Source organism: Dictyobacter vulcani, from assembly GCF_008974265.1.
Classification (GTDB): domain Bacteria; phylum Chloroflexota; class Ktedonobacteria; order Ktedonobacterales; family Ktedonobacteraceae; genus Dictyobacter; species Dictyobacter vulcani.
Map to the genome: position 1 here is coordinate 692,060 of NZ_BKZW01000001.1, position 57,671 is coordinate 749,730.

General features: G+C 47.4%; 51 protein-coding genes, 3 pseudogenes and 1 riboswitch (2 of these 55 running past the window's edge). Of the genes and pseudogenes, 25 read left to right on the plus strand and 29 right to left on the minus strand.

Annotation, left to right across the window (positions count from 1 at the left end; all coding sequences use genetic code 11):
* Positions 1 to 144 carry the 3' portion of a sugar phosphate isomerase/epimerase family protein gene (locus KDW_RS02865; protein WP_151754565.1) on the plus strand. It extends 714 nt beyond the left edge of the window, so only the last 144 of its 858 coding nucleotides appear in the window; its start codon lies off the left edge, out of view; it ends in the stop codon at positions 142 to 144.
* Between the two features lie 112 nt (positions 145 to 256).
* Here the strand turns inward: KDW_RS02865 and KDW_RS02870 are convergent, their stop codons facing one another.
* The 7 genes from KDW_RS02870 to KDW_RS02900 all read right to left on the minus strand — a co-directional run bounded on the left by KDW_RS02870 (position 257) and on the right by KDW_RS02900 (position 6,627).
* Positions 257 to 1,066 carry a uroporphyrinogen-III synthase gene (locus KDW_RS02870; protein WP_151754566.1) on the minus strand — a complete coding sequence of 270 codons (810 nt, stop codon included), beginning with the start codon at positions 1,064 to 1,066 and terminating at the stop codon, positions 257 to 259.
* 151 nt (positions 1,067 to 1,217) lie between these two features.
* Positions 1,218 to 2,270: a nicotinate-nucleotide--dimethylbenzimidazole phosphoribosyltransferase gene (cobT, locus tag KDW_RS02875; RefSeq protein ID WP_151754567.1), complete on the minus strand. Its 1,053-nt coding sequence runs from the start codon at positions 2,268 to 2,270 to the stop codon at positions 1,218 to 1,220.
* 58 nt (positions 2,271 to 2,328) lie between these two features.
* Positions 2,329 to 2,964 (minus strand): cob(I)yrinic acid a,c-diamide adenosyltransferase, encoded by a 636-nt coding sequence (gene cobO, locus KDW_RS02880; protein ID WP_151754568.1) that lies wholly within the window; start codon positions 2,962 to 2,964, stop codon positions 2,329 to 2,331.
* 29 nt (positions 2,965 to 2,993) lie between these two features.
* On the minus strand, positions 2,994 to 3,995 hold the full coding sequence (locus tag KDW_RS02885) for an ABC transporter substrate-binding protein (protein WP_162004899.1): 1,002 nt from the start codon (positions 3,993 to 3,995) through the stop codon (positions 2,994 to 2,996).
* A gap of 121 nt (positions 3,996 to 4,116) precedes the next feature.
* Positions 4,117 to 4,314: riboswitch (cobalamin riboswitch) on the minus strand.
* A gap of 107 nt (positions 4,315 to 4,421) precedes the next feature.
* Positions 4,422 to 5,033: a bifunctional adenosylcobinamide kinase/adenosylcobinamide-phosphate guanylyltransferase gene (gene cobU, locus KDW_RS02890; RefSeq protein WP_151754570.1), complete on the minus strand. Its 612-nt coding sequence runs from the start codon at positions 5,031 to 5,033 to the stop codon at positions 4,422 to 4,424.
* A 21-nt stretch (positions 5,034 to 5,054) separates the two neighbouring features.
* A complete protein-coding gene (gene cobS / locus KDW_RS02895; RefSeq protein ID WP_162004900.1) occupies positions 5,055 to 5,888 on the minus strand; it encodes an adenosylcobinamide-GDP ribazoletransferase in 834 nt (277 codons plus the stop codon).
* On the minus strand, positions 5,881 to 6,627 hold the full coding sequence (locus tag KDW_RS02900; RefSeq protein ID WP_151754572.1) for a histidine phosphatase family protein: 747 nt from the start codon (positions 6,625 to 6,627) through the stop codon (positions 5,881 to 5,883). The genes cobS and KDW_RS02900 overlap by 8 nt, the downstream gene beginning before the upstream one ends.
* A gap of 283 nt (positions 6,628 to 6,910) precedes the next feature.
* Here KDW_RS02900 and KDW_RS02905 point away from each other — a divergent pair, with 283 nt between their 5' ends.
* Positions 6,911 to 8,395, plus strand: a complete 1,485-nt coding sequence (locus KDW_RS02905; RefSeq protein WP_162004901.1) for a serine/threonine protein kinase — start codon at positions 6,911 to 6,913, stop codon at positions 8,393 to 8,395.
* On the opposite strand, the gene KDW_RS02910 is transcribed toward KDW_RS02905, so the two are convergent.
* The 3 genes from KDW_RS02910 to tnpA form a co-directional block, all read right to left on the minus strand.
* Positions 8,392 to 8,964 (minus strand): hypothetical protein, encoded by a 573-nt coding sequence (locus KDW_RS02910; RefSeq protein ID WP_151754574.1) that lies wholly within the window; start codon positions 8,962 to 8,964, stop codon positions 8,392 to 8,394. The genes KDW_RS02905 and KDW_RS02910 overlap by 4 nt on opposite strands.
* Positions 8,965 to 9,420: 456 nt before the next feature.
* Positions 9,421 to 10,695: an MFS transporter gene (locus KDW_RS02915; protein WP_151754575.1), complete on the minus strand. Its 1,275-nt coding sequence runs from the start codon at positions 10,693 to 10,695 to the stop codon at positions 9,421 to 9,423.
* Positions 10,696 to 11,347: 652 nt separating this feature from the next.
* Positions 11,348 to 11,758 (minus strand): IS200/IS605 family transposase, encoded by a 411-nt coding sequence (gene tnpA, locus KDW_RS02920; RefSeq protein WP_151754576.1) that lies wholly within the window; start codon positions 11,756 to 11,758, stop codon positions 11,348 to 11,350.
* Between the two features lie 19 nt (positions 11,759 to 11,777).
* On the opposite strand from tnpA, the gene KDW_RS02925 reads away from it, so the two are divergent.
* From KDW_RS02925 to KDW_RS02935, 3 genes are all read left to right on the plus strand, one after another.
* On the plus strand, positions 11,778 to 12,962 hold the full coding sequence (locus KDW_RS02925) for an RNA-guided endonuclease InsQ/TnpB family protein (protein WP_151754577.1): 1,185 nt from the start codon (positions 11,778 to 11,780) through the stop codon (positions 12,960 to 12,962).
* Positions 12,963 to 13,279: 317 nt separating this feature from the next.
* On the plus strand, positions 13,280 to 14,308 hold the full coding sequence (locus KDW_RS02930) for a D-2-hydroxyacid dehydrogenase (protein ID WP_151754578.1): 1,029 nt from the start codon (positions 13,280 to 13,282) through the stop codon (positions 14,306 to 14,308).
* Between the two features lie 148 nt (positions 14,309 to 14,456).
* Positions 14,457 to 14,846: a response regulator gene (locus KDW_RS02935; RefSeq protein ID WP_151754579.1), complete on the plus strand. Its 390-nt coding sequence runs from the start codon at positions 14,457 to 14,459 to the stop codon at positions 14,844 to 14,846.
* Positions 14,847 to 15,010: 164 nt separating this feature from the next.
* Here the strand turns inward: KDW_RS02935 and KDW_RS02940 are convergent, their stop codons facing one another.
* The 3 genes from KDW_RS02940 to KDW_RS02950 form a co-directional block, all read right to left on the minus strand.
* Entirely contained in the window at positions 15,011 to 17,251 is a 2,241-nt protein-coding gene (locus KDW_RS02940) for a transglycosylase domain-containing protein (protein WP_162004902.1), read from the minus strand.
* Positions 17,252 to 17,507: 256 nt separating this feature from the next.
* Positions 17,508 to 18,752, minus strand: coding sequence for a cytochrome P450 family protein (locus tag KDW_RS02945; protein ID WP_151754581.1), 1,245 nt, complete (start codon positions 18,750 to 18,752; stop codon positions 17,508 to 17,510).
* Positions 18,753 to 18,840: 88 nt separating this feature from the next.
* Positions 18,841 to 19,599 (minus strand): DUF72 domain-containing protein, encoded by a 759-nt coding sequence (locus tag KDW_RS02950; RefSeq protein ID WP_198925180.1) that lies wholly within the window; start codon positions 19,597 to 19,599, stop codon positions 18,841 to 18,843.
* A 1,094-nt stretch (positions 19,600 to 20,693) separates the two neighbouring features.
* Here KDW_RS02950 and KDW_RS02960 point away from each other — a divergent pair.
* Positions 20,694 to 21,026 (plus strand): hypothetical protein, encoded by a 333-nt coding sequence (locus KDW_RS02960; RefSeq protein ID WP_151754584.1) that lies wholly within the window; start codon positions 20,694 to 20,696, stop codon positions 21,024 to 21,026.
* A gap of 546 nt (positions 21,027 to 21,572) precedes the next feature.
* Here KDW_RS02960 and KDW_RS02970 read toward each other — a convergent pair.
* From KDW_RS02970 to KDW_RS02980, 3 genes are all read right to left on the minus strand, one after another.
* Positions 21,573 to 21,803 (minus strand): gas vesicle protein, encoded by a 231-nt coding sequence (locus tag KDW_RS02970; protein ID WP_151754585.1) that lies wholly within the window; start codon positions 21,801 to 21,803, stop codon positions 21,573 to 21,575.
* Positions 21,804 to 21,962: 159 nt separating this feature from the next.
* The gene (gene gvpJ / locus KDW_RS32610) at positions 21,963 to 22,640 is read right to left on the minus strand and encodes a gas vesicle protein GvpJ (protein ID WP_151754586.1); all 678 of its coding nucleotides are present in this window, start codon (positions 22,638 to 22,640) and stop codon (positions 21,963 to 21,965) included.
* A gap of 38 nt (positions 22,641 to 22,678) precedes the next feature.
* Positions 22,679 to 23,680, minus strand: a complete 1,002-nt coding sequence (locus KDW_RS02980) for a GvpL/GvpF family gas vesicle protein (RefSeq protein ID WP_162004903.1) — start codon at positions 23,678 to 23,680, stop codon at positions 22,679 to 22,681.
* 1,052 nt (positions 23,681 to 24,732) lie between these two features.
* On the opposite strand from KDW_RS02980, the gene KDW_RS02985 reads away from it, so the two are divergent.
* From KDW_RS02985 to KDW_RS03025, 9 genes are all read left to right on the plus strand, one after another.
* Entirely contained in the window at positions 24,733 to 25,494 is a 762-nt protein-coding gene (locus tag KDW_RS02985) for a GvpL/GvpF family gas vesicle protein (RefSeq protein ID WP_151754588.1), read from the plus strand.
* 9 nt (positions 25,495 to 25,503) lie between these two features.
* Positions 25,504 to 26,460 (plus strand): ArsA family ATPase, encoded by a 957-nt coding sequence (locus KDW_RS02990; protein WP_151754589.1) that lies wholly within the window; start codon positions 25,504 to 25,506, stop codon positions 26,458 to 26,460.
* Between the two features lie 3 nt (positions 26,461 to 26,463).
* Complete coding sequence (locus KDW_RS02995; RefSeq protein WP_151754590.1) at positions 26,464 to 26,703, plus strand: gas vesicle protein GvpG; 240 nt, start codon at positions 26,464 to 26,466, stop codon at positions 26,701 to 26,703.
* Positions 26,700 to 26,993: a hypothetical protein gene (locus tag KDW_RS03000; protein WP_151754591.1), complete on the plus strand. Its 294-nt coding sequence runs from the start codon at positions 26,700 to 26,702 to the stop codon at positions 26,991 to 26,993. The genes KDW_RS02995 and KDW_RS03000 overlap by 4 nt, the downstream gene beginning before the upstream one ends.
* Entirely contained in the window at positions 26,945 to 27,652 is a 708-nt protein-coding gene (locus KDW_RS03005) for a hypothetical protein (RefSeq protein WP_151754592.1), read from the plus strand. Before KDW_RS03000 ends, KDW_RS03005 begins: the two co-directional genes overlap by 49 nt.
* Positions 27,607 to 28,389 (plus strand): hypothetical protein, encoded by a 783-nt coding sequence (locus tag KDW_RS03010; RefSeq protein ID WP_151754593.1) that lies wholly within the window; start codon positions 27,607 to 27,609, stop codon positions 28,387 to 28,389. Before KDW_RS03005 ends, KDW_RS03010 begins: the two co-directional genes overlap by 46 nt.
* A 283-nt stretch (positions 28,390 to 28,672) precedes the next feature.
* Positions 28,673 to 29,065: a hypothetical protein gene (locus tag KDW_RS03015; protein WP_151754594.1), complete on the plus strand. Its 393-nt coding sequence runs from the start codon at positions 28,673 to 28,675 to the stop codon at positions 29,063 to 29,065.
* A 79-nt stretch (positions 29,066 to 29,144) separates the two neighbouring features.
* The gene (locus KDW_RS03020) at positions 29,145 to 30,101 is read left to right on the plus strand and encodes a DUF6895 family protein (RefSeq protein ID WP_151754595.1); all 957 of its coding nucleotides are present in this window, start codon (positions 29,145 to 29,147) and stop codon (positions 30,099 to 30,101) included.
* 3 nt (positions 30,102 to 30,104) lie between these two features.
* A complete protein-coding gene (locus KDW_RS03025) occupies positions 30,105 to 31,016 on the plus strand; it encodes a hypothetical protein (protein ID WP_151754596.1) in 912 nt (303 codons plus the stop codon).
* A 25-nt stretch (positions 31,017 to 31,041) separates the two neighbouring features.
* On the opposite strand, the gene KDW_RS03030 is transcribed toward KDW_RS03025, so the two are convergent.
* From KDW_RS03030 to gvpJ (KDW_RS03050), 5 genes are all read right to left on the minus strand, one after another.
* Positions 31,042 to 32,145 (minus strand): GvpL/GvpF family gas vesicle protein, encoded by a 1,104-nt coding sequence (locus tag KDW_RS03030; RefSeq protein WP_151754597.1) that lies wholly within the window; start codon positions 32,143 to 32,145, stop codon positions 31,042 to 31,044.
* Positions 32,146 to 32,259: 114 nt separating this feature from the next.
* Positions 32,260 to 32,529, minus strand: a complete 270-nt coding sequence (locus KDW_RS03035; protein ID WP_151754598.1) for a hypothetical protein — start codon at positions 32,527 to 32,529, stop codon at positions 32,260 to 32,262.
* A gap of 161 nt (positions 32,530 to 32,690) precedes the next feature.
* Positions 32,691 to 34,808: a CDC48 family AAA ATPase gene (locus tag KDW_RS03040; RefSeq protein WP_151754599.1), complete on the minus strand. Its 2,118-nt coding sequence runs from the start codon at positions 34,806 to 34,808 to the stop codon at positions 32,691 to 32,693.
* A gap of 1 nt (position 34,809) precedes the next feature.
* Positions 34,810 to 35,340, minus strand: coding sequence for an Hsp20/alpha crystallin family protein (locus KDW_RS03045; RefSeq protein ID WP_151754600.1), 531 nt, complete (start codon positions 35,338 to 35,340; stop codon positions 34,810 to 34,812).
* 272 nt (positions 35,341 to 35,612) lie between these two features.
* Positions 35,613 to 35,843 carry a gas vesicle protein GvpJ gene (gene gvpJ, locus KDW_RS03050; RefSeq protein ID WP_151754601.1) on the minus strand — a complete coding sequence of 77 codons (231 nt, stop codon included), beginning with the start codon at positions 35,841 to 35,843 and terminating at the stop codon, positions 35,613 to 35,615.
* A 667-nt stretch (positions 35,844 to 36,510) separates the two neighbouring features.
* Here gvpJ (KDW_RS03050) and KDW_RS03055 point away from each other — a divergent pair.
* From KDW_RS03055 to KDW_RS35740, 5 genes and pseudogenes are all read left to right on the plus strand, one after another.
* Positions 36,511 to 37,365: a hypothetical protein gene (locus KDW_RS03055; RefSeq protein WP_151754602.1), complete on the plus strand. Its 855-nt coding sequence runs from the start codon at positions 36,511 to 36,513 to the stop codon at positions 37,363 to 37,365.
* A gap of 1,125 nt (positions 37,366 to 38,490) precedes the next feature.
* A pseudogene (locus tag KDW_RS35735) lies at positions 38,491 to 38,982 on the plus strand (collagen-like domain-containing protein); the annotation flags it as partial.
* A 389-nt stretch (positions 38,983 to 39,371) separates the two neighbouring features.
* Positions 39,372 to 39,629, plus strand: a complete 258-nt coding sequence (locus tag KDW_RS34775) for a hypothetical protein (protein ID WP_269822420.1) — start codon at positions 39,372 to 39,374, stop codon at positions 39,627 to 39,629.
* Between the two features lie 76 nt (positions 39,630 to 39,705).
* Positions 39,706 to 41,761 (plus strand): annotated as a pseudogene (locus tag KDW_RS36410) (collagen-like domain-containing protein); the annotation flags it as partial.
* 66 nt (positions 41,762 to 41,827) lie between these two features.
* Positions 41,828 to 42,055, plus strand: a pseudogene (locus KDW_RS35740) (hypothetical protein); the annotation flags it as partial.
* A gap of 311 nt (positions 42,056 to 42,366) precedes the next feature.
* On the opposite strand, the gene KDW_RS03085 reads toward KDW_RS35740, so the two are convergent.
* Both KDW_RS03085 and KDW_RS03090 read right to left on the minus strand, forming a co-directional pair.
* The gene (locus tag KDW_RS03085; RefSeq protein WP_162004904.1) at positions 42,367 to 42,564 is read right to left on the minus strand and encodes a hypothetical protein; all 198 of its coding nucleotides are present in this window, start codon (positions 42,562 to 42,564) and stop codon (positions 42,367 to 42,369) included.
* A 2-nt stretch (positions 42,565 to 42,566) separates the two neighbouring features.
* Complete coding sequence (locus KDW_RS03090) at positions 42,567 to 44,330, minus strand: hypothetical protein (RefSeq protein ID WP_151754604.1); 1,764 nt, start codon at positions 44,328 to 44,330, stop codon at positions 42,567 to 42,569.
* 711 nt (positions 44,331 to 45,041) lie between these two features.
* Between KDW_RS03090 and KDW_RS03095 the strand changes: the two genes are divergently transcribed.
* Positions 45,042 to 46,283 carry a cytochrome P450 gene (locus KDW_RS03095; RefSeq protein WP_151754605.1) on the plus strand — a complete coding sequence of 414 codons (1,242 nt, stop codon included), beginning with the start codon at positions 45,042 to 45,044 and terminating at the stop codon, positions 46,281 to 46,283.
* Positions 46,284 to 46,850: 567 nt separating this feature from the next.
* Here the strand turns inward: KDW_RS03095 and KDW_RS03100 are convergent.
* From KDW_RS03100 to KDW_RS03110, 3 genes are all read right to left on the minus strand, one after another.
* Positions 46,851 to 47,906 (minus strand): phospholipase D-like domain-containing protein, encoded by a 1,056-nt coding sequence (locus KDW_RS03100; protein ID WP_151754606.1) that lies wholly within the window; start codon positions 47,904 to 47,906, stop codon positions 46,851 to 46,853.
* A 254-nt stretch (positions 47,907 to 48,160) separates the two neighbouring features.
* Complete coding sequence (locus KDW_RS03105) at positions 48,161 to 48,619, minus strand: zinc ribbon domain-containing protein (RefSeq protein ID WP_151754607.1); 459 nt, start codon at positions 48,617 to 48,619, stop codon at positions 48,161 to 48,163.
* Positions 48,620 to 48,766: 147 nt separating this feature from the next.
* Positions 48,767 to 49,519: an MBL fold metallo-hydrolase gene (locus KDW_RS03110; RefSeq protein ID WP_151754608.1), complete on the minus strand. Its 753-nt coding sequence runs from the start codon at positions 49,517 to 49,519 to the stop codon at positions 48,767 to 48,769.
* A gap of 429 nt (positions 49,520 to 49,948) precedes the next feature.
* On the opposite strand from KDW_RS03110, the gene KDW_RS32210 reads away from it, so the two are divergent.
* The 4 genes from KDW_RS32210 (at position 49,949) to KDW_RS03130 (ending at position 54,101) form a co-directional block, all read left to right on the plus strand.
* The gene (locus KDW_RS32210) at positions 49,949 to 50,848 is read left to right on the plus strand and encodes a hypothetical protein (protein WP_151754609.1); all 900 of its coding nucleotides are present in this window, start codon (positions 49,949 to 49,951) and stop codon (positions 50,846 to 50,848) included.
* Positions 50,803 to 50,994: a hypothetical protein gene (locus KDW_RS32215; protein ID WP_151754610.1), complete on the plus strand. Its 192-nt coding sequence runs from the start codon at positions 50,803 to 50,805 to the stop codon at positions 50,992 to 50,994. Before KDW_RS32210 ends, KDW_RS32215 begins: the two co-directional genes overlap by 46 nt.
* Before the next feature lie 489 nt (positions 50,995 to 51,483).
* Positions 51,484 to 52,464, plus strand: a complete 981-nt coding sequence (locus KDW_RS03125) for a D-alanyl-D-alanine carboxypeptidase family protein (RefSeq protein ID WP_151754611.1) — start codon at positions 51,484 to 51,486, stop codon at positions 52,462 to 52,464.
* A 290-nt stretch (positions 52,465 to 52,754) separates the two neighbouring features.
* Entirely contained in the window at positions 52,755 to 54,101 is a 1,347-nt protein-coding gene (locus tag KDW_RS03130; RefSeq protein ID WP_151754612.1) for an erythromycin esterase family protein, read from the plus strand.
* 137 nt (positions 54,102 to 54,238) lie between these two features.
* On the opposite strand, the gene KDW_RS03135 is transcribed toward KDW_RS03130, so the two are convergent.
* From KDW_RS03135 to KDW_RS03145, 3 genes are all read right to left on the minus strand, one after another.
* Entirely contained in the window at positions 54,239 to 55,120 is an 882-nt protein-coding gene (locus tag KDW_RS03135) for a ZIP family metal transporter (protein ID WP_151754613.1), read from the minus strand.
* Between the two features lie 487 nt (positions 55,121 to 55,607).
* The gene (locus tag KDW_RS03140) at positions 55,608 to 56,990 is read right to left on the minus strand and encodes a TIGR02679 family protein (protein ID WP_151754614.1); all 1,383 of its coding nucleotides are present in this window, start codon (positions 56,988 to 56,990) and stop codon (positions 55,608 to 55,610) included.
* Positions 56,991 to 57,671, minus strand: the 3' portion of a protein-coding gene (locus KDW_RS03145; RefSeq protein ID WP_151754615.1) for an SbcC/MukB-like Walker B domain-containing protein. It continues 3,726 nt past the right edge of the window; the window shows 681 of its 4,407 coding nt (coding positions 3,727-4,407); its start codon lies off the right edge, out of view — the gene reads right to left on this strand; it ends in the stop codon at positions 56,991 to 56,993.

The window sequence follows — 57,671 nt, forward strand, 5'->3', positions numbered from 1 at the left end:
CAAGCCTTAGAGCGCATCGGCTATGATGGTCCGGTTGTAGTTGAACCATTCAACGCCAAGCACCGCGCCCTTCCCCCTGCCGAGCGTGTCCGTGCCACTCATGATAGTCTGACAAAAATCTGGCAACTGGCTGGCCTGCACTAGCAATGAATATAGCCCACTCCAGGAACACTTACTGACTTCGCGTGTTCCTGGAGTGGGCTACATGCCTGCTTAATAACAATCCTATCTTCAAACGAGAACAGACTTGCAGGCATCATCCATTCATATGCTCTGCCAGAGCTTTGATTAAATATCCCATTTTCGGATGGTCAGCAATGACATGAGGGGTAACACCATACGCATTGAGGACACCGGTACACGTGGGACCGATTGAGGCAACAATAGTTTTTGTATTTAAAGCCCCTGTTATTTCCTGGCTCTGTCCTGTTTCAGCGGCAATAACAAAAAGATGCCGGACCTGGATCTGACTGGTAAAAACTATCGCATCGACACGGCCTGCGATCAACTCCTGTACCAGAGTGCGTAACGCGTCGGTATCATCTGGTAACTGCCACTCATATAAACAAAGCTCTTCTAAGCGAGCCCCACGCTCATGCAATGCTTGCGCAACCAGTGCATTGCGCTCACCATAGTGCACTACTCCTACAAGTTGCTCGGTTACATTCATAGGAACCAGACATGCTAACAGCTCAGTACTCGTATAAGGTTCCTGGGCACTGGCAGCAATAGGTATGCCTTCTTTTCTTAGGACAGCAGAGGGTTTGGGGCCACGACAAATAACTGTTACTTTTCGTAGCATCTCAACAAGCTCATCTCGTCGTCCGAGTTGATCAGCCTCCTGCAGTAAAGCCTTCACGCCAACTCCAGTAAAAAATATCAGGGTAGAAATATTGCCAGCCACTAAATGATCAATAAAATTCGCAACCAGACCAGATGAGTTCAATACAGCTTCGCGTACAGCAGGTACGCTCCAGGCTTGTCCCCCATTGCGGCGAATAAGATCCGCCATCTCACTACTCATCCGGGCTTCCAATACAGCAATACGAGCCTTTGAAAAATTCACGTTATTGCTCCTTTTTAGTTCCACTTGACAGGTAACAATCAAAGAATGCTTAGCAGGTGGATACTTGTACGCTCAAAATCTCAAAAGAGGGGTAAGGATGGTTAACAACCCTACCCCTCTTTGATTTAGATTACGTATTTAGTAGAAAACATTATGCTTTGTCACTGACGCCAGCTTCAGCAAAAGTGGACATTTCGCGGTGAGTACGTAACGCTCCTTCGATGATGTGCATCGCCAGGACAGCACCGGTTCCTTCACCCAGACGTAGATGCAGGTTAAGCAGCGGCTCCAGGCCCAACTTTTCAAGGATTAAGCGATGACCCAGTTCCACTGAGAGATGGCCAGCCAGAAGATAATCTTTGACGGTTGGACAGAGTGCATAGGCAACCAGCCCGGCAGCGCTCGAAATAAAGCCGTCCAGGACCACTGGTATGCGTCTGGCGGCGGCAGCCAGGATCACGCCCACCAGTCCAGCAATCTCCAGTCCACCGACTTTTGCCAGTACATCCAGAGGCTGGTCGATATCTGGATTATTCTGGGCAATGGCTCGTTCGATAATCCGTACTTTATTAGCCAGTTGCTGGTCATCAATACCTGTTCCACGACCAGTAACATCCTTTGCAGGTACATTCAATAAACAGGCAGTAATAGCACTGGCAGCAGTAGTATTGCCGATCCCCATTTCACCAGTTGCCACCAGATCCAGTCCTTCAGAAGCCAGACGTTCCAGTACTTCAACGCCAATCCCAATAGCCTGCAACGCCTCTTGCCGACTCATGGCAGCTTCTTGCGCCATATTTGCCGTTCCAGAGCGCACCTTGCGGGAAAGCAGTTGTGGATGCTGCAGATCGGCATCCACACCAATATCCACCACCGTCACGGCCGCATCAGCCTGACGAGCAAGGACATTGATAGCCGCACCACCAGTCAGAAAATTCAGCACCATCTGAGGTGTGACATCTTTTGGAAAAGCACTTACACCTTCAGCCGTCACCCCATGGTCGGCCGCCATCACCACAACCGCCCGCCTTTGGATCTCAGGCATGGCATTGCGTGTCACACCTGCAAGCTGTACAGCAATATCCTCCAGGCGTCCCAGGCTTCCAGCCGGCTTGGTCAGTTGAAGCTGACGAGCACGAGCCAGTTCTATACTGGCCACATCAAGTGGTGTAATCCGAGCAATAAGATCTTGTAGCTCAAACATATAGACTCTACCTTTTCAATTTCACTACCACTATAAGAAAAATGTATGCACAAGCGATTTAAAAATCTACACCCTTTTGAGCCAGAATACCCTCATGATAAGGATGTTTGATTTCATTCATCTCTGTGACCAGATCGGCATAATCCACCAATGCCTGGGGAGCATCACGGCCGGTGATAATTACGTGCATTTTAGGATTGCGCGCCTGTAAGGTTGCTAGCACCTCATTGACATCCAGCCAGCCATAGTTAATGGCATATGTCATCTCATCCATAATGACAATATCGTACTGGTTGCTCTCAATTTTCTCGCGGCAAAGTTGCCAGCATTGACGTGCTAACGCCTTGTCATGCTCAAGGTTTTCACTATTCCAGGTAAAGCCGTCTCCCAGCGGGATAATCTCTATCCCTAGTTTCTGGGCGGCCCGAATCTCGCCCCATTTGCCTGTCTGCGATTTCAGGAATTGTAACATTACTACCCGTTGATTATGTCCCCAGGCACGGAACAGGACCCCCAGGGCAGCGGTAGTTTTGCCTTTGCCATTACCTGTATTGATAATGACCAGGCCTTTAGCAGGTTTGCGCTGTGCACGCATCTCGGCTTGCTCTTTACGCAGACGAGCACGCCCTTCTTCGGTCAGTTCTTCGACTTCAGTTGACTCACTGTGATCCTCTTGCGAAATTTGCTCTTCCATAATTTTACTCCATCACAAACTATAAAAAACTACGCGCTAGCCGCACAATAGTCCGGCAGCTTCTCAGAAAATTTATCGGGATGGACAATCTGGGCCAGACAACGCAATCCCTGTACAATGCGTGGGCCCGGTCGCTGCATGATATCAGAATTGATATGGTAGACATGGTGAGATTTTATCGCAGCAATATTTCCCCAGTTTGCCCGCTTATACGCCGCCAATGGCTGTCCACCATACAAAAGATCTTCAGTAAGAATAACGTATTGGGGATTGGCAGCGATCACAGCCTCATCATTCACTTGAGGATAACCGCCATTCGTTTTATTGCCATGAAAAATATTAGTGATATTGGCATACTGAGCCATCTCATCCCCAAAAGAGCCTCCCCCAAAAACATACGGCTTGCCCGGCGTACTATTATCAACTTCCAACAAAGCTTTCGTCGCAGCAGTGCCTTTGATCGTATTATGAATCTGTGTAATCTGCTGCTGCAACTGCTTTACCAGTGGCTGTGCTACAGTCTCTGTATGTGTTAAACGGCCAACTAGCGTAATCTGATCTAACGTCTGGGCGAAATCAGGTGCAGGCAGATCTATAACTTGCAAACCAAGACGGGTTAATTGTGTATCATATTTATTGGATAAGCCACCAGAACTCAGGACCAGATCGGGCTTCAGTGCAACAATGCTCTCAACGTTGAAGCCAGTGCTGCTTGATACCTTCTTAATCGAGGCCATTGAGGCTGGATAATTCGTAAAGGCATCCACTCCTACTACATGGCTTTGCAGATTTAAAGCAGCTAGAATCTCACTAATACTGGGGGCCAGCGAGACAATACGTTGAGGAGCAGATTTGGGAATAGTAATCGGGGTGCCATAGACATCCAATGCTGGTGTTGGTGTTACTGCAGAGGTATTGGGTGTACTATTTGTGGCTTGAGGATTGTTCCCCTGTCCACAGGCAGCCAGGCTTATCATAAGTCCCAGCATAAACACATACAGTAAACGAGATGAGATGACATGGGTGCGCATACAATCGTATCCTTCTAGATAACGCCCGCAGTCACCTCGCGAAAAATAGTGGCCAGTCCAAGACACATAGGGATCAGAACACAAGCATGCCTTGGTACCCGCTCCTTTTACGCGAAGGATCATGAGCACAACTCATCAGGCAGGTCTCCTGGCTTCTGGCAATTGCGTATCAGGCCTTCCCATTCATCTTTTTTAGAACAGTGGCATTGGAGAGATAAGCATTACACCAGTTACAGTAGCGCGACTGCGTCGGATTTTCACCGACTTCCCTATTCTGTTGAGACATGAAATCTCAACCACCTGACGAAATAAAAAGTAAAGTTATTTCCAAACAGTAGTATACCCAGCTTTATCTATTGCTGTCAATAAACAAGCAAGAGGTGATATCCACATACACAATCTCTAACAGTAATCATACATAATAGATTACAGCTCTGCATGTTCGTGCAAGCGCTTGATATCCACACCCAGTCCAGCTACCATCAAATAGACACGCGAGGAGACGGCAGCGATACGTTGATTAATCAGACCCAGGATATCGCGGTAGACACGTCCAAGAGCATACGCGGGCACGATTCCTAATCCAACTTCATTGGTGACCACGACCAATGTTTTTCCCGCTTCCAGGGCTGCTACGGCTCCCAGCAAAGCATCAATCTCATGGAGTGCCCCGGCATAATGCTGCGCACTTATCGTATCATCTTCCATGTGCTCACTCTGATCCTGTGAAAATAACCAGTTTGAGAGCCAGACCGTCATGCAATCCAGAATCAGTACATCAGCTAGTTTTGCCGCTCGCTCAACCGCGGCTGCCAGGTGTAGCGGCTCCTCAATCGTTTGCCATGTAGCAGAACGAGCAGCCTGATGCCGGGCAATACGATCGCGCATATCTTCATCACTCGCAGTAGCCGTGGCAATATAAGCCACCTGTCGACCGGACTGTACAGCCAACCGCTCAGCAAATGTGCTTTTTCCACTACGAGCACCACCAAGTACCAGCACTAACCGTGGACGTTCCACGGGATTAAGAGTATCCATTCAATATGCACTCCTTTATGTTTAAAACCAGAAACGAAGCAGAGTAAAGAGCAAAAGTAACACCACCTCCATTACTTCCGCCAGTGTCCCATAGCTATCACCAGTCAATCCACCCAACGCACTGGTGATCCAGCGTCCAATCAACCAGGAAATGAGCGTAGCACAAAACCAGAGAATTAAACCAACCAGATGGCTGGCAAACCAGGCAATAATTAGTGTGAGCACAGCAGCACAAATCAGCCGATCACGCGTGACCGTTTGCCGAAACGCTGCCCCCAGACCCGTTGCCCGCGCCGAAGGAAAGGCATACATCGCCTGCACCATAGTCCAGCGCGAGATCGGTAGTATGGTCAGCAGCGCCAGAGGAATAAGTTGCAGGTTCAAGCTGGCCAGTAATGCAAATTTGAGTAATAAAATACAGATGCCACCAAGCACACCAAAGCTGCCAACCCGGCTATCACGCATGATCTCTAATTTACGTTCAGGACTGCGACCACCAAACAAGCCATCACAACTATCCATCAAACCATCCAGATGCAATCCCCCGGTCAACAATACCAGTAGCACCACCAGAAGTGCTGCCAGTACCAGGGGTGAGACCAGCGAACCAAATATCCACACACATGCATACAACAATGCGGACAGTAGCAAACCAACCAGTGGAAAATAGGCACTCCCTAAAAAGAGCCGGGCATCACCCGTGTCAGTACGAAAAAGCTGGGCACTACCAGGAATTGGTATAGTTGAAAGGAAACGTATCGCTGCTACTAATTCTTTATATTGATCCAGGATCCAACCAGTTCGATCAGGTTCAGGGGGTGTACGCGCATCCAAAAATGGGGGTATTTCAGGCATCTTGCGCTGCTCCTTCCTCATTCTTTTTCATATCATAAGTGCAGGCAGAAGACATTCCTACTGGCTGATTCAATAGTGTCAGAGATGTTGTAGAAAATACATCCTCGCATCCCACAACAAAATCTATCGCGCTCAACGAACAATGATCCAGTTTCACTTGCCATTGGCGCTCAAAAGGCATTCCCAGCACAAGGCAAATGAGCACCCGCAATGCCCCACCATGGCTCACCAGCACAATATCGCCTGCCGGAAAAGATACTGCATCCCGAACCATCTGAATAAATGCAGTGCGGACACGCTCAATCAAAACCAGCAAAGATTCACCATCTACTGGCGAGGCCTGCATAGGATTGGTGAAGAAATCGAGTTGGTCAGGATAGCGTGTAGCTATCTCGGTATAGGTTAATCCTTCCCAGGCACCAAAAAACAACTCGCTCCACGCACCTGATAAGCGCATTGATGGTGCTGTTTGTTGATATTTCCCAATTATTGCAGCGGTCTGAACCGCTCGCTGTAAGTTACTGGTATAGACGGCTGCAATCACACGCTGACTCAACTCAAGACCAACCGCCTGAGCCTGTTTTTCTCCTTCAGATGACAAGACAGGATCGCTCTGGCCACAAAAACGCCGCTCACTGTTCCAGGTTGTCACGCCATGACGCACCAACCAGAGGCGGCGCAATTGCGTTTCCACACCAGACGGTTCATCTGACGAAGCAGATGGCAGTCTATCAGTCACTTATCACTCCCTTTGGCTATAAGAATATCATAGTATACCTGACACGTTGCACTCATACAAATAAGAAGAAGATTTTAGGTCCATCAAAAGATTGGTTGTGCCAGCAATCATTTGGGAAAAAAGCACTTGTCCATCAGGATAGTATCGCCAGGTGTAGTATATACTACATCACTGTTTGCTTGTCCATATGTCAAAATCTCTAAAAGGCCTCAAAATAACTAAATACATATGTATCTGCATGCGGGTCGTAAACCGTACCATAGATATGATGGAGTATACAGAGATGCAACTTGGGAATTACCATATTCTACAACAACTGGGACACGGTGGATTTGCGGATGTCTATCTAGGTGAACATATCTATCTGAAAACACAGGCAGCTATCAAAATTTTACATACGCATATTGAGCAGGAAGAGATAGAGAGTTTTCGGAATGAGGCGCTTTTAATTGCCCACCTGGTACATCCTAATATTATTCGTGTGCTGGATTTTGGGGTTGAGAAGGCTACGCCTTTTCTGGTGATGGAATATGCTTCTGGCGGTACTCTGCGCCAAAAGTTTCCAAAAGGAACACAGTTGCCGCCAGCGGTATTTATGCCTTATCTGAAACAGGTGGCCTCTGCCTTACAATATGCGCATGAACAAAAATTGATTCATCGTGATGTTAAGCCACAAAATTTATTGCTGACCCAGAACGAAGAAGTAAAGCTTAGCGATTTTGGTATTGCGTTAGTTGAGCAAACGTCGCATGATCAGCAAACAGAAGATGCTGTGACTGGCACCATTGCCTATATGGCACCCGAACAACTACAAGGCAAAGCCCGACCTGCCAGTGACCAGTATTCCCTCGCGGTCGTAGTCTATGAATGGTTAAGTGGAAACAGGCCTTTCATTGGTTCTCGGATGGAAGTGATCACACAGCATCTTAGCGCCCAGCCACCTGCGCTGGATGAACAGGCACTCCACATACCCCATGCCGTATCAGTAGTGTTGCAAAAAGCACTGGCTAAAGATCCTCATCAACGCTTTGCCAGTGTACAGGATTTCGCACTGGCGCTGGAACAAGCTGTACAAAACAAGCCACTGGAAAGGCTGGAACCTCTTCCAGAGACGGAGCCGGCACCCAAAATTACAAATCCATACCAGACAGCCACCACAGCAACTACAGCTACCCAGGAAGCTTCAGGGCCAGCATCAACGCACATTACGTCCCGCAATGCGCTTGATTTGCAATCAACCAAGCAGCGTGCTAAAACGCTGGTTACTCATACCCGTCCCGTGGTCAAAAAAGCCACTGGATGCGCCGGAAGATTGGTAATGCTGGCACTTATAATCCCTGTACTACTCTGTGTCAGTGCCTTTGCTGGTTATACTTATCTCATCAATCGCAATCCATCATCACAGGCAACTGCGATGGCGCATGATTTTATGAGTGCAGTGCATGCCCGTAATTATGAACAGGCTTATAATGATCTCAGTCCTGCCGTCAACAGCCATGATAATTTTATCAAGCAGGCTCAGAACGAAGATCACTGCTATGGGGGATCACCACATATACAGAAACAACGGGATCTACGCCTAATAATACACAGGTGCACAACTATACCATATCACGCCCTCAGCTTGCCCATTCCTATCATTTGCATATTACATTGGGTAAAGATTTCTGGGGTAACTGGCATATTACCGATTACAATAGCGATATATCTTCAGGCAATCCAACATGTCCTTAATTATGGATTACACATCAATCCTATCGCATATTAGAATGTGATAAAACCCAGAGCCTCTAGTTCCATTACCACTTTCTCAGCCTCTTTTTCATCCCGCATGGACATTAATACAGCAATCTTCCCAATATTTCTCATACCATCAACCAGCAAAAAAATGCGCTTCTGGGATCGCGACAAACTCTTCAGGGTATCCGCACTGGCATACAAAGAGCGACGAGGAATGCGCAAAGAAAACTGAGTTGCCAGACTTATAGAACCAGTATTAGAAGAGTACTTTATAGGACCAGTATCCGAAGAGTACCTTACTGATTCCGAGGGGGGTGAAATGCGTAGGGGTGCCGATGGCTGAACATCTAAGTGCCAGTTGCGCGGTCCCAATCCATACAGCAAACGCAGAGCCTTATTACCTGAGGCACAAATCTTTCCATCTTCAGTGACAATACGGCAACGCATCGCCTGCCCATCACGCAAACCAATCTGTGCCATACAAGGCACCGTCAGACCATTAATGCCATGTATGAAGAGCGTTGAAAGAACTCCCTGTTGACGCATCTCAGCTAATAAAGGCAAAAGGTATTCTAGTTCAAGCTTGTATTCTCTCATCTTAATCACTACCCACCTCTCTTTAATCATGCTATTCAGATAGCATCACACCCCGAGCGAAGAGATCAAACTAGCGCGAAAAACGGATTGTGGATAAACCCCGCATGCACATTCCCTGCATCAGACAATTGAGATTACATAATTTAACGTATGTGTAGAAACGGTGAAACAATTCTCTTGCAATGTTTCATCATTAAAATAGAGTATAACATTACCATATGCCCTCAACACATTAAATATACATATATATTTCTAGCAAAATAGGGACGGCGACATATCTTTATAAAATCTTTCTTTTCATTCCGGTGGGATAGTAAAAACGAAAAATATAATTTGAACTTGTCTGGCGCGTCAATCGCTGCTATGCTGCTAGCTATTAAGCTCGATCTGAGGAAGAGAGGGCCCTCACTCCCGCTCTGGCAAAAGGAGAATGAAGACCTTGATGAAACACTCAGCCTACTGTTGTAAGCGTGATAAAGATTGTCTCAGTTGAGCTGCACGCAAACGCACGAGCAGGTATGTTCCCAGACTCCCAATGACCAGTGCGAGCACTGTCCAGCTATAGACGGTACTATATGCTGAGGTAGTAAGCCCCAGCCCGAACAGCGGAAAAAGGATAATCATAGCCAGACTAAACATCCCTGTCTCAAATGAGAGCACCATCGCTCGCTGCGCCTCTGGACTTCTTTCATTGATTTGTGTACTGACAGTAGGATAAAGAATCGCAGTCGCCGCTTGAAAAAACGTCAGGAAACCAACAAGGCTGACCATTGCATTTGGAATGATCATCAAAAGCAATCCTCCTGCTTGAAAGAGCACACAGGCAAAAATCAAGCTGCGCGTGGAGAAACGTCTCATCAGATAAGGAGCCAGCGCGGTCAAACCAAACTGACTCAGACTACTGACAGACATAATAATGCCAATACTACTCAGAGCAAAGCCAAGCTCTTGAAATTGCAATTGCACAAAAAAGTAGATTGTCGTACCACAACTCTCCATGAGCCCTGAGATCAGGATCAGTCCCAGCAAGCGGGGAGAATGCCAGACGGCCTCTAATCCCTTCCGAAAATGCAAGATTGGATGCGGTCGCTCATGCGGCTCACGCCGGGGTTCAGTAACGGTTTTGGGTAAGAGCAACAATGGAATAATCGCCAGCAAACATGCCAGCGCATGACAGATAAAAGGCAACGTCTGCATGATATTACCAAGATAACCACCCAGCGTGGTACCAATAATCTCACTGACAATACTCAACATGAGCATCAGACTAAATAGCTTACTATAACGTACGCTTTGTTGTTGAGTATCACCAGGCGCCGAATATTCGGTCAGGGTCCAGAGGACAGCCTCATTGGCGCCTCCCAGAAATGCATAAGAGATGCCAGACAGTATGAAGCTGATAAACAGCAAAGGAAGAACTGGTACCAACAGGAACAATGTCTCAAGCGCACCTAAAAGACAATATACTATCAGGCTCTTGCGGCGGCCCAACAAGTCAGCAAAAATGCCGCTCGGAACTTCGGTGATGAATTTCGCCAGATGGAAGGTCATTTCCAGCAACCCAATCATTAATGGCGAGTATCCATGCGCAGCCAGATAGATCACCCAGATCGCGCTGGTAAAGACCAGACGCGTAATGCTATTGTAGCTAAAAAAAGCAATCAACCAGCGCCGCTTAGGGGCTGTTTTTTGCACCAGCGTAACAGAAGGTTCTAACATTGAATCGCTCATAAGAGATCCCAGGCTCCTTTCACAAAAAACACGGCATGGCGAGAAAAAATTGTATGGAGAGCCTGGCACGAATACCGAACAGAGAAGAGTGGCGCATAGATCTCTTAAAAGCTTGTTCAATCATAACAAGTGTGCGAACATATAACGCGATTGAATCTGAAGGAGAAGAGAGATTCCTGAAGGAGGAGAGTAGTTCCACGCTAAACAGAGCATGTCTATCATAAAACATGCTTTCAGGTCAGCGCTACTTTCCGCCGCACAAGCATTTCAGCGCCAGGCTGCTTATACGGCAAAGACATGGCCGAGACGGGTCGGCTGAAGGTAATAATGTGCCATGCGTAATGTGGCGGTGATGCCAGATACATGGCTTGACTGCGTCATATTCATACCATGATCTTAACAACACGTAAGTAGCTTGTCAAGAATGAAACCAGGTAATTTGCCTATTTACTTAAATCACAGAGTGGCAAACCGGTCTTCTCAGCAATTACTGCACGCAACGCCTGCAATTGTCTGGCATATTCATCATTTGCCAGAGCTGGCTTACTCAGGACCGTTCTTCATTATACTATCCTCTTTGTTTTTAACATGGGAGCGGGAAGTCCCTCCCCGTTTCAAGGGGAGGGATGAAAGCGACCAGCATACCCTTTCTTTACTTGCCTTGACACTCTGTGATGTAACGGGTGATCGTCTCAGCTGAAACGCGCCCCGCTGTTCCCACGTAGTAACTACTCGTCCACAAGTGGTCCTTTCCACACACTTTTTTGAGATGCGGGAACCGCTCACGCAAGAAACGTGACAAGTACCCTTTGAGCAGATTGGCAATCAGCGCCGGACTCCATCGGGGTGGCGCACTCACAAAGACATGAACATGGTCGATGTCCGTTTCCATTGCCAGCAGGGTCAACCCTTGCTTTTCGCAGCACTGAGCAATCAACCGTTTCGTCTCCACTTGTACTTCTCCTGTGAGAATACGCCGCCGATACGTGGCAATCCATACGAGGTGATACGCGATTGAGTAGTGCGCATATATCGTTTTGCCCACTTGTACACTATTTACCATCTGTGATATACTCTAACACATGCATACCGTTAAAATCTACCACCTGAATCATCTACTGGCCAAGCACTACCAGCGATTGCGTTGTGCACAACAAGAAGCAGCGTTAGTCTGGAATGCGTGTGTTGCCCTCCACCTGCACGCACGCATGCAGCATACGAAGTGGCCCAGACGCGATGTCTTGCAGAAAGCCACCAAAGGACGCTTTGCCCTGCATAGCCAGTCGGTTCAGATGGTCACGCATGCTTTTCTTGCCAATGTGGAGACCACCCGGCAACTTCGCCAGTCGCATCCCGCAATGCGGATGCGCTATCCCTACAAAGAAAAGCGATTTTACCCCGTCTCCTGGCCTGCGCAAGCCGTGACCAAAGAAGGCAAGCGCGTCGTGTTACCAATGGGACGTGGACGCGATTCGCTGGTGCTGCCAGTCGAATTGCCTGAACACAGTCGATCAGTGACGCTGGTGTGGAACAATGGCTACGAACTTCATGTCAGTGTCGAGGTTCCACAAAGCGAAGAAGCTCCAGGGAAGATCCATGCCACAATCGACCTAGGCGAGATCCACCTTGCGACGGTCACCACCAACACCAGTGAGGCGATTATCGTCACCGGACGTGGGATACGCTCACTCAAACGAGGACGCACCAAAGCCTTGCGCACGATCAGCAAGAAACAAGCTCGATGCACCAAACACTCTCGTCGTTGGAAGAAGTTGCAACGGGCCAAAAACAAGCAATCGCAACGAGCCAAGCGCCGTATTCGTGATCAGCGGCATCAAGCCACCCGTAAAGCCATCACCTTTTGTGTGGTGCAGAAGGTCGGAACCCTCTTCATTGGCAACCCTGATGGGGTGCGCAAGAAGAACAATGGGCGCCACCACAACCAGCGTATGAGCTTATGGGAATACGGTAAAGATATCGATTACCTGACCCACAAAGCCAACCAGGCTCACATTGAGTGCTTCACTGGCTCCGAACGAGGAACAAGCAGCCAGTGTCCGGAATGTGGGCATAAACATAAGCCGAGAAACAGGCAATGGATCTGCAAAGCATGCGGGTTCTCTGGACACCGCGACCTTGTTGGTTCGATCAATATGCATACAATCACCTTTGGTGAACAAGTAAACTTTCCTCGTTCGTTTACGTATCTACGTCCTGCCAAAAGCAGGAGAAGTAGTAGAAGGGCAGACATGCCCCTGGTCTCATAACGAGATCTGTTGTCTCAGTGAGTCCGAGCCTCACCCACACGTTGTAGACGTGGTCCCTTCGGGGGCAGGCTACCGCTCGGACGATGCTGAGAAGCCTGTCACCCTTGAGGGGACAGGAGTGTCACATTTAGAAAAGGGAAAATAATTTCTACCTATAAAAAATGAAAAAGGAGAATATATAGATTCAAGGCAGATTTCCAGGTAAGAATAAAAAATGGACCGGGTCATAAGAGGCGCGACGCTACCACACGCTTAATCTATCAGGCCGTTCTGATGCGTGATACCATTGAAGACATTGTTAGAAGGAGAATTGTGTAGTGAATAATACATCTACCTCCAAACGCACGGTCCTGATAACCGCGCATGTGGATGAAGAGTGGAAGAAACGCTTACAAGAAATCTCGCCTGACCTGCACATTGAGTTCAGACCAGATGCTTCTGTTGAAGATATTCCTGCAGATGTGTGGCAAGAGGCTGAAGTTTTGTTTACCCTGGGCTCGTTCCCGCAACCGGAGCAAGCACCCGGACTGCGTTGGGTACAGTTATATTCAGCTGGTGCGAATCAGGCGTTTGAAGGTCCGCTCGCCAAATCTGACATTATCTTTACGACTGCCAGTGGCGTTCATGCTGTCAATATTGGAGAGTATGTATTGACAACGATGCTGGCCTGGTTCCATCGCTTTCCCCGCTTTTTAGAGTGGAAACAAAAAGCTGAGTGGCCAGAGGATGCAGGACGCGAACAGTTTATGCCAGAGGAACTACGTGGGAAAACGCTAAACATCGTAGGCTATGGCAGTATAGGCCGTGAAGTTGCCCGCCTGGCAAAAGCCTTTGGTATGCGTATCCTGGCTTTAGAGCAAAGGGAAGATCATGGAGATCATGGCTTTCGCTTTCCAGACGTTGGAGATCCAGAAGGAACGCTACCCGATCACTATTATAAGATCGATCAATTCCATCAAGCACTTGGAGAAAGCGATGTGGTAGTGGTCGCCGTGCCGTTAACTCCGACTACCAGAGGGATGTTTGACAAGCAGGCATTCGCGGCAATGAAAAAGACCGCATTGCTGGTCAACATAGCTCGTGGAGATGTCTGTGATGAGCAGGCACTCCTTCAAGCATTACAGGAACAGCAGATTGCAGGGGCAGTACTGGACGTGTTTAATGCAGAACCACTTCCTGCCAGCAGCCCTCTCTTCACTCTCTCTAATGTTTTTATGACGCCACATATATCTGGCCTGACTCCCCATTATGATGAGCGAGCAACGCAGATCTTTGCCGAAAATTTACGTCGCTATGTCAAGGGAGAAGAGCTCTACAATAGCGTTGATAAAAAACGTGGCTACTGATCCATCCACAAATAAAATAGTTGCTGCCAGCTAAAACCGCTGGCAGCAACTATTTTATTTGTGCGTGTGAAGCGTTGGACTATCTTCTCTCGTAGTACAAATAAACAGGCGTTCGCCTGCAAATTTACATTGAAAGGATACGCCTGCCATGCAATCACATTCACATGATGAGCAACACAAAACCATACTGGTAATTGAAGATGATGCAAGTGTTGGATCAAGCCTGGTACAGATCATTGTTGAGGAAACACAAAATCTTGCCTTTCTGGTAACCGATCCAGAGCAAGCTTTGCAGATATTTGAAGAACTGTTGCCAGATCTTCTGATTATTGATTATCATCTGCCCCATATGAACGGGCTCCAGCTCTATGATTTCCTGCAGACCCGGAGAGAGTTTCAACATATTCCAACCATTATTATTAGTGCCGCAGTTCCTCGTGAGGATATTCAAAAGCGCCAGTTGATCGCACTGGATAAACCATTTGAAATCGATGATCTCCTCTCACACATCGATAATCTTATGCAAACGCTGCATTAAAAATTTTACACATATCCATCAAAAGCCTCAGAAGCGCACAACGTTGCGCGCCATATAGTAGCTCCCTGCCTATTTCCACTAGCATGCACAATTAATCCTGAAAAGAAAGATCCGCCAAAGTACATTTTCTTTGGCGGATCTTTCTTTTCGAGAAAACTGAATACTTATCTCTTCAAAACCCAGTCACCATTCTCTTTCACAACAGTGGAAGGAGGGCCGGGAAAACTGAGTGCTGGCTTGTCTTTGTTGAGATAAAGTTGCACATCATGCCAGATAGGGCCAGCGCCATCAACACCAGTTACATCAATCATTTGTGAGTTATCATTATTACCAGCCCAGACACCAACAGTATAACGGGCGGTATAACCCATGGTCCAGTTATCCACAAATGAATTCGATGTACCAGTTTTAGCTGCAGCAGGAATAACCTTGCCTGGATTACCAGCGTAACAATTAGATGTGCTACTGGTATACAGGTAAAGGGAACTACAAGGACCAAACTCCAGGTTACGCGCGGGATTGTCTGATAAGGTGTTAGTTACCATAAAGGCAGCGGCCTCACTCAATACACGCGTCCCTTTGGTATTTGGTTTGTAAATGACTTTTCCTTGCTGATCGGTCACAGTATCAATCGCATGATAAGGGACACGGACGCCACCATTCGCAAAAGTAGCATAGCCCTGAGTGTTATCAATCAATCTGATACTAAGTGAACCAAGCACCATGGAAATACTGGGTGAGCCATAGTAGACATTTGTCGCTTTTGAACCGGCTCCATCAGAGATATTCATCATTTTCTGCGCGACTGCCAGTGAGGGTTCAATACCAGCCGCCTGCTCAATTTTAATCGCAGGAATATTTAAGGAATTATCCAGCGCATGGCGATAGGTCATCCAACCACCATACGTCATACTATAGTTGTGCGGCTGATAGGAGGGTAGACCACAACACATAGGAACTGTCAGTGGTGCATCCAATACCCGCGAACCAGGGCTGGCCAGGCCTGCCTGGAATGCGGTTGCATAGACATATGGTTTGAAGGATGAACCTGGTTGGCGATAGCCTTGTGTCGCAACATTGAAGGATCCATACTTTGGATCATTTGGATCAATATTGCCAACGATCGCGCTCACCTCACCTGTATGCTGATCCATGACAACCACAGATGCATTAGTAATATGGTGCGCGACCATCTGCTGTACATGGAGTTTTGCGCTGTTCTGAGCATAATTTTGTAATTTGAGGTTCAGCGCAGTCTTAACGACCAATCCTGAACGAGACAGGTCCGATGGCTTGGCTTGCAGGCTCGTCTGGAGTTCGCTCATCACATAATTGACATATGTAGCCGCTTGTTCGGCAGGAGGATTGGTAGGTTTAATAAAATTGGGTTTTTGAATCTCCTGAATAGCTGCGGCTTTCTCTTTAGCAGAGATGTAGCCTTGCACATACATCTGATCAAGCACTTGCAATGTGCGTTTATAACTATTCTTTGGATAAGCGATTGGATTACGTAGGGCCGGATTACTCGGAATACCAGCCAGCGTGGCAGCCTGAGCAATATCTAGCTGCTGGGCAGCAGTTTGCTTGCCATTATCGTGTAAATCAAAGTACTTTGTAGCCGCTTCTTCAGCACCATAAACCATATTTCCATAATAGATAGTATTAAGATACATTTCCATGATTTGCTGTTTGCTATAATAGCGCGTGATTTGAGGGGCCAGGATTAATTCTTGCAATTTACGTAAAGCAGTATCTTTATTACCTACAATGGTATTTTTGACCAGCTGTTGGGTAATCGTACTACCACCAGCCACTACACCATGGGCAGTAATATCTGAAATGGCAGCACGAATGATACCTGTCAGATCATACCCATCATTTTTCCAAAAATTTTGGTCTTCAATAGCGATTTCTGCATTGACCAGATTAGGGGAAATCTTTTTCAAAGGCAAAGTGGTCTGCCTTCCCTGGTCAGCAGTTTGAAAGATTAACGTGCCCTGCGTATCATAGATTTTGAGATTATCCTTGGGTAGGATATCCTGCAGAGTAGAAATTCTTCCTTGATACTGTTGATTAACCGCATTTGTAAAACCTTGAAACGATACCAGTACAACTAGTACAACAAGCAGGACCGAACAAGCAGCAAGAATAACGGAAACCATGGTACGCGTATTCTTGCGCAGTCTTTTTTCAACCTGTAAATTGGTGCCGCGCAACGTCTTGCGCTTGAGATAACGTTTGGTATGCCAGCCTGAGGCATGCAAACGCTTATGAGAGCCTTCATACATCACGCCTGGGGTCGGCGCTTCAGGAGCGTCACCCAATCGCTGAGCGACTGCCGCCTGACTATAGCCAGGCAACTTCGCAGGCTGTCGCTTTATTTCAGCAACATCAGCAGTGTGCATCTGCAGATTTTTTGCTCTTCCGCATCTAAATTTCCCGGTGCGCATTCCGGTTGACATAGATATTGATCTCTTTCTCATGACATAAATTAAACCTTCTTCTTTTACAACTATGGCACAAACAGAAAAGTATCGGAAACTAGAAGAATACACTAGGCTATATGGGTTAGGACTAGTATAAGTAGGGGAAAATCCTCTATCTTTATCTTAATCTTAAGATGTGACATTGTAGAGGGATTTAACCCCCTACATCATTTTCTTAAAAATTGACTGGTAAGGAACGCAAACCCATGATCAGTGCACCTGGTCGCCATGTGAGTTCTTCAGGTGCAACTGCCAATCGGATATGTGGGAAACGTTGCAAGAGGGTCGAGATGGCTATCTGTCCCTCTAAGCGTGCTAATGGCGCACCCAGACAATAGTGAATGCCTTTCCCAAAAGCTAGATGCCGATTATCCTGACGCGTAATATCCAATGTCTCTGGATTTTTGAATGTTTCTTCATCGTGATTGGCTGAAGCAAGAATGACAACCACATAATCCCCGCGTTTGAGCAGTTTGCCATTGAGCTCAACATCCTCCCCCATCCAGCGTTGGGTTGCCGTCATCAAGGGACCATGAAAGCGCAAAAACTCTTCAATCGCGCTCTTAATCAGGGCTGGATCTTGCTGCAATAGCTCTTTTTGCTCGAGATGCTGCAACAAAGCCAGCATGCCATTGCTAATCAAGTTCACGGTAGTCTCATGACCTGCAATCAACAGAAGAGAAACCATTGAGATCAATTCGCCCTGTGACAACTTATTTCCTGCAGTTTCTGCTTCAATCAAACTACTGAGGAGATCTTCTGCCGGCTGCTCTCGCTTCTTATCGATCAAATAACGCAGATACTCACGAAATGCGGCTATCTGTTCCGCATTCTGACGAAATGAATCGGGATCGCCCGATGATTCGATGAATAAATTAGACCAGACACGAAACTTATCCTGATCTTCGCGTGGTATCCCCAGCATCTTAGTAATCACCAGCATCGGCAATGGAAAAGCAAAATCATTGACGAGATCCATGGTTCCCTTTGCCTCTACACTGGCTAACAGTTCATTTGCGATGGCCTGAATACGTTCCCGCCATCTTTCAATAAATCGTGGTGTAAACGAAAGGTTAACCAGGGAGCGTAACCGTGTGTGATTGGGAGGATCAACACCCAACATGTGGCGTTCAAAAAAAGCTGGACGCCTCAGAGCTACATCCTCGCTATCTGCATCCTGTCCCATGGGTATATTACCAAACTGCTGTTGTAACTGCTCTGATGATAGTGCTCGCTGGGGATCTTTCACAAACCGCGCATCACGTAAAGCCAGTTCAGCATCTTCATAACGTGTAATCAACCATCCCAGGCGATTGCCCGGCAATATAACTTGCTTGACTGGATCATCTTTGCGTACATTGGCAAAAACTGGATACGGATTTGCTTTGAAAGCTGGTGAACCAAGTTCTATTGAGGACATACATATTCCTGCCTTTCAATATTTATAATCAAACCTTTTTATGCACATTGATAAAAGCTATTTCTTTCCTCTTCTTACTATACAATTTTTATGTCGGTTGTGCAGCCAGAGAGCCAACCATTCGCTGTAGACGTGAAGCATTATAAATGGCATGAGCATCAGCATCATTATTAAAATAGATGTATGCTTCACGGCCATCTCCCACATCTTTCATCAAGCGCTGAGCCCAGAAAGACAACTCATCTTCGGTCAAACCAACCCCATAGGCACCATTATGGACACGGATATAGCTGAATGGGCCAACCGCGGGCAGATCTAACGGAGTAGAAAAGCTTCCTCCTACGGCCAGAGCTAAGGCGCAGTTTGCATCCTCCAGAATCCGAGCGATCTGAGGAAATTGATCTGCCTGCAACCATGAAGGATCTCGAAACTCAATAGCTGCTTGATATTTACGTGGTAATAAAGCAACAAAGTTTGCCAGCCGTGGAATATCAACATGCCAGTGTGGAGGCAATTGATAGAGGAATGGACCCAACCTTCCATTCAAGCCTTCGGCCGCCGTCACAAGTCGTTGCAATGGCTCCTCTGGATCATGGAGTTTCTTCATATGAGTCAGATAACGGCTGCCCTTAACCGCAAAGCGAAAACCAGGTTGTTCCTGCGTCTGTTGATATAAATGCTCAAACTGCTCACGCGTTGACAGACGATAAAAGCTTCTATTAATCTCTACAGTTGCAAAATGTTGCGCATAATAAGCCAGTTGCTCACGCGCAGGAAGTTTTTCAGGATAGAAACGCTCCATCCAATGAGGGTAGATCCAACCCGAGGTGCCAATCCAAATCATCATCTTATCCATTTCATATTGTATCGCATTTTCGTATCAAAGACGTATTCGAGCGCTGCTAACAAAAGTTCAATACGCGCTCACCACTTCTCTATAGGATACCAAGAGCCCTTTCTAAGGCTGGTTTATTTTTAAATGGACAGTGCAGAAGTCGGTCTTCTCACATTATGATTATTCTACGATTGTTCAGGAAAAGTTCGGACAAAATGGAGAGAGACTCGTAATAAGAGAAATGCCGAAACGCGCTACAGGGCTCTCAGCTTACGATGAGATGACCATCACGTATCTCGATGACAAGAGCCAATCTTTCCACTGTGCGGGCGGAGAAATACATCTGAACCGCTTTCAGGGCGAACGACAAACGCATAAACTACGCAATATCAATCAGATCCTCATCGGCATAGCCAACAAAAAATAGAGAGAGCAGGAGGCAAAGATATTGTTCTCCAATCTCTTGCGACAGCCTCCTGTTCAGCCTTATTTACGCAAAATAATAGCCAAAAAAAACAACTTGACAAAGCCATTTCTATCTTCTATTCTCAATGTAGGTTGAAAACAACCAATCAGTAAAATGTGAGTACAGCCAACTGCCTCTCGAAGCCGTTGCTGTCAGGTATGATGTATGAGCGCTTAGAGAATACGAAGAGTTTGGAATACGCTGAAAAGGGATGTATTCAGCCTTTCTACTCAGAAAGGATTGTGTCTATGAAAAGGACATCATTATCTCTTCTTGATGACCTTATTACTCATATTCATGATTCTTTGCCACAGCTAATACGACAGAATTCCAAATCAAGCGTAATAGAATCCAACGGCTCATACGGTTGACCTGTCATACTTTCCTGATCTATACCAACTTGCCTGATAAGTTTACTCTCCATACTTCCATCTATACTGAACCTGCACATGTATGACAGATAACGGACCAGCTAAAAATAAGGTATTGTGTATGTCATTGCGTCTAGTGCTCTGTCAAAGGTGATGAGAAAGGCAGGGGTGTACACCATGGCTTCCCTCTCCCGCCCGCTACGCGGGCTCATCTGTCTCATGAAGCCTGACAGAATACTAGAGATGCTTTTAATTCAAGGAAAGGGCTCATGCTTAAACGTATACCTGGCGTTCGTCGCGTCGTTGGAGGGTCTATGGATCAGGATAAAAAGAGTGAACAACCTGAACAAGATACAGACCAGGATCAAAACAACGAACAGAAAAGTTCTGACCAGGATCAGGACGAACAGGCTGATACATCTAAAGAGACAGATAGTTCGCAGCAGCAAACGTTGGCTTCATTGAAAAAAGACAATCTGATCAACATGGATACTACATTAAGGTCTCTATTCCAACAAAGTGGAATGAAAATTCCTAGTGAGTGGGGACTTCTGATGGCATCAGGGCATTGGATACTCATCTGGAGAAGGAAAGGTCTTTAAATCCTTGCCAGGTAGCATTCGCCAACAAAAAGGATCGCTCTATAGTTACTGTATATTTATAGAGCGATCCTTTTTGTGACACTCCGCACGCCCTGAAGGGGCGGCGGCTTCTTGTACTCCTACGTAGTCGGCCCCCTGAGTCAGTGCCTCGTTGAGGCAACTCGTTGAAGACCGTAGTGGGTGAGGAATACACTCAAGCACAGATCCACACATCTGCTCGCTTGAAGGGCGGTGCCATGCCTGTTCACCGTTTCATGCCGTACCCGGCGGGTGTGCAGCCAACGTCGGGTGTTTGGCGACCTGGAAAGGGTGAACACCTTTCTCTTTCGAAAACTGATGCATGCATCAGTGGGAGGCTTTTCTTGAACGATTTTGCCTGGCAACACTTCCTAAGGCCGTACAGCCTGTGCTGTCGTGCCTTCGTTGCACCTATGCAGTATAATCCAACCATGCATTCTATGCAACAAGCAAGGGCTAAAGCCCAGCAGAAACCCGCCTATCCGCCTGGGTTTAAACCACAGCGGCTTGCGGCGGGTTACGCTTTTGTCAGGATTCTATTCGAGGAGTAGTAATAAAGGGATCATCTTCCCACCAGTTAATCCCAAGTGATTTTGCTTTGTCTACTGAAGCTACCAGCAATCTGATTTTAATCGTTATCAGCTCAACATCGATCAAGTTTATCTTGATATCCCCAACAATAACGATACCTTTGTCAAGGATTCGTTCTACCAGATCAGTAACGTTGGCTGGCTGTACAGCGGTCATTTGTTCTGCCATAAATAGCCTCTTCTCTTTCCAGTACGTTGATTGTCTGACACAGAAACTGTGTTCAACACAAGGCGCTACATTTCTTATCCATACAATGGTCGTTAGCAGGAATATGGAAGACAATCTGACCTGGATCAGAAGTGGTATCTCACTATCACTGCGGCAAACTCATAGGAGATCGCCCAGAGGACCCAGATTGAGATTGAGATCTTCATCTGTGAGATCAAAGTTCTCTTTCAGATCCGTAATTTTCTCGTCTAAAAGGAAAAAGGCACTGCCTAATCGCTCTATCTCTACTTCCGTCAGTTGCTCATCTTCGATGCGTCTGATCGCCTGTTTCTCCATTAATTGCCGGATCAAATCAACGAGCGTTAAAACCAGTGCAACCAGCCCTTTTTCTACGTTGTCATGATCAAAATTTATACCAGATTTACCACGATGTGAGGATTGAGTATCCTTAGCTGACGTTGATGATCTGGCGCTTACGTTACCCTCGCCATGAGGATTTCTCAGGGAGGAATCTTTTGAAGAACTCCTGTCAGTCGGAGCAGAGTTGCTTTGTATTGCTGATTGTGGCTCATCCAAACTCTCTTGTGGAGCGCGTCTTCGTCTGGCAGGAGGTCTTCCATCATGAGGACCTCCATTTCTCGCAGCACGCTCAACCGTTCTTACCGCGCCAAGTAGCAATTCTAAATTGAGGTAGACGAGGTCAATATCGGCTACCGAGAGCACAACCTCCCCTTTAACCACTACACCTCTATCAATAAGTCGGTCTAAAAGCTCAAGAAGGGTCGTCTGCTGATTTCTGATTATCTGATCGCTGACCTGTCGCTGTTGACTTTCCATTGACACTCCCACAATCTGAGTACAATTGTGACTCTCTTTTACTCGCGCTCATTGGGCCATTGATAGACTTGCGGGTAGATCAATCCATTCTCAGTGAAGTCTTGCAGGGTCGTGTAGGCTGTATTGATGCGTTGAAACTCCCTGGAATCCTCTTCACTATTTGTATCCGGGTGATGTTCTTTCGCTAACTGATGATAGGCGTCGCGTACTGTCTTAGCAGTGATATCTACAGGTAAATGTAAAATTTCCCTGGCCTCATCAATACTGGCACGATCAAATCTTTTGACTTCAATGGTCGCAAAACTATAAGGAGGCAGGGGACCAACAACGCGAAAATTCACACTACTCTCCAGGCTCTGATCCAGAGCATCAAGTGCGTGATAAAAAGCGTCCACCGCTGGTGTCGCAAGCAAAAAGGCCGCATTAAAAATCATCTCATCACCAGCAATATCATGCACACCAACCTCTTCTGCCACTGGTTGCAGCGCCTGCAAAATCGCCTGGTGATATCTAGTCTTTTCGGCTGTCAGAGCACGCTCAATATATTGACCGAGGATGATTTTATCCTCCATACTCGCATTGCCCGCTTTTGCGGCGATTTCCTGCTGCTTTTCGCGAATCTGGCTGTTCTCGCGAGAGATAATAGGAAGGACTTTGGATAATTCCCAGCGAGCCACAACATCCAGTTCTCGATGTCCCTCCATCCGCTTCAGGATCTCATGAAGGAGTGTATAACCCTTCGTTAAAAACTCGGTTACCTCTGCTTCAGCCTCTACCATAGACCCGAATTTGATTGGTACGATCGTAAATCGTTCCATAGCTTTTTCAATCACAAAATTATGGATGGCCAGATCCTGGACGACTTGTTCTTGCTCTAGCGAATCATAGCGCATCAATGGCCTGGGAGAAACAACAGCGGCTATATCTTGAAAGCCAACGGTAAAGACACGAGGAATAGCCGGATTATCAATACCAAAGTTTTGTGGCTCTTGAGAATTACTGAGTTTGATAACGCCATAGATATAGATGCCATTTGTCATACGTCCTCCTGCTATCTCTAATCCAGGCATATCGCGCAAGAACATGCACTGGAAGTATATCTGTAATCACAAAAATTCTGCAATTATAATACTGCCAGTATACAAGCTAGCAATATTATAATGCTAGCTCTCCTATTGCCATTGAGCATGTAGATAAAAGACAAATAGTTGTCCTTCCCCATGCTAGTGCTCTGTCAAAGGTGATGAGAAAGGCAGGGGTGCAGAGGATGGCCATCCCCCGACTGGGTTCCAGAGTTGTGCCCTGATCTCCCGCCCGCATAGCGGGTTCATCTATCCCATGAGCCTGCCAAAGCACTAGTAGTCTGTCAGACATCATGTGATGGTGAGGTGGGGATGCAAGGGGCCGCGAAGCGGGGATACAAGGGGCCGCGAGGCGGGGATGCAAGGGCCGCGAGGCGGGGATGCAAGGGGCCGCGAGGCGGGGATGCAAGGGGCCGCGAGGCGGGGATGCAAGGGGCCGCGAGGCGGGAATGCAAGGGGCCGCGAGGCGGGAATGCAAGGGGCCGCGAGGCGGGGATGCAAGGGGCCGCGAGGCGGGGATGCAAGGGGCCGCGAGGCGGGGATGCAAGGGACCGCGAGGCGGGGATGCAAGGGGCCGCGAGGCGGGGATGCAAGGGGCCGCGAGGCGGAGGCGGGGATGCAAGGGACCGCGAGGCGGGGATGCAAGGGGCCGCGAGCCCCTTGACTGGGGGATCGGGGGCTGTGCCCCCGTCATCTCCCCCTCCCGCCCGCGTAGCGGGCGCACAACTCATCACACGAAGTTTGACAATGTACTAGCTAGCATGCTTCATACTATATAAGATTACTGCGAAAAGATTAATGATACATTTCATAGATAGCTGAGCTTGATATAATTTCAACTTGAGTGATAGTATAAATTTACAGCATTTTTTCAAGGTGAAATCGACAAAATCCTTTCACTTAAGAGATTGCAAAAAGGATTACTAATCTATATGCGTAGAGGCTTTTCCTATACTGGAAGAGGTCAGGCAAGTTGAGATGACCTTGATAGCTTACTTGAGGAGCAAAACATGAGCAGTGAAGAAGGTCTCTATCTTTATGGCATCGTTGCTACCAATGACAACAAAGATTTTGGCCCGATCGGTATAGGTGGAAGAGGCGATATTGTGTATATGCTTCCCTACCGCGATATTGCTGCCATCATTTCAAAATCTCCCATAAAAAAATACCATGTGACGCGTGATAATGTACGTGGGCACACCAGTGTATTAGAAAAAGTTGTAGAAGATTACACAGTTCTACCTGTACGCTTTTGCACCATTGCTAAAAATGAGGAGATGATTACCGAAAAATTACTCAAGGCGCGTTATCAAGAATTTGTTGATTTAGCAAAAGATATCCAGGGAAAAATGGAGTTAGGCATAAGAGCGCGTTGGAAAGACATGGATGCGATTTTTGCTGAACTGGTAGAAGAAAATAAAAGTATAAAAACCTTGAAGGCCGCCTCTCTGCGTGAAAAAGATAAACAAAAGCAATATGCCAGCAGTGTCAAAATTGGCGAAATGGTAAAAAAAGCGCTGGAGAAAAAAAGAGCAAAAGAGACACAAACACTGCTTGATGCAGTGAAACCCCTCAGCCTGGATTATAAAGAAGGTCAACTCTATGGAGATATGAATCTTGTCAACGCATCCTTTTTAATCGAAAAAACAAAGGAAAGCGATTTTGATAAAAAGGTCAATGCGTTACAACAAGAATATCAAGAAAGAACCTTATTGATCTATACCTCATCTATTGTTCCATATAGTTTTGTGGAACTGGTAGTGAAATGGTAGGAGGCCACTTTGTCATTACGCCATTTATCACAGACATCTTTACAATTTATTCTTTTCGGCGGCAAAGGAGGGGTTGGTAAAACAACCATGGCCGCCGCGACTGCGGTCGAACTGGCCAGAGAACACAAAGTACTACTCTTTACAACGGATCCTGCGCCATCACTTACAGATAGTTTTGGTCAGACAATCGGCAGCGAACCAACGGCTGTTGAACAGGTGCCCAACCTCTTTGCCATGGAGATAGATGCCAGCAAAGTGCTTAAAGAGTTTAAAGAGAAATATGGCAGCGAAATCCTGGAGATCCTCCAACAGGGAACCTATCTGGCAGATGAAGAGACGGAAGAACTCTTTCACCTTGAGATTCCTGGACTGGATGAAGTGATGAGTTTTAAACTGATCATGGATTTTATGGAAAATAAAAACTATGACATCTATATTGTAGATACAGCACCAACCGGCCATACCCTACGGCTCCTCATGTTACCAGAGCTTCTAGATAATTGGATAAAGTTTCTGGGTACGCTGCGTTGGAAGTATCATAAGATGGTCCAACACTTTGCACGCACTGAGCGTGTTGAAGGTGCTGATAAATTTCTGGTGGAGATGAAAAAGACCGTCAAAAAGGTACATACTCTGCTACAGAATGCGCAAAAGACAGAGTTTGTAGTGGTCACGATTGCTGAGAAAATGGCCGTTTCGGAAACACAGGACCTCATCCATAGTCTGTCAAAAATGCATATCCCGTCTCGAGATATCATCATCAATAATATTTTTCCCCGGGATGAGTCTGATTTTATGCATCAGCGCCGACTCTTTCAAGACAAGCATATCCAGACCTTGAAGGAGAAATTTCCCCAGCATAACGTCACAGAGATTATTTTGCAGGCGACAGAAGTTCAAGGTATAGATAGATTAAGGACATTGGGTACCCAGTTGTTTACAGAAACGCCGGAGGAGGATACATAAGCCATGTTTATTCTTGATGATCTATTGATCGGGCTCCCCGTCAAAGGCTTTAAAAGCATCCTTAGAACCATCGCAGATATGGCCGAAGAGGAATTAACGGACGAATCCAAAATAAAAGAGGAACTACTTATGTTGCAGACCCTATTTGTAACTGATCAAATTACTGAAGAAGAGTATCAAAGTCGGGAGGACGAACTTGTAGCAAGACTTAGCCTGGCGGAAGAAGGAGAGAGTGAACTATGAGCACAGAAGAGACACAGGAAACCAAACAAGTCAGAGACGAAGTCAAAAAGACCAAACATAAAGAGGATGCTGCTCATCGTAATAGACGCTTGACAGGTGTACATGACCTCAAAGGGCAAGCGATCTTAAAAGCTCACGGGGACTCAAAGGGGCACGAGGTATCAAAGGGGCGCGCGATCTCAAAGGCGCAAATGGCCTCAAGGGTGCAAATGGCCTCAAAGGAGCACACGATCTCAAGGGCGTGCAAGATATTACTGGAACTGGTGGTGGCGCTAATGGACTACAAATAGGACTCAAAGTCATACAAGAGGTTGTAAAAGATCAACTACAAGGGAACATCGTAAAACTCAAGGAAAATTTAACTGAGGCCAGCGAAACCATGAAAGATAATCTGCAAGCTGGCTTGCAATCAGCTTTCCAAACCGGAGCTGATGCAATGGAAGCATCACGAGACCAATCCTCCCAGGAGCATCACAACAAAAACGAAATTGTGAAGCCTGCTACTGATAAGCACGAGCTAGCAAAAACATCATCAAAAGACAGTCAGAGCTATGTTGACAGGTCAAGAGAGTTATTTACAAGACTAATAGCAGACGGCAATAATCTGGAAGATCTTGTAGACAAATTAGTGGGAAACATTGGCACGGCCAAAAATACGCTGGACAAGATCTCCACCGGTATTGATATTGCCCGGGATGCACTTGAACAGGCTGGTCCTCTCATAGGTCAGCAAGAAAACATGAAAAAGCTCCAGGAAATCCTGAATGCGTTAGCACCACGCGTTAGAATGGCCAAAGAAATCATAGATAAAATTGAGCTCTTGCTCAATTCTCAGGGCGACGACTCAACGATAAGAAGCATATTGGATAAGTTTACCGGGGGGTTGATAATGTACAGGATGTCTTGCTTAAGGTCAAAGAAAGAGTTGATACGCTACAGGGAACATTAAGCAAAATCACTGTCATCATTAAAGCGCTCGATAAAATCGCGCCGATGATTGATAAAAAATCAGAAATCAGTACAGCACGCAACATATTAAGTACTGTCACGACGACGATTAAAACAGTAGAAAATATACTTAATGTCGCCACAACAAATATCCATACAGTACAACGCGTACTGGACAAACTTATGTCCATTGCAAGTCAACAAGCAGAAGCAGCACAAACAATTGAAGCCGATAAGCAGCCTTCCGGATTGATAGCTCCACCTGATCAAGAAGCTACCAACAACCAAAAGCCTGACGCCACCGTTACGCAACCTGACCAGGAAGTTACAGACAATAAAGAACCTGCTACCACCGTTACGCAACCCGATCAGGAAGTTACAGACGATCAAAAGCCTTCCGCCACAGTCGCGCAACCCGACCAGAAAACTAAAGACGACAAAAAAACCGTCAATGAGGTCGACCGTCCTGCTCAACAAGTCAAAGAGAAAACCACTGACGAGGTCGCGCAACCTGACCAGGAAACGGGGTCAGATCAAACAAAGGATCAAGATGCTGAGATAGAACAAGAAGATAATCCAGAAGGAAACATGTTAGGGTCATTGAAAAATGCAAGTATCATCAATCCAGACGCACAATCTATGCAGCAGAAGATCGAAAAATCTCGTTCAGAACTCCCACCTGACTCAGGAATCGTTAGTTATCCTGGCCATGTCTTTCTTGTTCTAAAAGAAAAATAGGCAAAAACCTGGCACTCATAAACAACCTGCCATTGGTGATAAAGCGATTTCAGAAGCAAATAAGGAGCCTTGACAAAGCAATTTCTATCTTCTATTATCAATGTAGATTGGAACCAAGCATTCAGTAAAAATGGGTAAGGATTTTTCTTCGCTACTCCTACCTGCTGCGAGGTCCAAATCATATCCCCCAATGTTATACGGCCATGCGGTCACCTACGATCGTCTACATAATGCGCACTATGTGTACTGTTACTGTAGGGAATATCCCCCATTAAATGTGAGCATGGAACAAGATTTCATCTTTGGAGGATTTATGGCTCAGGATAAGGATAAACAAACAAAAAGTACAAGCCAGGATCAAAGCGAAAAAAAAGATGCTGTGACAGAAACAAAAGCAGGTAGCAAGGCTGGACAAACCGCCAAACCAGAACAGCCAGATGAGCAACAAGATGTTGAACAAAAAGAAGAAGCCAACTCTCTCCTGCAGGTCTTAGATTTTTTAAAGAATTCCAACCTGATAAACCTGGACATGCCTTTAAAATCCCTATTCGATCAGGTTCAAAATATACAAGCAGACCCATCCACCGAGTGGGACTCATTGGCGACACAGGTCACTGGGCTCTTGTCTGGCAGAAAAAAGAATGACTTCACCTCTCTTATACAGTGCCTTCATTAGACAACAATAGGTCTGTAAAATAGAAAAAATTCATAGACCTATTGTCGAGGCCACCAGTTATAGAAGGAGTGGTCTACCTATGGCTGAACAATTCGACAAAATTTATCACTGCTATGACCACGCCCTGAACTGGCTTGAGGAGCGCAAAGAACTCTTTAATCCCCTCGCATATGAATCTGATCATGCTTCCTCAGATATTTATCTAACCAAAGCGTTAGGTGAACTGGGGCTTTTGTGTATGCTTTATTGCCGTAGTGTGGATGGTGAAATCGATCCAAGGATAGCGCGTTTTCTAGACCTAATCTCAAGTATATGGGAGCAGGCAGACTACCAGGAACGCATTATGCGCAGGCCTGAATACTTCCAGATTTACACGATGGTTTATATTGTTCTGCGCCAATGCAATATTATTCCTGAGACCAATAAACCGCTGATTCAAAGGGTAATTGATCAGGGATATGTCATTGCCACGGAAACAACACCAATGAGAATGCTGGATCGTCGGCATATGCTTGATTGTGGTAAGTTTACCTATTCATTACCTGCCTACGAGGATATTTATCATCAGACGCTGTTAGCCCGGAGTCCTGAACTGGCATACTTAACAGATAATGATGTATATGCCATCACCCACACGCTTTTTTACCTCACCGATTTTGGACGTACTCCATCTCCCCTACTCCATGGAGAACATCTCGCCAAAGTTCAGTGGATAATCGAGACCTTATTGGGATTGTATGTCCGCCGTAAAAACTGGGATCTGGTTGGAGAGTTATTACTCGATTGTTATTGCTTACATTGGTATCCCGAAGTCATTTTTGATCTGGCCTGGGAAACAATCACGCAATGTCAGTTGCCAGATGGTTCTATTCCCGGTCCTCGCTATTCACAAGAGCAACTGGCAACCCTGGATGATACAGCAAGCTTACATTATTGTTTTGAGGAAAATTATCACACCACAATTGTAAATGCCCTTACCTGTTTCCTGACTTACCAGGAGTTGAAAACGTCTGCTAATGGAAAACCGAAAGGATAGACTATGGATTCTCGTTCTCTGGTATCTGAGCAGGTGAGATCAGCGGGGGCGCGAGCACGAGATTGGCTGGTAGCAGCGCAAAAACTAGAAGGGCCTGACTCAACACTCAATCCTCGCCACGCGTTCCAAATCCTGGTAGGGCTCTGGATCTGTGAGCAGGGACTCATTGAAGATCAAACATTCGCTTGTACCAGTGCATACACACACAAAGTATGCCAGTGTATCCCTGATGACACAGAGGAGGCAATGGAGTTCCTTTATTCAGATCCTGCTCTGGTATTATTCTCCCTCGGCATTTTGCGCTTTTTCGATGTACATAGCAGTCAGATCGAACTGTTTGCCACTAAAATCAGTGAATTATTGCAAGAACACGCGGATCAGGATGAGGAGGAGGCAAATGAGCTCTTTCTGGTACGTTTTCTGCTGCGGCGTTTACACCTGCATGCGCCATTGCCAGCATATACGTTACATGAGATGCCTGCAGGCAAGCTTATTGATGCCGATGATGCTAGCGTTAGTATGCTTGTCAAGAATATAATGGCAGCCACTCACTATGGGCAGGTTACCCGTGGTATGGAAACAAACTTCGTACAGACGCTGAACTCCCTCCTACCAGTTATCATGTTTGACTACTTCCGTACATATAACCTTGAGGCAGGTATGCAAATTCTGCGCTGTATGCGTTACCTGCACATGTACGAAAACAGGAGTAGAGGTGCGGGACTTCATTTTCTGCTGGCTCAGCAGCAGACGGATGGTCACTTTGGTTTTCTCGCCTACGAATTGAACCAGCTAAAAACAACTGAACACCTGACCTCGCCCGATCTCCATGTCTACCTGCCCCTTACAGTATCCTTTCTCTGGACAATTGCTGAAACTGCTCATCCTCAATTTGTTCTTACCCAGAGCTTTTGAATACTACTGGCGTGCCCATCTGTTCTTACATGAAGTTGTATGGAGGCCAGGGACCAGAAAATTCAAGTTCTAGCTCCAATGGGGAATATTGTGCGGTGATTTTTTTTGCCTGCTCCTGGAAAGCTACAACGTTATCTCGTCCGACTAAATAGGCGGCATTGAGAATCATCTCTTTTTTCTTGCCAGTCACTTTTTGTGCTAAGAGATCATTCTGTTTCATTTCAAAGGCTGCGGTTCCAAACGTAGTAAAAATGTGCTCGCCAATTCGGGACAATTCAGCATTTGCACGGTCCTTAAGCTGCTCTTCCCTTTTTCTGGCGAATAAATACGCCGTCCCTTTTGATAATGACTCTTGTTGTTCTTGTTGTCTGGCTAATTCTGGATCATGTCGGGTAATATGTTGGATAGCAACCTGGATATCAACATAGACCTTGAGTCCACATTCCACCTTCCCTTCAAATTTAGCGAGCAGAGCTTTAAAATCTTCTCCTTGCTCGACGAGCAGCTTCACCGCAGCCCGCTTATCTTTCAAAATCGTACCGAACTTTAGTGGAACGATCGTCGTATGCTGCATGATAGTATCAATAACATGCTCATGAGCCTGTAGTATTGCCCCATCTTCGTTATTAACTACTCCGGGCGTTTGTGCCAGGACCGCATATAAGTTTTTTACTTGCTCCTGAAACTGGCTGATATTGATCTCGCTCACCATCACACAGATTCCACTGCCCTTCACAGGGTAAACTTTGTTCTTTGTATCAATACCAGGTATATCCAGTTGGCCGGGGCTCTTTTTGACTAAGCCATAGGCATAGAGCCCATAGGTTGGATAAATTGGCTCTGTAGCAGGCGTCTCTTGAATGTGTTCAACGGTAGCAAGTGGAATTGGATCCGTCTGAGGTGGTGAGGCGTAACTCTGGATTATCTCTCCCTGCAATGTGGAAAGACGTGATCGTGTCAGCTCAAGCTGTAATTGCGCTTCCGCAAGCCGCTGTTCGGTTGTCTGAATGTCTTTCTGGCATTGTTCTAACAAAGCTATCAGCTTTGCGGCTGGCTCTTGCTTACGAGGTTTTTTGGTAGACTCAGAGGCAGAATGAGCCTTATCCATTGTCTGTTCTATATGTTCCATAGAGCTCTTCTCATTTTCGTGCTCCCACCTATCAATAATGTGATGGTTGCTACGGCCACAAGCGGGTCGCTAACGGTTTTAGTTAGCTATAAGAAAATGATAAAGCAATCCTTGCTATATCTCATCGTTGTCTTCTGAATTACGATCCTTCTCCTGTCTAAAAGAATAGGCTTCCAGATCCTTATCCAGCTTGACGATGTAATACTCAGTTTTAAATACGCGGTGACCGGGCAGCGTACGCTCTCTTTCTACTACCTGGGCCTCAGCAATCCATTCGTCGTTGACCCTGGAGATCCCAATAATTTTTACACTTTCTCCAAGTTCTTTAATTTCAAGTGTATCCTGCAAAAATTGCATTACTTTCTCTTTGACGGTATTAATCATAATCTTGTATCCTGCTCCGATAGTAGATTAACTTTTTTTCAGTGTATCATCTTCACTTTAAGGGGTCAAAGTCAGGTATTTACACAATTTCTTGTGCTAATAACCAGACAATTCGCACTTTCAACACCCATTTCCTGTAAGGGTTTTGATGAAAAATGAACTTACGTATCTACAGTTGAACCTTCTCTGGCCGCAATAAAGTGCTTCTCTTCAATCAGTAATTTCTCCAGGTCCTGCTCATCCTTTTGCAAAAACTCTTGAATTGCTAGCAAACTTGCCCTCTGGCAAATGGATGCAATCTCTGCTCCCACTAATCCTTCAGCTTCTTGAGCCAGGAGTTGCAAATTCACTTCCTTAGCAATTGGCTTCCCTCGCGTATGCACATTGAATATTGCCTCACGCGCTTGCAGGTCAGGTTTTGGTAACTCGATCGTCAGATCAAAGCGACCTGGCCTCAACATGGCGGCGTCGATTAAATCCGGTCGATTAGTGCTGGCCAGCACCAATACTCCCCGCAATTCTTCAATCCCATCCATCTCGGTTAAGAACTGGGTCGTCACCCGTTCGGTTACCTGATCACCTGAACTGAGACCGCGCTTTGGTATCAGCGTTTCAATTTCATCAAAAAACAAGATGCAGGGTGCGGCCAGCCGAGCCTTTTTGAATACTTCACGAATGCCGCGCTCGCTTTCACCAACGTATCTGGACATGAGTTCTGGACCTGAGATCGCGATGAAGTTAACCTCGGCTTCTTTAGCAATCGCTTTGGCAATCAGCGTTTTGCCGGTACCAGGCTCACCGGCTAAGAGAATGCCCTTGGCAGGTCTGGTATTGGCTCTGGCATATACCTCGGGATGGTATAAGGGATCGCGGACTGTTTCGATGAGAATACGTTTGATCGTGTCCAGACCACCAATGTCAGAAAAACCTATTTCTGGAATTTCGGTGAAAACCTCACGAATAGCCGATGGCTCGATCTCGCGTAAAGCGCTCAGAAAATCATCCATGGTAACTTCGAGGGCGAGGATATCTTCTTCAGGAAGAATCCCTTGCTCAAAATCGATCTTAGGCAAGAAACGACGAATCGCGTGCATGGCCGCCTCACGGGCCAGTGCGGTCAGGTCGGCTCCGACAAAACCATGCGTGAGAAAGGCTAAACGCTCGATATCAACGTCTTCGGCTAGAGGTACACCTCTGGTATGAATGGTGAGAATTTCTTTGCGACCGATCTTATCTGGAATGGGGATGACTATTTCGCGATCAAAGCGTCCTGGACGCCGTAAGGCAGGATCAAGGCTATCTGGTAGGTTCGTCGCACCAATAATAATGATCTGGCCTCGCTCTTCCAAACCATCCATTAAAGCCAGCAGTTGTGAGACGACGCGTAATTCAACCTGCTTCTCTCCACCTAGCTCTTCCCTTTTAGGCGCAATGGCATCAAGTTCATCAAAAAAGAGAATGGTTGGTGCGTTACGTTTGGCTTTCTCAAAAATGTTGCGTAGATGGGCTTCGGACTCACCATAAAACTTATGCATAATCTCTGGTCCTGAGAGGTGCAGGAAGGCCGCATCTGTTTCATTGGCGATGACTCTGGCAATCAGCGTCTTACCGCAGCCAGGCGGTCCGTGCAAAAGCACACCTTTAGGAGGGGCAATCCCTAGACGCGCAAAAATACGTGGGAAGCGTAAAGGCAGTTCTATCATTTCTCGGATGCGCTTTACTTGATTTCCCAATCCACCAATATCTTCATACGTCAGTCGTACATCGGCGGCTTTGCCTTCACCCGTAATTGAGATGGTCGATTGTGGAGTAATTAATACGGCACCAGTAGGTTGGATGTCAACGACCCTGAAGTCTTGTTTCTTTGTTCCCAGGAGGGTGATTTGAACTCTGTCACCACGCGTAACAGGCATAGTAGCAAGTTGTTTCGCAAGATAGGCCCGATCAGTCATTGTTTTATCCAATATATTCAATGGTGAAAGCGTAATTTTTCTGCCTTGCACTACCTGAATTTTACCAAGCTTGACCTGTTCATCAAGGCCAACCTGTGCATTTTCTCTAATGATGCCATCAATTTGTACAATGCCACGCCCTCGCTGCTCTGGAAACGTTGGCATGATTTTGACGACTGTTTCCCGTTTACCCTTAAGGCTAATAATTTCTCCAGTATCGTTAATGCCTAGTTTGAACATCATCTCTGGATCAACACGGGCAATGCCACGACCAACATCACGAGGATTTGCTTCGGATACTTTGAGTTGAACCATCATCTCAGCCATGCTACTTCTTACTCATCTTTATCTCTAAAATGCCATTTGTGTATTTCTTTTGCATCGTGTCAGGATCAGCGTCACCTGGCAAGATCACTTCTTTGCTATATGTGCGGTCACCATAGGTGGTTGAGAGTATAAAAATGTCACCATTAACTTCTGTATGGATATCTCTTTCTTCTACCCCTGGAAGTTCAATGACCAGCAGAACGTGGTCTTGTTCGTTAAAAAGATCAACAAAAGGCTCTCTTTCAGCCTCAATGATGGGTCCTTGCGTGACGGTATTTGCCGGTTCAACGGACTTCACGGAGAGATTGTTCAGCAGGTTAGTCTTGACAGAAAAACCAAAAGCTGTTTTGAAACGGCCAGCAGGATTACTCCCCTCCCCTTCATATCTGGTTTCCCGTTTTCCTTCTTCTTCTAATTTGACAATTGTGTCAAACAACGATTCAAGGCCGTGAAAAAAGTCAGTGAAGGAAATGCGTCCACTACCATCTTCTTTATGACTTTGCTTCTTCTGGTCATCACCTTTTGTTGACATATAAATCCTCCCTGCTTTTCTCTTCTCAACATATCATCTTCATTATTTAGTCTCTCGCGATTTGCTTTTCTACTCCTTTTGAAAAGTTTTTCAGTCATAAAAAAACACGTTGCTATGGCTACGGCGCTGGAGTGCAAGTAATCAGACCGCCAGGTTTCAACATATTTTAGCTCTGCCTTACGGTTTCATGCTCCACAAGCTGAGACGACGCTACAATTTTACTACCAGCGTCGTCCTTTTCCACTATCCAGAGAAACGTGTTATGGTTTTTTTTATCTTGCTTCTGCTACGTTCTCATTTGATCCAGATGCTATCAGACCAATAGCTTCAGCATATTTGAGATAGGTCTCCACCGATGCAACCACAACTCTGGCTTCAATGGTCAGAATTTCAATACCAATTAAAGAGACCCGAACCCAGGCATCAATTACAATTCCTTTATCAAGAATGCGGTCGAGTACTTCTACAAGACTAGATGACGCTACAACTTTATCTACTGGCATCTTTTTCTCCTCATGATGAACAAATGTGTGACTCTCTCGAAGCCTATGTTTACCTGACGCTACCAGGTTAATATTTAAAGTACAACTTTAAATTCTATTTGTAAAGCCTAAACAATTCCAATGAATTCTTTTGTGAATATGACTACTACTTATTTCAATAATAAGTATGGCATACCTGAGCACACATTTAGAAAATGACTCGTGTGGGCATTGAAATATTGCTATTTTCACTGCCTACAATATTGGTATACGTTACTCAAATATCATAAGTTACTAGCCCTTATACGACACTTAATACGCTGAACCAGGGTCCCATCGGTCTTTTTGCTCCCTTTTTCTAAGTTTCGCCACTTGCAAATGGGCTATAAAACAAACCAGACTCCATCCTTATATGTTATCCTTATATAAAACTAGCTATTATAATTGACTTTTTGCTAGCAACTATATATTGATGAAGTTTACATTTTCATCTATTATTCAATAATTCAGTTTCCTTAATCGGGCTATCCAACGTGAATAAACCAGATAGCATTTAAGCTGTATAAACTGAACAATTGATCGGGACGCTATGCTACATGTCAATTTGCAATCCGGTTTATGTAGCGATTGTAAGCGACAGTCAATATAGCCGCTATTGAACGGTATAGTATTTACCAAGGGGGTACACATGGCAAAAGAAAACCTAAAAGAAAGAACTGAAAATACTTCTACGCAGGAAGATTCAGATAAGAATCTTCAGGAAATAGATAAGCCACAAGAGGAATCCAAAGAGGGGGAAAATAAACTACAGAATACATCTCATGATGATAAACAGGGCGAGGTTCCAGAACAAGATTTACTGAGCAAAGTTGCCGAAAATGTCAATAACGCTCAAGAACTTTTGACAAAAATAGCCCTGAGCATCACAGTAACCAGGAATGTCATCAATAAAATTGAGCCCCTCCTGGAGAAGAAAGATGCGCTCAAGCCACTTATAGAGGTACTCGATACAGTTGAAAAACGTGTACACACAGGACAGAACCTGTTAAATAAGGTGGCACCCCTTGTTGATCGAGAAGGTGGCGCTGGCTCGATATTGGAAACGTTAAACAAAGTGACAGCTAAAGTCGGTGAGATACAGGATACCTTGAGTAAAGTGACAAAAAGTGTCGATGTCCTGCACAAGGTTTCACCACTCATAGGTAAAAAATCAGAAGTTGGCCTGCTTCATACCATCCTGAATGCTTTAACCACTGCTGTTGATACCGTAAAAGAATTCCTGCTTAAAGCCATAGCGTTTTTAAGTAAGACGGGACAAATACCAAAGAACATCTCCCAGGCAACCAGGCACATGGTTGATACCGTAAAAGAGAAAGGTAGCGCACCCGCGAAAAAATTAGAAGCGTTGAAGAACTCGGATATTATTAAGAGCAATGTAACTCCAAAAACTCCTGATAAAGAACCTGCTCCCGCCAAACATGCTGAAGGTTGGGGAATGATTGGTGATTCAGGTCATTTACTGCTTGTCTGGAGTGGTAAATAAGTTACACGCTAAAGCTAAAAAATCCCCCTTGCTGATCGTCAGCAGGGGGATTTTTATATGCAATGATTCATGCTAATTCTATTAGAATATCCACATTTTTGTTTCTTAAGCTCTATTATACTTACCTCCAAATGTTGATATTAGCTATAGCTGGCTAAACACACCAGAGCAAATAATACAATAAAAATACTTTTTACTACTCAAATTAAATAAGATCATATACCAACAACAAATAATCCAATCACACAAAAATAGATTATTATATATTTTAAAATATAAAACTATTTATATCTAAAAATACCTCTTAACTAACTATTTATATTATGAATGTAGTAGGATAATTAAATGAATGTTGTATAAATCTTCCACAGGGCGCAAACGATTTGAAGGTTTACATCATTTTTATCTTTCTTATCCCACTTAACAGCTTTTGGTCCACGCACAATTGAGGCTTCCAAAAAGAAGGAGTAGCATCTTATGAAAAAGTGGGGTCGTCGCTGCTTGCTACCGCGTAAATGTCCCAAGATGGACAGACGCATAGCAGGTACGCTTCTGATTGCGGGCGCGTTGCTCACTATACCCATTAAAAGTGCACATGCAGATGCACAAAAAGGTATGCACAATGATGTGTCGCATACCATCACACGTACGGCTCTCGGTGCATCCATACGTAATCAGCATATACATAACTTTGTGCTTTCAAACGCCACAACACAACAATTACTTTCTACACAAAAATTTGCTCTGGATCACACAATCTCCAACAAAGATCGTCCCCTTATTATTACCCATACAGAACGTCGGAGGCCACCCCACAATCCAAGCACGACTGGTTCTACTGGTTCAACAGGTCCTGCCTCTTGTGGTGGCGAGAATGGCGGTAATGCCACTGGACCTTGTGGACCAACTGCAGGTCCCGTAGGCCCCCAGGGTCCTGCTGGTGATACTGGTCCTCAAGGTCCTCAAGGCGATACCGGTCCTGCTGGACCCGCTGGCCCTCCAGGGCCTAATGGCGTCGTTGGTGCTACTGGTCCTCAAGGCTCTATCGGTGTTGCTGGTCCTGCTGGTCCTCAGGGACCGTGTGGTCCTCAAGGAGACAAGGGAGATACCGGTCCTGCTGGCCCTATGGGCGATACTGGTCCCGCTGGCCCTGCTGGCCCTATGGGCGATACTGGTCCCGCTGGCCCTGCTGGCCCTATGGGCGATACTGGTCCCGCTGGCCCTCAAGGTCCTATGGGCGACACCGGTCCTGCTGGTCCTCAAGGTCCTATCGGTGATACTGGTCCTGCTGGTCCTCAAGGTCCTATGGGCGATACTGGTCCCGCTGGCCCTATGGGCGATACTGGTCCTGCTGGTCCTCAAGGTCCCATGGGCGATACTGGTCCTGCTGGCCCTCAAGGTCCCATGGGCGATACTGGTCCCGCTGGCCCTCAAGGTCCGATTGGCGACACCGGTCCTGCTGGCCCTCAAGGTCCGATTGGTGAGACCGGCGCTACTGGTCCCGCTGGCCCTCAAGGTCCTAAAGGTGATACTGGTGCCACCGGCGCTACTGGCGAGACCGGCCCCGCTGGTCCTCAAGGTCCGATTGGTGACACTGGCCCCGCTGGTCCTACCGGCGCTACTGGCGCTACTGGTGCCACTGGTCCTAAGGGTGATACTGGCGACACTGGCCCTGCTGGCCCTGCTGGCCCTCAAGGTCCGATTGGTGCTACTGGTGCTACCGGCGCTACTGGTGCTACCGGCGCTACTGGTGCTACTGGTCCTACTGGTGCTACTGGCCCCACTGGTCCTACTGGTGCCACTGGTGCCACTGGTCCTCAAGGACACACTGGTCCTGCTGGTCCTCAAGGTTCACAAGGCCCTATCGGTGCCACTGGCCCGCAAGGTCCGATTGGTGACACTGGTCCTGCTGGCCCTCAAGGTGATAAAGGTGATACCGGTGCTACTGGCTCACAAGGTCCTATCGGTGACACCGGCCTGCTGGCCCTGCCGGTCCTGCTGGACCAGTGGGTGACACTGGACCCGCTGGCCCTCAAGGTGATATCGTCCTGCTGGCCCTAAGGGTGATACCGGCGACACTGGCGCTACTGGTGCTACTGGACCTCGTGGCCCCCGAGGTTTCACAGGTGCTACTGGCCCGCAAGGTTCACAAGGTCCTCGAGGTCCTCAAGGTTTCACAGGTCCTCAAGGTGAGATTGGCCCCGTTGGTCCTCAAGGAGACACTGGAGACACCGGTGCTACTGGCCCTGCTGGTCCGTAGGTGATACTGGCCCTATCGGTCCTATTGGTCCTCAAGGTCCTATCGGCGCTACTGGCCCGCTGGTCCTGCTGGCGTTACTGGTGCTACTGGCCCTGCTGGCCTCAAGGCCTGTCGGTGACACTGGCCCCGCTGGCCCTCAAGGTCCTGTCGGTGACACTGGCCCTGCTGGCCCTATTGGCCCTATTGGCCCTATTGGCCCTATTGGCCCTATTGGCCCTGCTGGTGCTACTGGTGCTACTGGTGCTACCGGTGCTACCGGCGACACTGGCCCTGCTGGCCCCGTCGGCGCTACTGGTGCTACCGGCGACACTGGCCCGCTGGCCCTCAAGGCCCGATTGGTGACACTGGCCCTGCTGGCCCCGTCGGCGCTACTGGCCCCGCTGGCCCTCAAGGCCCGATTGGTGACACTGGCCCCGCTGGTCCTATCGGCGCTACTGGTGCTACTGGTGCTACCGGCGACACTGGCCCCGCTGGCCCTGCCGGCCCTCAAGGTCCGATTGGTGACACTGGCCCCGCTGGTCCCGTCGGCGCTACTGGCGCTACTGGCGCTACTGGCGACACTGGCCCCGCTGGCCCTCAAGGTCTGTCGGTGACACTGGCCCCGCTGGCCCCGTCGGCGCTACTGGTGCTACCGGCGACACTGGCCCCGCTGGCCCTCAAGGCCCGATTGGTGACACTGGCCCTGCTGGCCCCGTCGGCGCTACTGGCCCCGCTGGCCCTCAAGGCCCGATTGGTGACACTGGCCCGCTGGTCCTATCGGCGCTACTGGTGCTACTGGTGCTACCGGCGACACTGGCCCCGCTGGCCCTGCCGGCCCTCAAGGTCCGATTGGTGACACTGGCCCCGCTGGTCCCGTCGGCGCTACTGGCGCTACTGGCGACACTGGCCCCGCTGGCCCTCAAGGTCCTGTCGGTGACACTGGCCCCGCTGGCCCTCAAGGTCCTGTTGGCGAGACCGGCCCCGCTGGTCCGTCGGCGCTACTGGCGCTACTGGTCCTGTTGGTGACACTGGCCCCGCTGGCCCGCAAGGTCCTGTTGGTGACACTGGCCCCGCTGGTCCTCAAGGTCCTGTTGGCGAGACCGGCCCCGCTGGTCCCGTCGGCGCTACTGGCGCTACTGGTCCTGTTGGTGACACTGGCCCCGCTGGCCCGCAAGGTCCGATTGGTGACACTGGCCCTGCTGGCCCTATTGGCCCTATTGGCCCTATTGGCCCTCAAGGTCCTATCGGTGAGACTGGCGCTACTGGTGCTACCGGCGACACTGGCCCTGCTGGCCCTCAAGGTCCGATTGGCGACACTGGCCCCGCTGGTCCTATCGGCGCTACTGGCGCTACTGGTGCTACCGGCGACACTGGCCCGCTGGCCCTCAAGGTCCGATTGGTGACACTGGCCCCGCTGGCCCGCAAGGTCCGATTGGTGACACTGGCCCTGCTGGCCCTATTGGCCCTATTGGCCCTGCTGGTGCTACTGGTGCTACTGGTGCTACCGGCGACACTGGCCCTCAAGGTCCGATTGGTGACACTGGCCCCGCTGGCCCTATTGGCCCTATTGGCCCTGCTGGTGCTACTGGTGCTACTGGTGCTACCGGCGACACTGGCCCTGCCGGCCCTGCTGGCCCCGCTGGTCCTCAAGGTCCGATTGGTGACACTGGCCCGCTGGCCCTCAAGGTCCTGTTGGTGAGACCGGCCCCGCTGGCCAGTTGGTGCTACTGGTCCTGCTGGCCGCAAGGTCCGATTGGTGACACTGGCCCTGCTGGCCCGCAAGGTCCGATTGGTGACACTGGCCCTGCTGGCCCTATTGGCCCTATTGGCCCTGCTGGTGCTACTGGTGCTACTGGTGCTACCGGCGACACTGGCCCTCAAGGTCCGATTGGTGACACTGGCCCCGCTGGTCCCGTCGGCGCTACTGGTGCTACCGGCGACACTGGCCCCGCTGGCCCTCAAGGTCCGATTGGTGACACTGGCCCCGCTGGCCCTCAAGGTCCTGTCGGTGACACTGGCCCTGCTGGCCCTCAAGGTCCTGTTGGCGAGACCGGCCCCGCTGGCCCCGCTGGCCCAGTTGGTGCTACTGGTCCTGCTGGCCCTGTCGGACCAACTGGTGCTACTGGTGCTACTGGTGCTACTGGCGCTACTGGCCCTGGTGAACCTCAGGAGTACGGTTACACATATAACGAATCTGCACAAAATATATCGGTCGGACAGCCGATCACCTTTGAGTCAAATGGGGTAATAGCAGGAGGAATCTCACATACTCCAGGATCTGCCGATATCATCGTAGGCAATACTGGTACCTACCGTGTCGACTTCAATATCCAGACGGCCCAGCCCAGTCAGTTCACCATCTTTAGAAATGGTGTCCCTGAACCCGGCACAGGATTTGGATCTTTCGGTGGCTCACAGATCACCCATGGTGATACTATCCTCGAATTAACAGCAGGAGATGTGCTTGAGGTTGTCAATCACACTTCACTCAATGATGTTCAGCTTCAGGTCAATGCCGGTGGTACCGATCCTGTTGTCAACGCATCGTTTAATATTCGACGCATGAACTAGTTTCGTAGAGAAGAAAATCTTTATGGCTATCAATAAGTAGCCGTAAAGACTAGAAAGAAGAGGTACTTACGTGGACTCTGTGCTACGTAAGTACCTCTTCTTGTTTTTTAAGCAGGCTCCCCTCCAAAACCTGGAATAATGCCTGCTTATTTTTTTGAGCCTGGTATGAAGCATCTATTCCAGGCGTCTAATTACCAGTGATTATGCTTTTTTCTTTTTACTACTGGTGTACCTTGTGCTGCTGGAGTCCCCGCACCAGCAGTCTGACCACCATTCGCAGTCGGGGTGCCTATCCCTGGAGTACAGGGCGTCGTAGCCGCAGCCGGATTTGCGGCCGGACACGCGTTGGCAACTGTACCTAATGTTGCCGTTCCGGTCGTTCCATTCACCGCTACAGAGCCACAGCCAACCACCATATTGTTCTGGCAGGATCAGTTACAGTGAAGAACCAGTTGTTGGGTATGGCCTTTAGCCCCTGCAAGTTGTTTATCACTGTGTTGGCCATGTTCTGGCTGTTCCCATTGGTGTTTTCTTGCTGCGTAAAGATCGGCGTACCCGTACAACTGTTGGGCACGGCATTAACGTTGATGGATTGATTGGGATGGTTCGGATAGGTGATATTCAAGGCCACAGGTGCATTGCCAGCAGCCGTATCCAGATTGATGGTTGCACTACCTGTGGCCACTTGCTGGACCCCACCAGCACCATTACCACCATTACCATTTGCCGGGACTGGCTTTACCGTGATAGTTGCAGCGGTTACTACGCCATTCCCATTGGTGGTAAGCGCAACTGGATTCTGAATGTTCAATGCACCAACGCAATTGAGTCCTCCAGCGCCCAACGTCGTATTCAAACGATTAGCCAGGAAAGTAAACAGATTATTGGCCGCGACACCACCATCCGGGGATGCCACATTCTGGAATGTGGCCATGTCCAGATTTAACCGTGGTAACGCAATATTGACGAGGTTCTGACAATAGGTGGTTGTACTGGCGTCGTTAAGAGTTGCAGCTGGATTCTGGTCAACACCTGCACGATATGCATTAATCTTATTCAGATTGGGCTTGGCATTCACGAGCACAAAATCATCCAAGGATGGGATCAATGCGATGGGAGCTTGCTGATTGGCAGCCGCTTCCAGTTCATCCGTCGCCATGGTAGCGGTCGGCACAGCGGGATTTACAAGATCAGGTATGGTAAATGGCGTACAGCCAAGAGCTGGATCAATGATCTTGGAGACCAGTGCATTATCACTTGGATTTCCCAGGGTAGTTGCTCCCTGCAATTGCGCCTGATTAGCCGCATTCACCTGGGCGATCTGACCGTTGGCCGTGGCAAGATACTGGGTCTGCACGTTGTCACTTTGATCCATATCACCAATACCAAAGTCACGTGTAGAGGGACATGCCATACCATCTTTAGCCGTACCTAGTGCCGGAATAGCAATTTTTCCTGCTGCAACCAGCTGGTTCGCGCTCTGGAAGAAATTGACGGCATTACAGTAACCGAATTGACCAAACGGTGAGTTGGCCAGGCCATTCACACAGTTTCCTGCGTTCATGCCTGCTCCTGCCACCTGCATTTGAACTTTCTGTGCCATATTTTGTGCCTGTGCAGGTGTTTGTTGCTGAGCCTGCGCGGCCGCTGCATTATTTGTCTGAGCAGCTGCGGTTGTGTTTTGTGTCGCTGCATTGTTATTTTGCGCGGCAGCCTGGGCGTTTTTTTGCAGCGTCAGGACCGTACCGTTATCGCCAAACCACACACCTACGACTGCCCCTGCCGGTAACTGTGGTACCACTGGCACCACTGCTGGTTGCGTGCCCTGATCAACCACTACCGGCTCATAGGCAGACATTGTACCGGTCTGTGGATCCAGGATGACAGCCTGCACAAAAGCAGCCTGGTTAATATTCGCTTCGTGGCATGCACCTTGCGCCGGATCAGTAGCTACGAGTTGGTAAGGAGTAGCAAGCCCTTGCGCTGTTAATGGATTAGCCGGAACCATCAAAGTACAATTCATATTGACTGGTGCCGCTGCATGTGATCCCAGGCGAGGTAGTATAACAAATACGCCGACACCGATAAGCATGACTGCTACGGTTACAGCCAGACCAATAAGCATCAGAGGCGAAAAGCGCCGTTGTCTACGCATATGCGCAGAACTCTTTAACATCATTGATGGATCGCGTCGTTTTGTCAGCATATATTTTATGAACCTCTTCTAAGACTTGCGGCAGCCCGTTACATACAGGCTGCTTTCATGATCACGTATCTTCAATCGTCTAAAATTTCAATTGTGTTGCACCAGCCACAGGGGTTGCAGTGGTAATAGTTGTACTTGTCGATGTTGAGGCCATGGCAGGCATTGGCATTGTGACACCGGCTCCCATGGTAGAGACTGCATGGAATTCAAAGCTGTTCTCTTTGTGAGGAGTCAAAAAACCAGCTTTCTTAAGAAATGCAAGTAATCATATCAAAGTACCATTTTGGCATTGAGAAAATTTAACCGCTTTTGACTATATAAGGGGTAATAGTACTAGAGGTCAGGGTTCTGGTAAAAATATGCATCGCCAATCGTGGAGGGGGTAACTGACATTTATTTACACTGTTTCTTGCTATGCTTCAGATGAGGGAAATCAGTAAAATGCGCTGCATATTCCATACAAAAATATCTTACTGCAAGCATTCATCCAGGAAAAAGGCCGACATTTTTTGATCAGAATAAATGGTAAGAAAAATACGCAATCAAGGGCATGACATACCTACCTCTGATTACTACTATTAAAGATAGTGGGAGTTACTATATTCCAGTCAGATGCTTTGCATGATATGTTAAACATAGCTAAAGAGGAGTGGTGCCATCATGATTGCCAACAAGCAACAATCGTTTAGCTTTTCTGCCCTCAAACGAGTCTTTGCCAATCCACATAAACTTTATGATGAGTTGCGTGCGACTGATCCAATCTACTTTGACGAGTTAAGTCAGTGCTGGTTAGTAACCGGCTATGCAGAAGTTGTGGCGATTCTGGAAGATGAGCGCTTTACGTCCGATCTGGGCACCTACTCACCTAAATCAGCCATGGGGTGGGATACCGTACAGGATACACTGACTCAATCTGTGTTTTTTAAAGATGGCATCGAGCATCAACACGCCAATCATTACCTGCTCAAACATATCGCTCAAACGGCTAAACGCTTAACCAGCGATATTAAAACAATTGTGCATCAACGCTTCATGACCCTGGCACCAGAAGGATCGATGGATATTGTGAAAGATTTTGCTTCGGCGATCTCTTTTGCTGTAACGCTGCGTGTACTTGGCATTGATATCAGTGAGCCACAGAAATTCAAGCGCTTCCTGGGCTATTCAGAAACGATTTCAGATATTGCCAGTGGCTTTCCTGTTGGCAATACACAGGAACTCGCCAATCTTATCTCGTTTCTGCGTGAGGAAGTAGCACAAAAAAAGCAAACACCAGGTGAAGACCTGATTAGCGCCTTTCTGGCAGCCACTGATATTTTTCCTGATGATGAAGCCGTACTGTCAAGCACATTGATGATCTTGACTGCAGGACATGTCACAACAAAAAAACTGATTGGTACCGGGACCGCAAAAATACTTGATCGCTGGCCGCAATTGCAGGAAGAGTTTTTGAATAATCCAGCCCTGCCAAAACAGATCTGTGAAGAAGCTTTGCGTATGAGCCCACCAACACGCTATATTGCTCGCTGGGCCCGCCAGGATGCAGATCTGTCAGAACAATTTCCCGGCAACCATCATATCCGGCATGGACAAAAGATTCTCCTCTTTTTAGAAGCGGCCAACTACGATCCCAGAGTCTTTGAGAATCCTAAAGAGTTTAATCTGGCACATCGTTCAGTCAAACATCTAACATTTGGCTTCGGAAAACATCGCTGTCCCGGAGCATCGATCGCCCGTATTGAAGCACATGCTTCACTGCAGGAACTCCTTCACCTCTCACATCTAGAGCCAGACGCAGATCATCCCCCGTCTGGAATCCCAACCCGATTCTCGGGGGTTTTCGTTCCTGTCCCGTCACCTTTGATCCTCAAAAATAAACATTGCGTCCTGACAAAAGCGTAACCCGCCGCAAGCCGCTGTGGTTTAAACCCAGGCGGATAGGCGGGTTTCTGCTGGGCTTTAGCCCTTGCTTGTTGCATAGAATGCATTGTTGGATTATACTGCATAGGTGCAACGAAGGCACGACAGCACAGGCTGTACGGCCTTAGGAAGTGTTGCCAGGCAAAATCGTTCAAGAAAAGCCTCCCACTGATGTATGCATCAGTTTTCGAAAGAGAAAGGTGTTCACCCTTTCCAGGTCGCCAAACACCCGACGTTGGCTGCACACCCGCCGGGTACGGCATGAAACGGTGAACAGGCATGGCACCGCCCTTCAAGCGAGCAGATGTGTGGATCTGTGCTTGAGTGTATTCCTCACCCACTACGGTCTTCAACGAGTTGCCTCAACGAGGCACCGACTCAGGGGGCCGACTACGTAGGAGTACAAGAAGCCGCCGCCCCTTCAGGGCGTGCGGAGTGTCACGATAGAACTTCTAGTTGGCCTATTAAGCTTGTGTTTGTCTTCAGTGGGGCAAAAATCTCTCTTATGAAAAATTTTTGCCCCCGGAGGTTTGAAAAAGGGAAATGCAGCTAGGCTGCCACGGAGTCTGTAAGGTCGCTGCTAAAGGTGTTCGCCAATATCGTGATCACACTGGCTTTACTAATCAGGATACCCAGTTCGCGGTTATTATCAAGCGAATTCGTGGAAATATTCTCTGATCCAACAAATGACTCACCACCATCAACGATGATCAATTTAGCATGCATGTAGTAATGAGCATCTGTATAAACCAAAACGTGACCACTTTTCAAGGTAGCAATACCACTGGTATTACCGCTATCATTTGCGGGTAAAATCACCTGAACGTTAACGCCACGAGCCTCAGCGTTAACGATCGCTTGCTCTACACTGGTATCCTGCATTTCTTCAGCCTCAATTTTCAGACTGCTTGTAGCCTGATTAATCAAAGCAATAAAATCGCTACGCGAGTTCACAGGACTAAGCACCAGATCATTGTCCGTGAGGGTATAGGAAGAGCGATTCCAGTCTGCGGTAAAAATGCCCAGAACAGCAGCGACATCTGTCGATTCAGTGTCGATAATGCCATATTCACGATTCGTGGTGCTGGTGCTACCACCAAGTGCGGATTTCGTGAGATTACAGGTCATAATATAGGCGGTTTTACCGTCGATGACCATGCTTTTCTCATGGGTATAGGTAAAAATTGGATTGCTCGTTTTGGTCTGTGCACCTGCATTGCTCAATGCTTGCAAGGTCTGAGCAGGGCCAGATGAGCCCACACCATAGGGATTTGGATCAAGCATCACACGTACATCTTTGCCATTCTTCGCAGCATTTTCCAATGCATTAATCACATTGGTGTCTGTCAAAAGATAAAGCTCTACATAGATAGAAGATGTAGCGTTGTTAATCGCATTTAGAATAGGTGTCTCACCAGCAGCAGGTTCGACAAAGGTGGTGACATCAATGCCACGACCAGTACCCAGTGTGAGAGAAGCAGGGAGTAAAGCCTGCGCTTGAGCAGTTGAGGGGCGCAAAATACCATTCGAGAAAACGGCCAGCACGATCAGGGTCAAAATAGAAATAACAAGCAATGGCTGGTGGGAATGTCGTTTACTGTGCATAAATAACTCCTTTTTTCTTTATGGGTCCTTTCCCCATGATAATGCACATGAGTATTTACAGACCGTTTAACACAGTTAGGACTAAAACCATAAAGAGTATATTTTTTCAATACACTCTCCAAATAATAGAGATTTTACTCTCTACGGCACCACCAGCAATTATAACATAAACGACATTCTCCTTTTTAAATAAATGTTAAAAGCTGGTTATATTTTTATCCTGGTTGTAGCAAAGAAAGAGGTAACTCATTTTTTTATTGTTTCTGTAAACGCCACTGTTCCTGGGCCCTTTCCAATTGAAGCAACTCCATTTCAAGTTGCCTGATCTGGTCCTGCAACTGCTTTCTTCTTTGATAGGGACCAAACAGTTGCGCACCTTCAATCATCCTGCCAACGCGACGAGCAATGCCACGCTGCACAAATGAGTCTAATTCAAAGTAGTTTGAACGAGTCCCGGATATCTGATTGTTCACCTCCTTGAGGTGTATTCTCGCTTCTTTGAGCTCTAAACGTAAGTGTGCGATCTGATCGCGGTAGGGATTTTTACCTGCACCTGCGCCAGAACGGCGGGGGGAACGAGAATTACCAGATACCGATTGCACTGCTGATACAGGAGATTGGAATGCATTTCCAGGTCCCTGCAACGATGCACCGCAGTCTTTACAGAAACGATCACCATCTTTTACCTGTGATCCACAAAAAGCACAAAACATACTATGTTCTCCTTCAGATTATACTCAGATGTCGCTTACATAATCAAATACGCATATATCTATTTTTAGCAAATATTTCATGGCAAGGAACACAGCGGCAGTGATCCTTTGTGCTCCTTGCTAAAAACCCCGACCAGGATGAACGTATCACTCAAAAATAAGTGTTTCCCCATCCTGTGGAATCAAAAGATAGGCATCATGAATGTTATGCTCTCTGGCAACTGTTCGAAGGTCGATTCGTGAAATAGTTGCGTGATCAACTGAATCCATATGCGTAGCTACAACCACGCTTCTCGGCGCAGCCTGACAGACTGCGATGGTCTGCTCCGCATCCATTACAATGTAGCCGCCTTGCTTCCAGGTAGCCCCACAAGAGTGGGTCACAATAACATCTGGATGTACCTGCTCAATAGTTTGCTGGACACCATCGTACCAGATCGTATCTCCTGCCCAGTATAAAGTTGGCTCCTTTGCATGTTGAAAAAGAAAGCCAGATACGTGCCCCATGTCCGCCAGAACATCGCCTTTACCATGTTGGGCAGGTGTGCGCGTAATTGTGATGCCATGCCAGACCACTGACTGCTCAATTGGTGTTACATGCAAAAAACCATAGTCGGCAATCAATGCCTGATCGCCAGGTTGACAAAAGATAGGCAGATCTCTGGCAAGCACTGCACGGGCCGCTTGATCAAAATGATCGGAATGCAGATGTGAGACAATAACCATCTCAATATCTGTCAGCACCTCTTGCGGAGGAATGGGAAGATCAACCAGAGGATTAGGTGAGTTTCCAGCGTAAGACGGTAGAGAATGTTTGGCAGCAAAATAAGGATCAATCAGAAAAACGTGCCCGGCATAGGTAATGCGTAACGTTGCACTACGAATAAGTTGTATGTGCATATCTCCCCCTGTACCTCTAACTCTTTCTCAAACAAATTCTTGATGGATCTATTTTCTCATCCCATACAAAAACGCTTTAGATCTTCACACGTTGCTTCTTAAGATACGAAGGAAAAACTCTGATGGATGAGAGGAATAAAATATACAGATTTTAATATATTCTTTAGCTCTTCCTCTGTTGCAATAGGTGTTTTAAAGATCTTCATATAATTACATATGCAAAAATATAGTAGTTATATAGTCCTGTATTTTGGTGGATTATTTGACGCCTCGTCGTGTTATTGATTAAAGTTTGTTAATGTGAATACTAAATATTGTCATGCGTCGTAGGTTGTACTTCCTTGCATTCAGATTACTACGAAACAATGCTTCATAGTCAGCTGAATGTGAATAAGTAGACATAATTGTGTAAGGTTAAAGGTAATTCGTATGTCGTTTAGAGACCGTAATCGTAAAGTTGCTACTGAAGTTCAAAATAACGCTGTTCCTGCAGTGAAAACAGGGGGGGATGCGGACGTGCTCGTTGAGCAACTCTCATTCCCTGATACCGATGCAGCTATAGCTGTTCCTACTAAAACTAAACCGGCACCTGTTTCTACTGCTCTAGACTACTCGATGAAGCCCGGCTCGACACAGAGCAAGCTTACGACGACATCGGTGCGTGTGCCCATCGTTATTCCTGGAAATGGAACAAAGAAGTCAGCCACAATGCGTCCTCCACGAGCGCGAGGTGTAGTCGTTTATGCGGGAATGGCATTGGTACTCATTGCCATTGTTGCTGGAACGTTAATCGCTGTTATCCCATCCGGAAAAAGCGAAGCATTTAAATCAGGCAATTTCTTTCAGTCATCGACGGGTCAGGTTACCTCACAGCAAAATAATACAGCCCTGATCGCCGCACAGGCTGCCACCGCTACAGCCGTAACTCAAGACGGATTTGATCCAGGCAACGTAACCTATGCCGGTGTGAAGCAGACTCAAATCCCGGCTCAGCCTGTAGCTCCAGTTCAGCCTGTAGCTCCAGTCCAGCCTGCAGCTCCAGTTCAACCTGTGGCTCCAGTTCAACCTGTGGCTCCAGCTCCAGCAACAAACGTTGCTGGTAATGCCGATAGCTCAGCCCGCTTTTTTATTGGTCAGTGTACCTACTGGGCAAACATCCATTACCATGGCCTGACCGGATGGTGGGTTCAGTGGTTGGGAAATGCTAATGAATGGGCTGGGGAGCCGCATCTTCTGGTTGGATTACGTCGTCTGAGCCTAACCCAAATGGACCTTCAATTATTGTGCTGCAAGCATATACACAGGGTGCCGGTGCCTATGGACATGTAGGCGTTGTTGAGTCAGGCGTAAGCGCCACAAGCGCGAATGCGAATGGTGTGAATGTCAGCAACATGAACTGGAATGGTGGCTGGAACCAGGTAAGTTACTGGAAGTTCCATCCCGGTGCTGGCGTTACTTTTGTCTGGCATCCGTAGATACCTATTTGAGAGAACTTTTGCAGAAAATAGGATACGCTACATATTTAAGATAGAGCGTAAGTATCAATAAGCATACAAAAACCCTCCATAGCATTTGCTGTGGAGGGTTTTTGTATGCTTATCCCTCAATGACACAGCATCTATAATTAAATACGGCGAAATTCGTATTTACAAATAAGAGGTTACTGTAGTACAATCTATTAATAATTACACTACTAATCAGGATGTTTTAAGAGGCAAGATACATGGAGATCTTCTGGACAGCAGAAACACAATTACTTGTACTCTTTCACTGTCCTGGCGGCGCATACTCTTCTGACTATCAACATCTCACTTCTGAAGGAGCAGAGGTAACAGTGTATATATGAAAAAGCAATAGACTCACCCTTCAAACCCACAAACCCGGCATTCTTTATAAAACACAGCAAGTCTTTGACTTTGACAAATTGTATCTATATATGCGAATTTTATTTATAAGGATGATGCATGATGCAACGTATTTTTAAGATCTCCTTAATAATTCTGATGATAGCCATCTTTATTGGGACATGCGCATTTTCTTCGTCTTTGTTTTCTCCTGGAACGGGAACAAGTAACGCACTCTCGTCTATCGGCCTCGGGCCAACTCCAACGCCCACTCCAGAACCAACGCCGACGCCGACTCCTGAGCCAACGCCCACTCCTACACCTGAGTCAACACCAACTCCACCACCAACACCAACTCCCACTCCACTGGTCAATGGCTCCTCAGCATATTTGCTGGACGTCACCACCGGAACAGTACGCCTGGATGCCAATAGCCATAAGCAAGTTTCGATGTGGAGCACAACCAAAGTTATGACAGCCCTGCTGGCTATCGAAAACCTGAAACCTGATCTCGTTGTCCCCATCCAGCAAGAAGAACTGGATGAGGTCCCTGGCAACATGAGTGTAGCGCAACTCCAGACTAAGGATAAACTGAGTGTGGAAAACTTACTCTATGGTCTCCTTCTCCCTTCGGGTAGCGATGCAGCCGTCGTATTAGCACACACCGTATCAGGTAACACAACTAGCTTTGTTGCGCTCATGAACGCCAGAGCAGCTCAAATTGGTCTGACGGATACACACTACGCCAATCCTCATGGAGCTGAGGATCCTGGCAATTACTCCAGTGCTGCAGATTTAGTAAAACTGGCGAGAGTAGCCATGGGCTATCCGCTGTTTGCACAGATTGTGGCTACATCCAGTCATCCTCTTGCTTCAGATTACTACCGCCATAGCTATCCTAACTGGAATAATACTCTTGCTACATTTCTGCAAACTGTGCCGGGAGCCAATGGTATCAAAACAGGCTCAAATGCAACATCAACCGACTGGTGTATGGTCTTCTCTGCTTACCGCAATGGGCACTTACTCATCGGTGCTGAAATGCAAGCCCATTCATCACAACAAGTCTTTAATGATGCTGCAAATATTCTAAATCATTAACATACATAAAGAGCTGCTTTACATACTGGAAACAGATTGGAATTGACCTGCTTTTGTGGAGAGTACCAGGAAAGTGGGTCACCCACACCCATTTCAAATCTTTTATATGCTCTCTTGAAAAGCGATACAGGAAAGGTCTGAGTTTTTCCTGCAATCAATTCCAATTTTCTGCTTTATCTGAGCTTGACCCCAACAGTGAGCAGGCAACGAGGAAGATACTTTCCTATCACCACTAACGTGTTCTCTTCGAGGAGTTCAGTGCTCATTGAGATTCTAGAGGAGAGGATGCTATGGCAGAAACTGGTTTGATTCTGGTCGCTGATACTATTCGCGATACGGCCCGGCCAATCACCGGCGCTCTTTCTGACTATGATCCCTTATTAGACAGTATTGGTGATGCACGCTTCGTATTAATCGGCGAAGCCTCCCATGGTACCAGAGAATTCTATCGGGAGCGCGCAACGATTACGAAACGTCTGATTCAGGAGAAAGATTTTACAGTGGTGGCTGTTGAAGCTGATTGGCCGGATGCCTATCGCGTCAACCGCTATGTCCGTGGCATCAACGATGATAAGGATGCCCGTACAGCTCTGGATGGCTTTCAACGCTTCCCCAGCTGGATGTGGCGCAATACTGAGGTGCTCGCTTTTGTAGAATGGTTACGTGACTATAATATGCAGTTGCCAGAGTCGGGCACCCGAGCAGGATTTTATGGCCTCGATCTCTATAGCCTCTATGCATCCATGGAGGCCGTGATTGATTATCTGGAGGAAATTGATCCTGAAGCGGCACGGCGTGCACGGATACGTTATGCGTGCTTTGGTGCAGCGGATAAAGATAGCAAGTCATATGGGTATGCTACAAACTTTGGCCTGGCCGCATCCTGTGAGAATGAGGTAATCAGCCAGCTCCAGGAGCTACAAAAAAAGGCCACCGATTATATCAGTCGTGATGGCCGGATAGCTGAGGATGAGTTTTTCTATGCAGAGCAAAACGCACGCCTTGCCTGGGATGCCGAAAAATATTATCGCAGCATCTACCGGGGATCTGTTGAGTCATGGAACATACGCGATTGCCATATGGCAAGGACGCTTGATGAACTTGTAGCCCATCTCGATCACTATCATGAACCAACAAAGGCGGTGGTCTGGGCCCACAACTCTCACCTTGGGGATGCCCGTGCAACATCCATGGGAGCAGAGGGCGAACTAAACGTTGGACAACTTGTACGTGAAGCTCACGGTCAGCATGTCCGGAATATCGGTTTTACGACCTATAGTGGCACGGTGACGGCGGCCTCGAATTGGGATCGACCACCAGAGCGAAAACATGTCCGTCCGGCGCTTGCTGACAGTTATGAAGATCTGTTCCATCAGGCGCATCCCGCGAATTTTTTCCTGGACCTGCATGCAAATGACCAGGTAGTTGCTAGTTTACAAACCCCACGCCTGGAGAGAGCAATTGGTGTGGTCTATCTACCTCACAGCGAGCGTAGGAGCCATTATTTCTATGCACACTTACCCGAACAATTCGACATTATTATCCATCTCGACCATACCCATGCCCTTGAGCCCTTAGAGCCAACGGCTTCATGGCAGGATAATGAGGTGGATGAAACATTTCCAACTGGCATATGAGAACAGGCAGGACTATCACTGCTTGAGGCAATAGTATGTGGTGCCCTTCCCGGGGAGAGGATGCCTGGCTCGACCAAAAAGCTCCTCTCCTACTCCTTTTCACTTCACTACTGATCAAACCAGGAAATACAGCGATATTACGCGCCCCCGTAGGTCAAGATCAGGTCCGTCGCGTATCCCAGCAGAAAACCAACCAGCAGGCCCCACATCACGATTTCAGGTGCTCTGAAGCGTTTAGCCTGACCAAGCAGTTCAGCCACCACATAGATAATGGCACCAGCAGCCAGCGCAAGGAACAGAATAAACACCTGTGGTGAAATAAAGGTGATGCCAACAAGAGTCCCCAGAAACGTTGGTCCCCCACCAATTAATCCTAAGAGGATAATAAACTTCCAGGAAACACGCTGGCCGCTCAAAGGACCTGCAATGCCAAATCCTTCTGTCATATTGTGCAGACCAAAACCAATCAAGAGCACGAGAGCCAGTTGGAGTTCTCCAGTCGCCGCAGATTGCCCGATCGCCAACCCTTCAGAGAAGTTGTGGAGACCAATCCCGGTAGCAATAAGCAGGGCAAGCATGGCAGGCGTGGACTCAGTCTGCGCAGGTGAAGACATCACGCCAGTCTCTTTCACAAGAGAGGAAGAAGAGCTGGAATCGGTCGCAGCCTGCTCAAGCACCTTAGCAGAAGCGGTACGTTTCCTCATCCGCCCAAAAACCAGGCGATTAAAATAGACCAGTCCCACCGAGCCCAGTCCGAGGCCGAGAACAAGTAGACCAATATTCAGCAAGAAGATACCAGTTCCCGTATGATGGGTTCGTAACTCATCCAGGGAAGTATTGATGGGTTCGCTTGCTTTGCTCAACACATCATAGAGTAAAAAAAGAAGAATGCCCGTGGCAAGCATATTCAAAAAATATTTGAGAGACTGGGGGAGTTGTTTGAGAAAAACCAGAGGCAAGCCCAGAAATATCGTCAATCCAGCAAACGCGCCCAGGAGAATGATCGTTCCAGTAGACAAGAATTATTCCTTTCACATACAAATTATCTTAGCAAACCCTTATATCAGACTTATTTACTAAGATATTAGGGCTTACTAATGCTTTTTGTCAAGAGCTACCTGCACCGTTCTTCTGCTCTCGGGGGGCGCTAGCTCATCATCTAGAGAGGAATATTTTCTGAGAAACTTCTTACAAAGATCCAGATTTTTTTGAGCGTCTATTTACTGCTAGCGTGCTAGGATATTCATAAGTGATAGTACACCTCCATCAGGAGACTATCTTGCAGTAAATACAATACATACCGCAGAAAGATTTTTGCATGATGGTATTAAACAATAAACAGCTAACACTGCTCTTAATGTTTCTTGGTACAGATCTGCTGGCTATCAGTATCTTCGACAACTATGTCATCGACATATGGGGGTGTGTCATATGTTATGTTCTGGCAATGACAGGATGGCTTTACCATACCGTTAGCAGAAAAAAGGGGGGAAAGCAAATCGAAGATCATATTACAAGAACATCGGAGATCAGCAAAGAAACAATACCTTCCTGATAAGCCCATCTTCCAGTCATCTGCATCTGCTCTACCAGGGGACCAAAACGTTCAACAGATGACTGAAGTTGCTGCAATTCATCACTGGAAGCCACAATACCCTCACCTGCTCCCAGAGCCATGGCATAAGCCTGGGGATCAAAGTGCCAGAAGCGGCAGTGTTGCGGATAGGCATCTTGCAGATAGGCCGCAATCTGCAAACCTTTTAGATCAAAGTCACCACTATAATAAAAATGATGATCAGCAGAATCTTGCGCCAGAAGATCTAATAATTTCATTACAGCCATTCCAGGCCAGCCGGATGTGCAAATAATGGTGGGAGTGCTGGAATCTGGAGAGTTCGACAGATTGGCAACGACCTCCTCAAAAACCTGCGGATTCTCGATCAGATAGATTGCTGGTGCGGTTGGGGTAATGCGTTGCCAGCGTAAGAGTTGCGCCAGCGGCAGCAGCAGAATGCGAGCGCCAGCGGCCTCTAGCAATGGATCAGATTTGCCATCCAGATCTACAGCATGCGCCAGATTAAAAACGGCAACTGCTGATGAGATTGTATCGACAAGTAAATGAGCATTGTGATATAACTGGAGTTCCATGGCACGGCCCTGGAAAGCAGCATCCAGCGGTGGCTCAGTGAGATCATTAAGAGCCATGAGTAAGAGACGACCCGCAGGCCTGCCCCCATCCAGGCAATGGGGATCACCGGTGATATTCTGAGCAAAGATTGCCAGTCGTTGTGGAGATGTCGCTTCAGGTAAACGATTCAAGGCAAGAAGTACCGTTTGTATACTGGCCAATTGGCGTTGCTGTTCTTCTGATGGCGCGTTCTTATACTGACTAAACAGCCATGCCAGGCCATGATTACCCTGCAACAACCAGCGATATCCCTGTTGCCCCTCAGCCTGTGAGGCCTGCAAAGCCTGCAATTGTTGCCAGAACTGCTCTTGTCTATGCAGCCGTAGCTGACGCTGCTGCGGACGCGTGATGAGCGGTTGATCAGGAAACATCACCTGTAACAGGTCCACCAGAGAACACTGGAAGCGACTTTGACGTAATGCGGCTTCTACATCACGCAGCTTAATCCGCAGGGTATCCGTAGGATAAAGAGGCTTCCCCAAAAAACTGGCGATCTCACGCCGCTCTTCTGGTAAACTAGCTGTAAGCACCACCTGTCCCTCAATCTCGCCACGCTCGATATACTTTTGCCGTAACATCTGCAAGAGTCGTTGAAAGGCCGGTCGCTGAAAAAAGGTAACCATATGCCGGATAGCTTGTGCGTCACCGGCATGTGGTTCAGGTGAATCTGTATGATGGCCAGTCTGGTCAACGTCTGCCACCTATTTACCTCCAGGATTCAACATCGACGTCACCTTCTGCTGATCAGACCAGAAAGATGCTGAGGCGGTAGCCACCGGTGATCCCTTCTCATGAATCATAAGATAACGCCCACTGGCAGCCATTTTACTGCCAGAACCACTCACCTGTGGTCCAGTCATAATCCATTGAAAGTCCTGCGAAATCAGAAATTCCATAATGCGTTGCGTGTTAGCCGCGCTCACCTTATCAAAAGCTTCGTCAAGCGCTAACAGGCGTGGTGCACCATGCGCGGCATTACGATAGAGCGCACCCAGTGCCGCAAAGAGCGGTACATATAACGCGAAAAGTTGCTCCGCGCCACTGCGTGTGCCCGCGATACGGTCGGTGAGTCGCTGGCGCTGACCTCCAACCTGCGTAACCCAGACATCAAAATGGAACCACTCACGATAATCAAAAACCTGTTCCAGGGCCTCAATAAAATTCATATCGGGACTATCTTGCTGGCGCAGTCGCACAGCCTCGATCTCACGGCGAAACGCACTCATCAGGGTTTCTGTCTCTTCGGAGGTCAATGCCTGTGCGGGCTTGCGTAACAAACGATAGTGCTGCGCGAGATGACTTCCCAGTTTCGTCATATCATATTCAGCTGGTGGCTTCCATTGCAAAGAATAATGTTCACCAATCATCGGCAAACGACTCAG

What these genes read in the sequence shown, in the direction of transcription:
- KDW_RS03055 (WP_151754602.1), top strand. Translation starts at nt 36,511, where the DNA reads ATGGCAAAAGAAAACCTAAAAGAAAGAACTGAAAATACTTCTACGCAG.
- KDW_RS02970 (WP_151754585.1), bottom strand. Translation starts at nt 21,803, where the DNA reads ATGGCAGAACAAATGACCGCTGTACAGCCAGCCAACGTTACTGATCTG.
- KDW_RS03015 (WP_151754594.1), top strand. Translation starts at nt 28,673, where the DNA reads ATGGAACAAGATTTCATCTTTGGAGGATTTATGGCTCAGGATAAGGAT.
- KDW_RS03110 (WP_151754608.1), bottom strand. Translation starts at nt 49,519, where the DNA reads ATGCACATACAACTTATTCGTAGTGCAACGTTACGCATTACCTATGCC.
- KDW_RS02960 (WP_151754584.1), top strand. Translation starts at nt 20,694, where the DNA reads ATGCTTAAACGTATACCTGGCGTTCGTCGCGTCGTTGGAGGGTCTATG.
- tnpA (WP_151754576.1), bottom strand. Translation starts at nt 11,758, where the DNA reads ATGGTAAATAGTGTACAAGTGGGCAAAACGATATATGCGCACTACTCA.
- KDW_RS03045 (WP_151754600.1), bottom strand. Translation starts at nt 35,340, where the DNA reads ATGTCAACAAAAGGTGATGACCAGAAGAAGCAAAGTCATAAAGAAGAT.
- gvpJ (WP_151754586.1), bottom strand. Translation starts at nt 22,640, where the DNA reads ATGGAAAGTCAACAGCGACAGGTCAGCGATCAGATAATCAGAAATCAG.
- KDW_RS02925 (WP_151754577.1), top strand. Translation starts at nt 11,778, where the DNA reads ATGCATACCGTTAAAATCTACCACCTGAATCATCTACTGGCCAAGCAC.
- KDW_RS03125 (WP_151754611.1), top strand. Translation starts at nt 51,484, where the DNA reads ATGATGCAACGTATTTTTAAGATCTCCTTAATAATTCTGATGATAGCC.
- KDW_RS03035 (WP_151754598.1), bottom strand. Translation starts at nt 32,529, where the DNA reads ATGATTAATACCGTCAAAGAGAAAGTAATGCAATTTTTGCAGGATACA.
- KDW_RS03095 (WP_151754605.1), top strand. Translation starts at nt 45,042, where the DNA reads ATGATTGCCAACAAGCAACAATCGTTTAGCTTTTCTGCCCTCAAACGA.
- KDW_RS03105 (WP_151754607.1), bottom strand. Translation starts at nt 48,619, where the DNA reads ATGTTTTGTGCTTTTTGTGGATCACAGGTAAAAGATGGTGATCGTTTC.
- KDW_RS02910 (WP_151754574.1), bottom strand. Translation starts at nt 8,964, where the DNA reads ATGAGAGAATACAAGCTTGAACTAGAATACCTTTTGCCTTTATTAGCT.
- KDW_RS02980 (WP_162004903.1), bottom strand. Translation starts at nt 23,680, where the DNA reads ATGACAAATGGCATCTATATCTATGGCGTTATCAAACTCAGTAATTCT.
- cobT (WP_151754567.1), bottom strand. Translation starts at nt 2,270, where the DNA reads ATGTTTGAGCTACAAGATCTTATTGCTCGGATTACACCACTTGATGTG.
- cobS (WP_162004900.1), bottom strand. Translation starts at nt 5,888, where the DNA reads ATGCCTGAAATACCCCCATTTTTGGATGCGCGTACACCCCCTGAACCT.
- cobO (WP_151754568.1), bottom strand. Translation starts at nt 2,964, where the DNA reads ATGGAAGAGCAAATTTCGCAAGAGGATCACAGTGAGTCAACTGAAGTC.
- KDW_RS03020 (WP_151754595.1), top strand. Translation starts at nt 29,145, where the DNA reads ATGGCTGAACAATTCGACAAAATTTATCACTGCTATGACCACGCCCTG.
- KDW_RS02885 (WP_162004899.1), bottom strand. Translation starts at nt 3,995, where the DNA reads ATGCGCACCCATGTCATCTCATCTCGTTTACTGTATGTGTTTATGCTG.
- KDW_RS03090 (WP_151754604.1), bottom strand. Translation starts at nt 44,330, where the DNA reads ATGCGTAGACAACGGCGCTTTTCGCCTCTGATGCTTATTGGTCTGGCT.
- cobU (WP_151754570.1), bottom strand. Translation starts at nt 5,033, where the DNA reads ATGGATACTCTTAATCCCGTGGAACGTCCACGGTTAGTGCTGGTACTT.
- KDW_RS02935 (WP_151754579.1), top strand. Translation starts at nt 14,457, where the DNA reads ATGCAATCACATTCACATGATGAGCAACACAAAACCATACTGGTAATT.
- KDW_RS03030 (WP_151754597.1), bottom strand. Translation starts at nt 32,145, where the DNA reads ATGGAACATATAGAACAGACAATGGATAAGGCTCATTCTGCCTCTGAG.
- KDW_RS02995 (WP_151754590.1), top strand. Translation starts at nt 26,464, where the DNA reads ATGTTTATTCTTGATGATCTATTGATCGGGCTCCCCGTCAAAGGCTTT.
- KDW_RS02985 (WP_151754588.1), top strand. Translation starts at nt 24,733, where the DNA reads ATGAGCAGTGAAGAAGGTCTCTATCTTTATGGCATCGTTGCTACCAAT.
- KDW_RS03025 (WP_151754596.1), top strand. Translation starts at nt 30,105, where the DNA reads ATGGATTCTCGTTCTCTGGTATCTGAGCAGGTGAGATCAGCGGGGGCG.
- KDW_RS02945 (WP_151754581.1), bottom strand. Translation starts at nt 18,752, where the DNA reads ATGTCCTCAATAGAACTTGGTTCACCAGCTTTCAAAGCAAATCCGTAT.
- KDW_RS02950 (WP_198925180.1), bottom strand. Translation starts at nt 19,599, where the DNA reads ATGATGATTTGGATTGGCACCTCGGGTTGGATCTACCCTCATTGGATG.
- KDW_RS03040 (WP_151754599.1), bottom strand. Translation starts at nt 34,808, where the DNA reads ATGGCTGAGATGATGGTTCAACTCAAAGTATCCGAAGCAAATCCTCGT.
- KDW_RS03100 (WP_151754606.1), bottom strand. Translation starts at nt 47,906, where the DNA reads ATGCACAGTAAACGACATTCCCACCAGCCATTGCTTGTTATTTCTATT.
- KDW_RS03000 (WP_151754591.1), top strand. Translation starts at nt 26,700, where the DNA reads ATGAGCACAGAAGAGACACAGGAAACCAAACAAGTCAGAGACGAAGTC.
- KDW_RS02915 (WP_151754575.1), bottom strand. Translation starts at nt 10,695, where the DNA reads ATGAGCGATTCAATGTTAGAACCTTCTGTTACGCTGGTGCAAAAAACA.
- gvpJ (WP_151754601.1), bottom strand. Translation starts at nt 35,843, where the DNA reads ATGCCAGTAGATAAAGTTGTAGCGTCATCTAGTCTTGTAGAAGTACTC.
- KDW_RS32210 (WP_151754609.1), top strand. Translation starts at nt 49,949, where the DNA reads ATGTCGTTTAGAGACCGTAATCGTAAAGTTGCTACTGAAGTTCAAAAT.
- KDW_RS03130 (WP_151754612.1), top strand. Translation starts at nt 52,755, where the DNA reads ATGGCAGAAACTGGTTTGATTCTGGTCGCTGATACTATTCGCGATACG.
- KDW_RS02905 (WP_162004901.1), top strand. Translation starts at nt 6,911, where the DNA reads ATGCAACTTGGGAATTACCATATTCTACAACAACTGGGACACGGTGGA.
- KDW_RS02940 (WP_162004902.1), bottom strand. Translation starts at nt 17,251, where the DNA reads ATGCACACTGCTGATGTTGCTGAAATAAAGCGACAGCCTGCGAAGTTG.